General features: G+C 71.0%; 40 protein-coding genes (1 of these 40 running past the window's edge). 19 read left to right on the top strand and 21 right to left on the bottom strand.

The window, feature by feature from the left end:
* On the top strand, positions 1–63 hold the 3' end of the coding sequence (locus AB0878_RS31935) for a HAMP domain-containing sensor histidine kinase (protein ID WP_366583923.1). It extends 1,428 nt beyond the left edge of the window; 63 of the gene's 1,491 nt are visible here — the last part of the coding sequence; the start codon falls outside the window, past its left edge; its stop codon occupies positions 61–63.
* 353 nt (positions 64–416) lie between these two features.
* Positions 417–2,267: a glycosyltransferase family 39 protein gene (locus tag AB0878_RS31940; protein ID WP_366583924.1), complete on the top strand. Its 1,851-nt coding sequence runs from the start codon at positions 417–419 to the stop codon at positions 2,265–2,267.
* On the opposite strand, the gene AB0878_RS31945 is transcribed toward AB0878_RS31940, so the two are convergent.
* Positions 2,242–2,835 carry a hypothetical protein gene (locus tag AB0878_RS31945; protein WP_366583925.1) on the bottom strand — a complete coding sequence of 198 codons (594 nt, stop codon included), beginning with the start codon at positions 2,833–2,835 and terminating at the stop codon, positions 2,242–2,244. The two genes, AB0878_RS31940 and AB0878_RS31945, sit on opposite strands and share 26 nt — an antisense overlap.
* A gap of 118 nt (positions 2,836–2,953) precedes the next feature.
* On the opposite strand from AB0878_RS31945, the gene AB0878_RS31950 reads away from it, so the two are divergent.
* The 3 genes from AB0878_RS31950 to AB0878_RS31960 all read left to right on the top strand — a co-directional run bounded on the left by AB0878_RS31950 (position 2,954) and on the right by AB0878_RS31960 (position 6,953).
* Positions 2,954–4,249, top strand: coding sequence for a bifunctional glycosyltransferase family 2/GtrA family protein (locus AB0878_RS31950; RefSeq protein WP_366583926.1), 1,296 nt, complete (start codon positions 2,954–2,956; stop codon positions 4,247–4,249).
* On the top strand, positions 4,246–6,084 hold the full coding sequence (locus AB0878_RS31955; protein ID WP_366583927.1) for a glycosyltransferase family 39 protein: 1,839 nt from the start codon (positions 4,246–4,248) through the stop codon (positions 6,082–6,084). Before AB0878_RS31950 ends, AB0878_RS31955 begins: the two co-directional genes overlap by 4 nt.
* A gap of 161 nt (positions 6,085–6,245) precedes the next feature.
* Positions 6,246–6,953, top strand: a complete 708-nt coding sequence (locus tag AB0878_RS31960; protein WP_366583928.1) for a serine/threonine protein phosphatase — start codon at positions 6,246–6,248, stop codon at positions 6,951–6,953.
* Here AB0878_RS31960 and AB0878_RS31965 read toward each other — a convergent pair.
* From AB0878_RS31965 to AB0878_RS31975, 3 genes are read right to left on the bottom strand one after another with little or no spacing between them, the layout of a single operon-like run.
* Entirely contained in the window at positions 6,942–7,538 is a 597-nt protein-coding gene (locus AB0878_RS31965; RefSeq protein ID WP_366583929.1) for a DUF2127 domain-containing protein, read from the bottom strand. The genes AB0878_RS31960 and AB0878_RS31965 overlap by 12 nt on opposite strands.
* A 27-nt stretch (positions 7,539–7,565) precedes the next feature.
* Positions 7,566–7,994 carry a hypothetical protein gene (locus AB0878_RS31970; RefSeq protein WP_366583930.1) on the bottom strand — a complete coding sequence of 143 codons (429 nt, stop codon included), beginning with the start codon at positions 7,992–7,994 and terminating at the stop codon, positions 7,566–7,568.
* On the bottom strand, positions 7,976–8,170 hold the full coding sequence (locus tag AB0878_RS31975; protein ID WP_285973809.1) for a zinc finger protein: 195 nt from the start codon (positions 8,168–8,170) through the stop codon (positions 7,976–7,978). Before AB0878_RS31975 ends, AB0878_RS31970 begins: the two co-directional genes overlap by 19 nt.
* A gap of 104 nt (positions 8,171–8,274) precedes the next feature.
* Here AB0878_RS31975 and AB0878_RS31980 point away from each other — a divergent pair, with 104 nt between their 5' ends.
* Positions 8,275–9,108, top strand: coding sequence for a helix-turn-helix transcriptional regulator (locus AB0878_RS31980; protein WP_366583931.1), 834 nt, complete (start codon positions 8,275–8,277; stop codon positions 9,106–9,108).
* Between the two features lie 13 nt (positions 9,109–9,121).
* Positions 9,122–9,298 carry a DUF397 domain-containing protein gene (locus tag AB0878_RS31985; protein ID WP_366583932.1) on the top strand — a complete coding sequence of 59 codons (177 nt, stop codon included), beginning with the start codon at positions 9,122–9,124 and terminating at the stop codon, positions 9,296–9,298.
* 68 nt (positions 9,299–9,366) lie between these two features.
* On the opposite strand, the gene AB0878_RS31990 is transcribed toward AB0878_RS31985, so the two are convergent.
* The 3 genes from AB0878_RS31990 to AB0878_RS32000 all read right to left on the bottom strand — a co-directional run bounded on the left by AB0878_RS31990 (position 9,367) and on the right by AB0878_RS32000 (position 13,198).
* Positions 9,367–11,748, bottom strand: coding sequence for a GH92 family glycosyl hydrolase (locus tag AB0878_RS31990; RefSeq protein WP_366583933.1), 2,382 nt, complete (start codon positions 11,746–11,748; stop codon positions 9,367–9,369).
* A 159-nt stretch (positions 11,749–11,907) separates the two neighbouring features.
* On the bottom strand, positions 11,908–12,939 hold the full coding sequence (locus tag AB0878_RS31995; RefSeq protein ID WP_366583934.1) for a hypothetical protein: 1,032 nt from the start codon (positions 12,937–12,939) through the stop codon (positions 11,908–11,910).
* A 97-nt stretch (positions 12,940–13,036) separates the two neighbouring features.
* Positions 13,037–13,198 carry a hypothetical protein gene (locus AB0878_RS32000; protein ID WP_366583935.1) on the bottom strand — a complete coding sequence of 54 codons (162 nt, stop codon included), beginning with the start codon at positions 13,196–13,198 and terminating at the stop codon, positions 13,037–13,039.
* A 234-nt stretch (positions 13,199–13,432) separates the two neighbouring features.
* Here AB0878_RS32000 and AB0878_RS32005 point away from each other — a divergent pair, with 234 nt between their 5' ends.
* The 3 genes from AB0878_RS32005 to AB0878_RS32015 all read left to right on the top strand — a co-directional run bounded on the left by AB0878_RS32005 (position 13,433) and on the right by AB0878_RS32015 (position 16,641).
* Positions 13,433–14,353 (top strand): ABC transporter substrate-binding protein, encoded by a 921-nt coding sequence (locus AB0878_RS32005; protein ID WP_366583936.1) that lies wholly within the window; start codon positions 13,433–13,435, stop codon positions 14,351–14,353.
* Positions 14,353–15,660 carry an LLM class flavin-dependent oxidoreductase gene (locus tag AB0878_RS32010; protein WP_366583962.1) on the top strand — a complete coding sequence of 436 codons (1,308 nt, stop codon included), beginning with the start codon at positions 14,353–14,355 and terminating at the stop codon, positions 15,658–15,660. The genes AB0878_RS32005 and AB0878_RS32010 overlap by 1 nt, the downstream gene beginning before the upstream one ends.
* Before the next feature lie 183 nt (positions 15,661–15,843).
* Positions 15,844–16,641: an endonuclease/exonuclease/phosphatase family protein gene (locus tag AB0878_RS32015; protein WP_366583937.1), complete on the top strand. Its 798-nt coding sequence runs from the start codon at positions 15,844–15,846 to the stop codon at positions 16,639–16,641.
* Between the two features lie 48 nt (positions 16,642–16,689).
* Here AB0878_RS32015 and AB0878_RS32020 read toward each other — a convergent pair whose 3' ends face one another.
* Both AB0878_RS32020 and AB0878_RS32025 read right to left on the bottom strand, forming a co-directional pair.
* Positions 16,690–18,042, bottom strand: coding sequence for a hypothetical protein (locus AB0878_RS32020; protein WP_366583938.1), 1,353 nt, complete (start codon positions 18,040–18,042; stop codon positions 16,690–16,692).
* A gap of 143 nt (positions 18,043–18,185) precedes the next feature.
* A complete protein-coding gene (locus AB0878_RS32025; RefSeq protein WP_366583939.1) occupies positions 18,186–19,034 on the bottom strand; it encodes a helix-turn-helix transcriptional regulator in 849 nt (282 codons plus the stop codon).
* Positions 19,035–19,135: 101 nt separating this feature from the next.
* Here AB0878_RS32025 and AB0878_RS32030 point away from each other — a divergent pair, with 101 nt between their 5' ends.
* Positions 19,136–19,900 (top strand): SDR family NAD(P)-dependent oxidoreductase, encoded by a 765-nt coding sequence (locus tag AB0878_RS32030; protein ID WP_366583940.1) that lies wholly within the window; start codon positions 19,136–19,138, stop codon positions 19,898–19,900.
* On the opposite strand, the gene AB0878_RS32035 is transcribed toward AB0878_RS32030, so the two are convergent.
* Complete coding sequence (locus tag AB0878_RS32035) at positions 19,849–20,841, bottom strand: RNA polymerase subunit sigma-70 (protein ID WP_366583941.1); 993 nt, start codon at positions 20,839–20,841, stop codon at positions 19,849–19,851. The two genes, AB0878_RS32030 and AB0878_RS32035, sit on opposite strands and share 52 nt — an antisense overlap.
* A gap of 103 nt (positions 20,842–20,944) precedes the next feature.
* Between AB0878_RS32035 and AB0878_RS32040 the strand changes: the two genes are divergently transcribed.
* Complete coding sequence (locus AB0878_RS32040; protein WP_366583942.1) at positions 20,945–21,850, top strand: SDR family oxidoreductase; 906 nt, start codon at positions 20,945–20,947, stop codon at positions 21,848–21,850.
* 22 nt (positions 21,851–21,872) lie between these two features.
* Here AB0878_RS32040 and AB0878_RS32045 read toward each other — a convergent pair whose 3' ends face one another.
* Entirely contained in the window at positions 21,873–23,333 is a 1,461-nt protein-coding gene (locus AB0878_RS32045) for an amidohydrolase family protein (protein WP_366583943.1), read from the bottom strand.
* A 787-nt stretch (positions 23,334–24,120) separates the two neighbouring features.
* Here AB0878_RS32045 and AB0878_RS32050 point away from each other — a divergent pair.
* A complete protein-coding gene (locus tag AB0878_RS32050) occupies positions 24,121–27,348 on the top strand; it encodes a S8 family serine peptidase (RefSeq protein WP_366583944.1) in 3,228 nt (1,075 codons plus the stop codon).
* On the opposite strand, the gene AB0878_RS32055 is transcribed toward AB0878_RS32050, so the two are convergent.
* A complete protein-coding gene (locus AB0878_RS32055) occupies positions 27,345–28,202 on the bottom strand; it encodes an aquaporin (RefSeq protein ID WP_366583945.1) in 858 nt (285 codons plus the stop codon). The genes AB0878_RS32050 and AB0878_RS32055 overlap by 4 nt on opposite strands.
* Positions 28,203–28,258: 56 nt before the next feature.
* Positions 28,259–29,425, bottom strand: a complete 1,167-nt coding sequence (locus AB0878_RS32060) for an ROK family transcriptional regulator (protein ID WP_366583946.1) — start codon at positions 29,423–29,425, stop codon at positions 28,259–28,261.
* Positions 29,426–29,569: 144 nt separating this feature from the next.
* On the opposite strand from AB0878_RS32060, the gene xylA reads away from it, so the two are divergent.
* Complete coding sequence (xylA, locus tag AB0878_RS32065) at positions 29,570–30,718, top strand: xylose isomerase (RefSeq protein WP_366583947.1); 1,149 nt, start codon at positions 29,570–29,572, stop codon at positions 30,716–30,718.
* Positions 30,719–30,942: 224 nt separating this feature from the next.
* The gene (locus AB0878_RS32070; protein ID WP_366583948.1) at positions 30,943–31,539 is read left to right on the top strand and encodes a hypothetical protein; all 597 of its coding nucleotides are present in this window, start codon (positions 30,943–30,945) and stop codon (positions 31,537–31,539) included.
* Here AB0878_RS32070 and AB0878_RS32075 read toward each other — a convergent pair.
* The 6 genes from AB0878_RS32075 to AB0878_RS32100 are packed head-to-tail and all read right to left on the bottom strand — an operon-like array spanning position 31,536 to position 38,552.
* Entirely contained in the window at positions 31,536–32,540 is a 1,005-nt protein-coding gene (locus AB0878_RS32075; protein ID WP_366583949.1) for a sugar phosphate isomerase/epimerase family protein, read from the bottom strand. The genes AB0878_RS32070 and AB0878_RS32075 overlap by 4 nt on opposite strands.
* A 16-nt stretch (positions 32,541–32,556) precedes the next feature.
* On the bottom strand, positions 32,557–33,720 hold the full coding sequence (locus AB0878_RS32080; protein WP_366583950.1) for a Gfo/Idh/MocA family oxidoreductase: 1,164 nt from the start codon (positions 33,718–33,720) through the stop codon (positions 32,557–32,559).
* Between the two features lie 11 nt (positions 33,721–33,731).
* Positions 33,732–34,760, bottom strand: a complete 1,029-nt coding sequence (locus AB0878_RS32085) for a substrate-binding domain-containing protein (RefSeq protein ID WP_366583951.1) — start codon at positions 34,758–34,760, stop codon at positions 33,732–33,734.
* Positions 34,757–35,767, bottom strand: a complete 1,011-nt coding sequence (locus AB0878_RS32090) for an ABC transporter permease (RefSeq protein ID WP_360585203.1) — start codon at positions 35,765–35,767, stop codon at positions 34,757–34,759. Before AB0878_RS32090 ends, AB0878_RS32085 begins: the two co-directional genes overlap by 4 nt.
* Complete coding sequence (locus tag AB0878_RS32095; RefSeq protein WP_366583952.1) at positions 35,764–37,272, bottom strand: sugar ABC transporter ATP-binding protein; 1,509 nt, start codon at positions 37,270–37,272, stop codon at positions 35,764–35,766. Before AB0878_RS32095 ends, AB0878_RS32090 begins: the two co-directional genes overlap by 4 nt.
* On the bottom strand, positions 37,269–38,552 hold the full coding sequence (locus tag AB0878_RS32100; protein ID WP_366583953.1) for an ROK family transcriptional regulator: 1,284 nt from the start codon (positions 38,550–38,552) through the stop codon (positions 37,269–37,271). Before AB0878_RS32100 ends, AB0878_RS32095 begins: the two co-directional genes overlap by 4 nt.
* A 663-nt stretch (positions 38,553–39,215) precedes the next feature.
* On the opposite strand from AB0878_RS32100, the gene aspS reads away from it, so the two are divergent.
* Together aspS and AB0878_RS32110 are read left to right on the top strand one after the other, a co-directional pair.
* Positions 39,216–40,628, top strand: coding sequence for an aspartate--tRNA(Asn) ligase (gene aspS / locus AB0878_RS32105; protein ID WP_366583954.1), 1,413 nt, complete (start codon positions 39,216–39,218; stop codon positions 40,626–40,628).
* A gap of 95 nt (positions 40,629–40,723) precedes the next feature.
* The gene (locus AB0878_RS32110) at positions 40,724–41,212 is read left to right on the top strand and encodes a hypothetical protein (protein ID WP_366583955.1); all 489 of its coding nucleotides are present in this window, start codon (positions 40,724–40,726) and stop codon (positions 41,210–41,212) included.
* Here AB0878_RS32110 and AB0878_RS32115 read toward each other — a convergent pair.
* Positions 41,209–43,446 (bottom strand): MMPL family transporter, encoded by a 2,238-nt coding sequence (locus AB0878_RS32115; RefSeq protein WP_366583956.1) that lies wholly within the window; start codon positions 43,444–43,446, stop codon positions 41,209–41,211. The two genes, AB0878_RS32110 and AB0878_RS32115, sit on opposite strands and share 4 nt — an antisense overlap.
* Positions 43,447–43,554: 108 nt before the next feature.
* On the bottom strand, positions 43,555–44,007 hold the full coding sequence (locus AB0878_RS32120) for a MarR family transcriptional regulator (protein WP_366583957.1): 453 nt from the start codon (positions 44,005–44,007) through the stop codon (positions 43,555–43,557).
* Positions 44,008–44,161: 154 nt separating this feature from the next.
* Between AB0878_RS32120 and AB0878_RS32125 the strand changes: the two genes are divergently transcribed.
* A complete protein-coding gene (locus tag AB0878_RS32125) occupies positions 44,162–44,932 on the top strand; it encodes an SDR family oxidoreductase (RefSeq protein ID WP_366583958.1) in 771 nt (256 codons plus the stop codon).
* Positions 44,933–44,960: 28 nt separating this feature from the next.
* The coding region (locus AB0878_RS32130) for an aldo/keto reductase (RefSeq protein ID WP_366583959.1) at positions 44,961–45,169 on the top strand (209 nt) is incomplete at its 3' end.

Consider the following 45,169-nt stretch of genomic DNA (forward strand, 5'->3'; position numbering starts at 1 on the left):
CGGCTGCCGGTCGCCGTGCCGGCCCAGCGCACGGGCGAGCCCGTGGCGCAGATCGAAGCCTGACGCGGCGGCGAAAGCTCGCGGGAAAGCCCCGGACCACCGTCGTCCACAGCACGCCCGCCCCGAGTTCGCCGTGCGACCGCCGTCCGGCACAGCGCACAAGCAAAGCCCGCGGCACAAAAGCCTGACGCCACGGCGACCGCACTCGTGACCCGCGACGACCGTCGAAGCCGCAGCACGCCCCGCCGCACCGAGTTCGCGTCCCTGTGCAACGCGCCCGCGAGCCCGCGCAGATCGAAGCCTGAATCCTCCCCCTACCACCCGTGATGTCCGCTCACGCTGTGACGTCGCGTCGCACAGGGGGTACACAGGGTGTCCACATGCCCGGCCCAGGCGGGGGCGCCAGGGTGGCTGTCATGACCGCAGTCGCGATTCCCGCCGCGCAGCCCAGGCCGGCGGATGTCAGCCGGCCCCGGTGGGTGGGGCCGGCGTTGGCCGTCCTGCTCGCGGGGACGGCGGTGGGGTACCTGGTGGACCTGAGCGCCTCCGGGTGGGCCAACGCGTTCTACTCCGCGGCCGCCCAGGCGGGGGCGCAGAGCTGGAAGGCGTGGTTCTTCGGGTCGAGCGACGCGGCCAACGGCATCACCGTCGACAAGACCCCCGCGGCGCTCTGGGTGATGGGGCTGGCGACGCGCCTGTTCGGGGTGAACGCGTGGAGCGTGCTCGTGCCGCAGGCGCTGATGGGGGTCGGGTCGACTTATCTGCTCTACGCGACCGTCCGCCGCACCTCGGGAGCCGCGGCGGGGCTGCTGGCCGGGGCGATCCTGAGCCTCACGCCGGCCGCCGCGTTGATCTTCCGGTTCAACAATCCCGACGCACTGCTCGTCCTGTTGCTCATCGCCGCCGCCTACTGCACGGTGCGGGCGATCGAGAAGGCCAGTCCGAGGTGGCTCGCGTTGGCCGGGGTGGCCGTCGGGTTCGGGTTTCTCGCGAAGATGCTCCAGGCGTTTCTCGTGCTGCCCGCGCTGGGGCTGGCGTATCTGATCGCCGCGCCGACCCCGGCAGGCAAACGCGTCCTCCACCTGGCCGGCGCGCTGGGCGCCGTCGTCGTCTCGGCGGGCTGGTACCTCGCCGTCGTCGCGCTGTGGCCCGCCGCGGATCGGCCCTACATCGGCGGCTCCCAGGACAACAGCCTCCTCGGCCTCACCTTCGGCTACAACGGCTTCGGCCGCATCACCGGCGACGAGACCGGCAGCGTCGGCGGCGGACGCGGCGGCGGCTGGGGCACCACGGGCCTCTTCCGGCTGTTCGGCAGCGAAATGGCCGGCGGCATCGCGTGGCTGCTCCCGGCCGCGCTGCTTGCGCTGGGCGCCGGCCTGTGGTTCACGCGCCGCGCCCGGCGCAGCGACCAAAGCCGCGCGGCGCTCGTGATCTGGGGCGGCTGGCTGCTGGTCACGGCGCTCGTCTTCAGCTACATGGGCGGCATCATCCACCCGTACTACACGGTCGCGCTGGCCCCGGCCGTCGCGGCGCTCGTCGGCACGGCCTTGGTGCAGCTGTGGCGCCTGCGCGACGACCCCGCCGCGGCGGGCGTGCTCAGCGGCGGCCTCGCGCTCACGGCCGTGACCTCGTACGTCCTGCTCATCCGCGAACCGTCCTGGCAGCCGTGGCTCGCGCCCGCGATCCTGGTCGCCGGGCTGCTCGCGGCCGTGGCGGTGTTCTTCGTCAACCAGCTCGGCCGCACCGCCGCGCGGGGGCTCGCGGTCCTGGGCCTGGTGACGCTCCTGGCCGCCACCGGTGCCTACACGGTCGCCACCGCCGCGACTCCCCACAGCGGCGCCATCCCGTCAGCCGGCCCCGCGACCGGCCGCGGCTTCGGAGGACCAGGCGGACGAGGCGGACCAGGCGGAGCAGGCGGCCTCCTCGGCACCGCCACCCCCGGCCCGAACCTCACCGCACTCCTCGAAACCCCCGGCCACACCTGGACCGCCGCCACCGTCGGCTCCAACAACGCCGCCGGCTACCAGCTCGCCGGCGGCCTCCCGGTCCTCGCCGTCGGCGGCTTCAACGGCACCGACCCGTACCCGACCCTCGCCCAGTTCCAGCAGTACGTCCACAATGGACAAATCCACTACTTCCTCGGCGACGGCCTCCTGATGCAGGGCAGCTCCGGCAGCGACGACGCCCGGCAGATCGCCACCTGGGTCGCCGACACCTACCAGGCGACCACAGTGGACGGTGTCACCGTGTACGACCTGACAACCTGAGATAAGCCCCGCCCCGCGGCGAAATCCGGTACCCCACCTCGAGCGAGAGCGTGAGGCCCAGGTCCTTCAGCTTGCGCACGGACCGCTTGAACACCAGCAGTTCCGCCCACCCCAGCTGCTCGGCCAGCGTCCCCGCCCGCAGCCCCGGGTTCGCCTCGATCGCCTCCAGCACCGCCCTCGTCCACGGCCCATCCGGACCCGAAGCGTCAAACCTCGTCAACCGCGCGGAAATCGCCTCGACGTCCGAACCCGACAGTGCCGCGTCCGCCGCCAGCGTGTCCCGCGGATCCCCGCCCTGCACCACGTGGAACGACACCCGGTACAACGGCACCGACTCGTCCCCACGCAGGTTCGCGACCAGCTCCGCCACATCCGCGTAGCCGGCCGCCACGGCGTCCTCGTCCGTCAGATCCTCGACGGCCACCTCGTCGACGTGCTCCACCTCGATGAGGTCGACGCCCGTCCGGTACCGGTGCCCGGCGATCGCTTTGTTGCGCGCCCACCTGCGCACCATCACGGTCACGCGCCCCGCGTGGATGCCTTCCCGCAGCCGTGCCTCGAACAGCATCGGCCCATCCTACGAGCAACCCCCAGCCGTTCAAGATCACCCGATCGGGAGCCGACCCACAGGCGCCCCACAGCGGCGCCACAAGCCGGCCAAAGCCGGGAGCCGAACGATGGCTCCCATGAACGCCACCGCACCCTCCCGAAACGGAACCGGAACCGGGGCCAAGGCGGAAGTGCCGCAGCCCCGGCCCGGGTCGACGCCGGTCGGCCTCGGTGGGCCGCAGCCGGTGCTCGACGTCGTGATCCCGGTGTACAACGAGGAAACCGACCTGGAGCCCTGCATCCGCCGGCTGCACGCGCACCTCGAGGAGCACGCCGGCTACGCCTACCGCATCACCATCGCGGACAACGCGAGCACCGACAAGACGCTCCCCGTCGCCGAGCGGCTCGCGAGAGAGTTCGCCCAGGTCGAGGTCCACCACCTCGACGAGAAGGGCCGCGGCCGCGCGCTCAACGCCGTCTGGTCCACTTCGGACGCCCAGGTGCTGGCCTACATGGACGTCGACCTCTCCACCGACCTCGCCGCCCTGCAGCCGCTCGTGGCGCCGCTGCTGTCCGGTCACTCGGACCTCGCCATCGGCAGCCGGCTCGCGCGAGGCGCGCGCGTGGTGCGCGGCCCCAAACGTGAGTTCATTTCACGCTGCTACAACCTCATCCTCAAGAGCGCACTCGCCGCCCGGTTCTCCGACGCGCAGTGCGGCTTCAAGGCCATCCGCGCCGACGTCGCCCGCCGTCTGCTCCCCCACGTGCGGGACACGGGCTGGTTCTTCGACACCGAGCTCCTCGTCCTCGCGCAGCGCGCGGGCCTGAGGATCCACGAGGTCCCCGTCGACTGGGTGGACGACCCCGAGTCGTCCGTCCACATCGTCAAGACGGCCACCGAAGACCTCAAGGGCATCGTGCGCATCACGCGGGCCACGTTCACCGGCGAGATCCCCGTGCGCCGCCTGCGCGAGCAGCTCGGGCGCGAGCCCATCGGCGTCACCGCGCCCGGCGTCCCGCCCGGCCTCGTGAAGCAGCTCGTGCGCTTCGCCGCCGTCGGGGTCGCCAGCACCGCCGCATACCTGCTGCTGTTCCTCTTGCTCCGCAACGGAATCGGCTCGCAGCCCGCGAACTTCCTCGCCCTGTTCGTCACGGCTGTCGCCAATACCGCGGTCAACCGGCGCGTCACGTTCGGCGTCCGCGGGCGCGGCGGGGCCGGGCGCCACCAGTTCGAGGGCCTGATCGTGTTCGGCCTCGGCCTGGTGCTCACCAGCGGCTCGCTGGCCCTGCTCAACCACACGACCCACCCCGGGCTCGTGCTGGAGACCACCGTGCTCGTGCTGGCGAACCTCGCCGCCACGGTGCTGCGCTTCCTGTTGCTGCGCGGCTGGGTGTTCAACCCTCGCCGGCGCCCGTCCGAGGAGACCCCATGACCGCCACGCTCGCCGTCCCCGCCAAGAAGAACCCGATACACCGCAAGGAAAACTCGCCGCCGTGGGTGCGCCCGGCCGTGTTCGGCCTCCTGGCCCTCACGGCCGTGCTCTACTTCTGGGAGCTCACGGCCTCGGGCTTCGGCAACTCCTTCTACGCCGCCGCCGTGCAGTCGGGCACGCAGAACGTCGAGGCCTGGCTCTTCGGCTCGCTGGACTCCGGCAACGTGATCACCGTCGACAAACCACCCGCCGCCCTCTGGGTCGGCACGGCCTTCGCGCGCATCTTCGGCTTCTCCAGCTTCACGGTGCTGGCCCCGCAGGCGCTCATGGGCGTCGCGTCCGTCGGCTTGCTCTACCTGACGGTCCGCCGGGTCTCCGGCCCCGTCCCCGGCCTCCTCGCCGGCGCCGGCCTCGCGCTGACGCCCGTGGCCGCCCTGATGTTCCGCTTCAACAACCCCGACGCCCTGCTCGTCCTGCTGCTCATCGCCGCCGCCTACTTCACCGTGCGGGCACTGGAAAAGGCGAGCCCGGGCTGGCTCGCACTGGCCGGTGTGGCCATCGGCTTCGGCTTCCTGACGAAGATGATGCAGGCCTTCCTCGTCCTGCCCGCCTTCGCGCTGGCCTACCTCATCGCCGCCCCGGTGACGCTCGGGAAGCGCTTGCTCCACCTCCTCGCCGCCGCGGCCGCCGTGGTCGTGTCCGCGGGCTGGTTCGTGGCGCTCGTCGAGCTGTGGCCCGCCGCGTCCCGTCCCTACATCGGCGGCAGCACCGGCGACAGCCTCCTGGAGCTGGCACTGGGCTACAACGGGCTCGGGCGCATCTTCGGCGGCGAAGGCAACGCCGGAGGCGGTTTCGGCGGCGGCGGCAACGCGGGCGGCAACACGATGTTCGGCGGCAGTTCCGGCCTCGGCCGCATGTTCGGCGCCAGCTTCGGCACGGAGGTCTCCTGGCTGCTGCCCGCCGCGATCATCGGCCTCGTCGCCGGCCTGTGGTTCACCCGCCGCGCCGCGCGCACCGACCGCACCCGCGCCGCGCTCGTCGTCTGGGGCGGCTGGCTGCTCGTCACGGGACTGGTGTTCAGCTTCATGAGCGGCACCATCCACCCGTACTACGCCGTGCAGCTCGCCCCCGCGATCGCCGCCCTGGTCGCGATTTCCGGCCACGCGCTGTGGCGCGGCCGCGCCCAGACCGCGCCACGGGCCGTGCTCGGCGCGATGATCGCCGTGACGGCCGTGTGGAGCTTCATCCTCCTCGACCGCACGCCCGACTGGTTCCCCGCGCTGCGGTGGATCATCGTGGTGCTGGGGGTCCTCGTCGCGACGGTCGTGGTCGTCGGCGTGCCCCCGCTGCGCAAGGCGCTGGTGGTGCTGGCCGCGGTGAGTGTGCTGACGCTCGGCCTCGGCACCGCCGCCTACGCCGTCGACACGGCCGCCCAGCCCCACACCGGCTCCATCCCCACGTCCGGCCCGGCCACCACCGGCGGGTTCGGCGGGAGCGGCTTCGGCGGCGAACAGGCCGACACCGCAGTCAGCCGGCTACTGGCCCAGACCACCACGAAGTGGGCCGCCGCCACCACCGGCTCCCAGTCGGCCGCGAGCCTGGAACTGGCCGGCGGCAAGTCCGTGATCGGCGTCGGCGGCTGGTCCGGCAGCGACCCGGCCCCGACGCTCGCGGAGTTCCAGCAGTACGTGGCGAACGGCCAGGTCTCCTATTACGTCGACGGCGGCCGCGGAGGCGGGCCCGGTGGCGGCTCCAGTGACATCACCGAGTGGGTCGCGACGAACTTCACCGCCACCACCGTCGGCAACACGACCGTCTACGACCTCACCAAGTGACCACGCGGAGGCCATCTCGCCCAGCGCGAGGCGGCCTCCGCGTGTGTGAGGCAGAGGTTTAGGCCAACAGGGGAAAAACAGCCACTCCTCAGGATGTTCCCAGGAAACGGGCGCATTCTGGAAAGTGCAAGGGGGAAGCCGCGAACACCCGGGAGGTCACGATGGCCGGATACCCACGCTGGCACACCGCCAGCGCCCAGGGCCCCCGCGAGCGCAACGCCGACGCCGTGAGCGCCTACGCCCTCGCCGGCGCGCCCGGGATCACCTTCGCTCTCGCAGACGGCGTCGGCGACGACCCCGGCGCCGGCCGCGCCGCCCAGACCGCCGCCGCGGCCGCCGCGCGCACGCCCGTGCAGAGCGGGCCCGTCGCCGCGATCCTCAACGCCCAGCGCGCCCTGCGCGAGCTCGGCGGCACCGGCGACGCCGTGCTCGTGGTCGCCATGCCCTTCCCCGGCGGCTACCGCATCGCGTGGGTCGGCGACTCCCGCGCGTACGCCTGGGACGGCACCATGATCCGCAAGCTCACCACCGACCACACGCTCGCCGAGTACTTCCGCGCGCGCCACCAGCCGTACTCGCCGCGCATGGAGCACATGGTCACCACGAGCGTGCGCACCACGAAACCCGACGAGATCGGCACGACGGAGGTCGTCGGCGGCGGCCTGCTGCTCACCAGCGACGGCGTGCACAAGGTCCTCCCGCCCGCCACCATCGACGAGATCCTGGCCGACCCCGAGCGCGGCGCCGCGGCGCTGGTCGAGACGGCCATCGCCTTCGGCGGCACCGACAACGCCACCGCGCTCTTCGTCGAACAGCCGGAGGTGGACGTGGCCGCCATCGTCACCGAACGATTTCCTTCAGCTGCCTGAACCGGCGCCGCCTGAGCCCGGGCTGCCCGGCTCACGCTGATCGGCGCGTTCCCGGCGCAGCTGCCGGTATTCGCGGTAGACGAGCACGATGATCACCGCGTCGAGCGCCGCGAAGAACGGCAACGCGATCGAATGCGTGTCGATCGCCCGGTACACCTCGTAGACCACGAACGCGCCCAGCACCACCATCGCCACCGGGTAGGCGCGCACCCACTTGCGCGAGAGCGCGAACACCAGCGCCAGCTTGATCACGCCGTGGGCCAGCAGGTACGCGACCGCGAACGTCTTCGTCCCACCGTCCACGAAGTGCTCGGTCGCGAGCTCCAGGTGGTGGGCGAGCGTGCCCGACGGGTCGCCCAGCAGGTCGCGCGTGATCACGGCATGGGTGAATCCGGTGACCACCGACGACGGGATGAACGCCAGGATCAGCGCCCCGACCAGCTGCAGCGCGCCGTCGAGCCCTTTGAGCGCGATCGCGATCTTGAACAGCCGCTCGGTGCTCGTCTTCTGGCTCTTCTGGCTCTTCGGGTCGTTCTGGTCCTTCTGGCCCTTCTCGTCCTTCGCCCCCTGCTCGTCCTCTGCCATCGGTCCAGCCAACACGAAAACCGCCGGTCACGCTCGCGAAGAGCCCCGGGCTTGGCACGATTCGCACCTTGGGTGCCGTGCCGCGCGGTTCGTGGCGTCGCGGCCGTAGAACGGGTAACACGCCGAACCGCACAACGCCAGGAACACGTTCCCGCACCGCAACGGCCTCGGCCCCACCTGGTGCACCAGCCCGATGACGTGCCGGCGCGTGCCCGCCTCGGGCAGCCAGCCGTCGGGCGGCAGCACGGCGAGGATGGCGGCGTTCAGCTCGTCCGACCTGGTCACCAGCGCGCCACCCAGGTCGAGCAACCGCTCGCCGAGGTCGCGCAGCGCGTCGGGGCGCGGCAGGTCTTCCTCGAACGTGCGAGCCAGGAACGCCAGATCCGTGGCCAGCGACGCGTGCAGATCCCGGATCCGCTCGAGGAGCACGGTGTCGTTCACGTCCGGCTCAACCACGCCGACGAACACACCGCACACGTCGGATCGAACCAATTCCCGCCGAGCTGCGGAACGTCCTCCCGCGCCACGGTCACCTCCACCCCGCACAACGCGACGAACGATTCCTCCGGACGCGGCGCGAAAGGCCCTTCGAGGGCGTGCCGTTTTCCCTCGGCCTGCTGCCATCTCAACACAGCGGTCTCCCCTATTCAGCAACGTGCCGAACTTAGCCTTCTGTGCACAGCGGTAAACGCCAACGGCGGCCCGGGTGATCATCCGATTACGTATGCTGACGCCCATGACCAAGCCTTCTGGCACCCCGCGCGCCGTGGCGCTGGGTGCGGCGCTGCGCGAAGTGCGCGAAGCGAAGAAGTTCGGCCTTCGCGAACTGTCGCGGGCACTCGACCTGAACCCGAGTCTCGTCGCGCACTGGGAAGCCGGAACCCGCATCCCCTCCATCGAGGACGTCTCCGCCATGCTGGGCTTCTTCCGCGTGATCGGCGAGTCGAAGCGGCGGATCATGGACCTGGCGCGCAATGTCCGGGACCCCAACTGGATGGCCACCGGCGAGGCGGAGCTGACTCCGGAATTGACCACCCTGCTGCAATACGAACAGGGTGCAAAGTCAATCAGCGCGTGGGCTACCTATGTCATTCCGGGAATATTGCAGACACCGGATTATGCACGCAGGGTATTCGAAGCTTCGGGACTCACCGACACCCAGACAGATGCGCGCATTCGGGTTCGGCTCGATCGACAGAAGATTCTTACTCGGCGCGATCCGATCAAGTATTCCGCGACCATTTCCCTCCATGCCATCGATGAACCGTTGGCACCTGATTGGGTCATGTCAGACCAGATGGATCACCTACTGGCCTTGTCGGAGCGACCCAACGTCACACTGCGAGTCCTGCCACGACGGCCGCAATACCACCCCGGCATGGCGGGATCGTTCACGATTTATGAATATGGCCATCGGAATCCCGTTGTACTGCTTGAGCAGTTCAGTACTACCTCGTTCCTCAGCAGCGATAAGGATGGGAGTCTCTATCAGCAGCTTGCTAGGCTTCTGGCCGGAGAGGCGTTGAGCGAAGAAGCCAGCCGCGAGGTGATCGCGGAGGCAGCGAGATAGGCGGAGGCCAGACATGCAGGCTGCCCAGTGGCGGAAGTCGTCCTACAGTCAGGCGAATTCCGAGTGTGTCGAGGTGGCCGTCTCGGACGAGATCGGTGTCCGGGACACCAAGAATCGCGAAGCGGGACAACTCACCGTCTCGCGCGAAGCGTGGCAGGGCGTGCTCGCCGCGTTGCAGGCGAAGCACTGAAGCAACTGAAGCTCGCGAAGCACTGAAGCCCGGGGTTGCGGCCCTGTTGGACCGCAACCCCGGACTTGTCAGGCGCGCGCCACCGCCGGCGGACCGGCGTTGACGCCCCAGCTCGTCGGGGTGTCCGAGAGCTGAATCTTGATCGTCCCCGCACGCAGCAGGTCCTTGTGCGACAGCCAGCTCTGGCGCAGCTTGCCGTCGTTGCCCCGGTTGCCGGGGCCGTCGGTCTTGACCGAGGACACGTACTGCAGCTTCGACGCGCTGGCGCCCGGGGCCTCGATGGTGATCGTGCGGCCGTGTTCGGGCCGGATCTCGACCTTGTCGAACATGGGCGCGGTGATCACGTAGGTCGCGGAGCCGGGCTGGGCCTCGAAGATGCCGGCCATGGCGAAGACGAGCAGCGACGAGGTGGCGCCGAGGTCGTCGTTGCCGGGCATGCCGTAGACGTTGTCGGTGAAGAGCGTGCGCATGGCGCGCAGCACGGCCGACGTCTTCCACGGCGCGCCGGTCCACGTGTACATCCACGGGGCGGCGAAGTCGGGCTCGTTGTTGGGGTTGAAGGCGAAGTTGTTGTGGTAGTCGTAGGCGCCCGTCACCCAGGAGTCCGCGGCGGCCTTCGCCGGGTCCGTGAGCACGGTGGGCATGTCGAAGAACTTGTCGAGCCGCTGCTCGGCCTGCCCGGCGCCGCCCATCAGCCCGAAGAGGGTCTGCGGGTCCTGCTGGCCCATCCACTGGTACTGCCAGGCCGTGCCCTCGTGGAAGGCGTTGGTCTGCGTCGGGTCGGGGTTGCCCACGGTCGAGCCGTCGGCGTTCTTCGGGACGGGGAAGCCGGTGAAGCCCTGGGAGGTGATCGTCGGGTCCCAGAGTTTGGTGAAATTGTCACAGCGGCCTGCGAGAGTTTTCGCCTTGTCCTGGTAACCCAGCCCCGCCGCCATGGTGGAAAGCGAACAGTCGCCCAGCGCGTACTCGAGCGTGGCGGAGCCGGCCTGGCGGCTGTCGCCGAACTTGTAGCCGGGCAGGTTCTGGTAGGCGACCCAGCCGTTCTGCACGTAGCTGGGGTTGCCGTCGCGGCCGCGGAAGATCGACTGGTCGGCAGGGACCTCGTTGGCGTTCTTCCAGAGCGCGTCGAACAGGCCGTGCGCGGTGCGGTTGTCGAGCAGGCCGCGGTTGTAGAGGTCCACGACCCACGGGGTGATCGGGTCGCCGGACATCACGTTGGTCTCGCTGTTGCCGAGGCCCCAGCGTGGTAACCAGCCACCGTCCTGGTAGATGTGCAACACCGACTTGGCCATGTCGGCGGCCTTGTCCGGGTGCAGCAGCGCCACGAGCTGGTTCTGCGAGCGGTAGGTGTCCCAGAGCGAGAACATCTGGTAGTACGTCGAATCGGCCTTGTGCACCTGGTCGTCGAAGCCGCGGTAGCGGTTGTCCACATCGGACCCGACCGACGGGTGCAGCAGCGAGTGGTAGAGCGCGGTGTAATACGTACGCTGGTCTGGTGTTGTTCCACCAGCCACCCGCATGCGGTCGAGCTCGTTCTCCCAGGTGTTGTGCGCTTGGGAACGCGCCTTGTCAAAAGACTTCGGCTGCTCGGTCTTGCGGTTGAGCCGGGCACCGTCGATCGAGGTGTAGGACAGGCCCACGGACGCGCCGACCTGGTCACCCTTGCTCGGGTCAAAGGTCAGGTAAGCGCCCGCACGCTGGGTGCCGCGGGAGGCGTCGCGCTGGTTCGGGGTGATCGTGCCGTCGGTCCAGGTGCCGAAGCTCTGGAACTTCCGGTCGAACTTCGCGCTGAAGAAGATCCGGTAGCGCTCCTTGCCGGTCTCGCCGCAGAAGTTGCCGCCCTGCAGCCAGCCTTCGACGGTGTCGTTGCCGACCACGTGCACGTCGCCGGCGTAGGTGGAGCCGTTGCTCTGGCCGACCTCCACCAGCACGTTCTCGGGTCCCGAGCCGGCGGGATAGGTGTAGCGGTGCTGGCCGGTGCGCTGCGTCGCGGTGAGCTCGGCCTGGATGCCGTTGTCGAACTTCACGCCGTAGTAGCCGGGCGCGCGGGTTTCGTTGGCGTGGCTGAACTTCGCGCCGTACTGCGCCGGGTCCGACGACGTGACGGCGCCGGTGGTCGGCATGAAGCGGAAGTTGCCCATCGTCTGGCAGCCGACGCCCGAGAGGTGCGTGTGGCTGAAGCCGAGGATGGTGTCCTGCTTGTAGTCGTAGGAGGCGTACTGGTTCAGCTGCGTGTCGGGGCTCAGCTGCACCATCCCGAACGGCACCGCGGCGCCCGGGAACGTGGTCCCGTCGCCGTTGTTGCCGATGCTGGTGTCGACGAGCGTGGTGGGGTCGTCGGCGAACTTCGGGCCTTGCTGGGCCTGGGCGGTGGCTGCCGTGGTGGTGGCCGCTGTGGCCACGGCACTGGCGAGCACCAAGGCGGCGAACACGCGTTTCCGCGCTCTCATCGCGTTCCTTTCGGGTGACAACGTTGTCAGATCGGGGTGTCTACGATCTTTGCCCGTTCCGTGGGGTTCCGTCAATCCACCGCCTGTACCAGTGGCCGATTCACCTGGCGGCTGAATCGGTTCCGGTGGTGCAGACCACTGGTGTGCCGGTTCCGCTGGTCAGTGCCAGGCTTCGCGCTCGGTGCGCACGGCCGCGTCGCGGTCCGCCGCCTCCTCGATCGCCAGCGCGATCCGGTGGTCCTCGATGCCGTCGGCCAGCGGGTACGGCGGCGGGCCTTCGTCGCGGACCCAGGCGCCGGTGTCGGCCAGGAGGGTGGCGATGGCGATCTCTTCGTCGTTCCACCGGCGGCCCTGGTAGGGGTTCCGGTAGAGGACCTCGGAGCCGAAGGTGAGGTGGTCGGTGTCGAAGCCGTCGAGGTCGAGGTCGTAGCCGGTCTGGCGGCGGACGATCGGGGTGTGGACGATCGTGCGGTCGGCGGTCAGCCGCAGGACGTCCTGGTCGGCCAGCTCGCCGCGGGTGCCGCGGACGAGCAGGCGGCGGTGCAGGAGCTGGTTGTGCCACTGGTTGTCGGTGAAGTCGTAGACGCCGAGACCCTGCTCGAAGACGATCGTGGCGAACGTGGTGACCGCGGGTTTGGTCTCGACGTTCTCGGCCCAGCCCGCACGGGAGAGCGGGTCCGCCAGCAACGCGGTCGTCCGCGTGGCTCGCACCTCCACCGGCCCGCGGCCGGCGCCGAGGAAGGTCCGCATCGACGACACGGCGTGGTACTGGTGCGTGGAGGACACGTCGACGCGCGTGATGTCGCCGATCACCCCCGAGCGCGCCAGCGCGATGCGGGCCGCGTGGGCGGGCATCCGGCTGTACTGCTCGGCGACCTGGACCAGACCACTCGGGCCGACGTCTCGCCACAGCGCCCTGAGGCCGTCCAGGTCGGGCGCCGGCGGTGTCTCCGCGAGCACCCGCACGCCGCGGCCCACCAGCTCCCGGATCAGGCCGGGCGTCACGTGCCAGGGCACCGACGTCACCACGAAGTCGGGCTTCTTCGCGAGACACTCGTCCAGCGAGGTGAACACGGGCACCGGCAGCTCCTTCGGGCTGCGCGACACCACACCGAGGCAGTCGAGCTCGTCCGCGAGCCGCCAGAAGTACTCCGCGCGCCAGCCGGACCCCACGATCGCGTAACTCGTCACGTGATCAACGTAGCCCGGTCGCAGGTGCCGCGACCATGCGTGCTTCGACGGTTCTCGGTTCGGCGGTTCTCGGTTCGGCGCCGGGTGGATCCGCGGCTCAACGCTTGCGGGAGCGCTCGGCGGCCCATCGCGCAAGCAGGCCCGCCCCGAGGACCACGAACACCGTCAGCGGAACCTGGAGGTAGTCACCGCCGGTCAGCGAGACGACCAAGATCGCCGGGCCCGCCGCGAGGACCAGGACCAGCAGCGTTCTTGTCACGGGGCTGTCGCCTTCGGGATCAGGTCGTCCGCGAGCGTCTTCGATTGTTGCACCGGTGGCTCGTCGCGGATGACCTTTCGGACCGATATTTCTGGCCGTGAATCGGGAATAACCGCTGTCCACAGCGGACGGCGCCCCCGTGTGATTCCCACGATGTGGTTTCTGTCGGTACCCGTCTATAGGGTCCCAGTGATCGGTCACCCAGACCGTTCTCGACCCGAGGAGTGTGGGCACGTGCGCTGGACCCGGACCATCCGAGCGGCCGCGCTGCTGGCCGTGGCGGCGCTGGGCCTCACGGCCTGCGGTGGCGGCGGCAGTGACCAGCCGGCTGCGCAGAGCAAGGGCGGCGCGCCGATCGTGGTGGCGTCGTTCAACTTCACCGACAGCCAGATCCTCGCGGAGATCTACGCGGGCGCGCTGGAGGCGAAGGGCTACCCGGTCACGCGGAAGCTGAACCTGGGTTCGCGCGAGCTGATCTACCCGTCGCTGAAGAAGGGTGAGCTGCAGTTCGTGCCGGAGTACCAGGGCGCGGCCATCGCGACCGGCTTCGGCAAGGACGCGGTGAAGGACGCGGCCGGGGAGCACACCCAGCTGGCCGCGCTGTTCAAGCCCGAGGGCATCGGCCTGCTGAACTACGCGCCGGCCGAGGACAAGGACGTCTACATCGTGAAGGCGGACCTGGCGAAGTCCAAGGGCCTCTCGACGATCGGCGACCTGAAGAAGCTCGACAAGGTCGTGATGGCGGGCGGTCCGGAGTGCGAGACGCGGCTGCCGTGCTTCAAGGGCTTCCAGGACGTGTACAAGCTCACGAACGCGACGTTCAAGACCGTGCAGGAGATCGGCCCGCGGGTGCAGGAGCTCGACTCGGGTGGCGCGACCGTGATCCCGGTCGACTCGGTGAGCCCGGTGGCCGGTGACTCGAAGTACGTGGTGCTCAAGGACGACCTCGGGATCGAGCCGACGGAGAACGTCGTGCCGGCGGTGAGCCAGAAGGTGCTCGACGAGCGGGGCGCGGACTTCGCGGCGACGGTGAACGCCGTGAGCGCGAAGCTGACCACCGACGAGCTGCGCGACCTCAACAGCCGTGTCGACGCCGACGGTGACCCGGCCGCCGACGTCGCGAAGGACTGGCTGAAGCAGCAGGGCCTGGCGTGATGCGACCGCTGCACTTCAACGCGTTCATCTGGCCCAACGGCTACCACGAGTCCGCGTGGCGCGTGGTCGGCGACGACGTGCGCGGGGTCCTCGGCCTGCCGTACTTCGCCGACATCGCGCGCACGGCCGAGCGCGGCCTGCTGGACACGGTGTTCCTGGCCGACAACATCGCCATCCCCGAGTACCGGGTGTCGCACCTGCCGCAGACGCAGTTCGACCCGATCTCGGTGCTGTCGGCGCTGGCCGGCGTCACCAGCCACATCGGACTGATCGGCACGGGATCCACCACGTACAACAAGCCGTGGGAGCTCGCGCGCCGCTTCGCGACGCTCGATCACCTCAGCGGCGGGCGCGCGGGCTGGAACATCGTCACCACGGTCACCTCACTGGCCGCGGCGAACTTCGGCGAGGCCGCGCACCCCGACCACGCCGACCGCTACGCGCGGGCGCACGAGTTCGTCGACGTCGTCAAACGTTCGTGGGACAGCTGGGAAGACGACGCCATCGTCGGCGACCGCCCGGACGGCGTCTGGGCCGACCGGTCGAAGCTGCACGCGCCGCACTTCCACGGCGAGTTCTACGACGTCGAGGGCATCCTGCCGTTCCCGCGCTCGCCGCAGGGGTGGCCCGTGCTGGTGCAGGCGGGGCAGTCGGCCGCGGGCATCGGGCTCGCCGCGCGTCACGCGGAGCTGGTGTTCTCGGGTCCGCCGTCGCTGGAGGCGGCCGTCGCGTTCCGCACCGACCTGCACGCGCAAGCCGCCAAGGCCGGGCGTGCTCCCGAGCACGTGCTGGTGCTGCCGGCGTTGATGATCACGCTCGGCGACACCGAAGCGGCCGCACAGGAAAAGGCCCAGCGCCTGGAGGACCTGTCCAGCGAGGAGTTCCGCTGGCAGAACGTGCTCTACACCGCCGGGCTCGATCCGGACGCGTACGACCCGGACGCGCCGTTGCCCGCGGAGCTGCTCGAAGCGCCGGCGGCGTCGAGCCGGGCGGCGCAGCTCGTCGAGGCGGCCCGAGCCGAGCCGACCGCGACGCTGCGACAGCTGACCTCGGCCATGAAGAGCGGTGCGGGGCAGTACCACTTCGTCGGCACACCCGAGCAGCTCACCGACCACATCCTCACCTGGCAGGACGCGGGCGCGGTCGACGGGTTCACGATCATGGGCTCGACCCTCCCGTACGAGCTGGCCACCTTCGTCGACCACGTGGTGCCGCAGCTTCAGGCGAAGGGCCGCTTCCGCACGGAGTACACCGGGTCGACCCTGCGCGAGCACCTCGACCTGCCCCGGCCCGCGGGGCGCGGCTGACGCGATCGCGGGCACCACGGAAGCCGCCGGCGCAGGTTCCGTGGTGCCCGCGATCGCGAGAAACCGCAGTGGCGCAGCGGAAAGCGCCGAACTCCGGGACGAAAGTTGCCCGCCGGACGTCCACCCGGTGAACTCTTGCCGAGAGGTCTTCGGGTGGCCCGGCCCGGGCCGCAGAATCTGCTCGTGACTCAACGTTTCGCAGCGCGTCTGCGCACTGTTTTGTTCTGTCTGCTGGCCTTCGGGCTCCTGTCCCCCGCCGTCACCACCGCCACCGCCGGCGCGGCCGAGGCCGGGCACGGACGGTCGCCGTACTCGCTGCTGCAGATGAACGTCTGCTCCAGCGGCTACGCCGGCTGCTACCCCGGCACCCAGTACCCGAAGATCGTCGACGAGGTCGTCGCCAAGATCAAGGCGAACAACGTCGACGCGGTCACCCTCAACGAGGCGTGCAGCGGCGACGTGGCCCAGGTCGCCGCGCGCACCCGCTACCACTACCGGTTCGCCACGGTGATCTACAACGGCGCCCCGCTGGCCTGCAAAACCCCGGAAGGCCGCGGGTTCTTCGGCAACGCCGTGCTCACCAAGGACGCGATCCGCGCCGCCCAGGACGCGCCGTACTCCGTGTTCAGCGGCGTGGAGCAGCGCCGCTGGCTGTGCGTGACGACCGCGCGCGGAGTGGACGTCTGCACCAGCCACCTGTCGACCGACGGCGAGGCCCCCGGCACGACGAACTCCGTCCAGTGCACCGAGCTGTCCACCGTGCTCGCCGCCCGGCACCGGCCGGCCATCTTCGCCGGTGACGTCAACCGGCACCCTTCGTGCGCGCCCCAGGGCTTCTGGACGCTGACCGACGCGGCCGCCGCCAAGGACCCCGGCATCCAGCACTCCTACGGCACGCTCGCGGCGCCCCGCGCGCAGATCCTGCCGACGACCTACACCGACCACGACGCGCTCCTGGTCCACGCCGAACTCCGGCACTGACCCGACGCCGGTCCGGGCGCCCTGGTGTCGCGGCGCCCGGACCGGCTCTCACTTCTTTCGGCGGTTGGCCAGAATCGACTTCAGCAACGTCCCCGGCTTGGCCAGCGTCGACGGATGCGCCAGCAGGTAGGCGACCTCGTCGAACCGGCGCGCGATTTCCGGGTCGTGCACGGACGCGGCGACGATCTGCCCGATCGCCCACTTCTGCAGCCGATAGCCACGCGGGTAGGGGCCGTCCACGTGGGGCAGTTCGAGGTCACCGCCCGTGGACAGGCCCCAGGCGGCGTCGACGATCACGCGTTGCAGCGCGAAGAACGCGCTCGCGGGCACAGCGAGGTCCGGCGCCGAGCGCAGGTACTCCGAGAGGCACGAAGCGTGCAACGCGGCGCAGGCCATGCCCTGCCCGTAGATGGGGTTGAAGGACGCGACGGCGTCCCCGGTGGCCACCAAGCGCGCGGGAAAACGGCGGACGCGGTCGAAGTCGCGGCGGCGGCTGTCGGCGTGGCGGTAGGTGGCGATGCCGCCGAGCATCTCGTGGTCGGCGACGGCGCCGAACTCGTCCGGCAACGCGGTGCGGCACAGGTGGACGAAGTCCTCCGGCGTGCTGCCGGGGCGCCGGTCGAGGTAGCCCGACAGCGTGGCGATCCACCGGTCGTCCTCGAGCTGAACGGTGACCGCGGCCGCGATGCCCGACGGGTCGCCCGGCGAGTGCATCGACAAGCCCACGCGCGCCTCGGGCCGCTCGTCGGTGCGGCGCAGCACGGCGGTGGCGTAGTTCAGGTCGATCTTCATCCGCGTCATCGGCGGCTGGTCCCACCCGGCGCCGGTCAGCCAGTCGCCGAGGCGGCTGGAGCGGCCCATCGCGTCGACGACGAAATCGGCGTCCCTGCGCCCGCCCTCGTACTGCACGGCGGTGACCGCGGTGTCCGAGAACTCCAGCCCCGTCACCCGCGCGACGAGCGCCCGCACGTTCGGCAGCGCCAGCGTGTGCTCCCGGATCTGCGCCTCCAGGAACGGCCGGCTGCTGGTCAGCATTTCGGTGTCCGAGCCGACGACCTTGCGCACGCCGTCGGAATACGTGTGGCGCAACCGCGCCGGCGCCCGCCGCGCACCGGCGGCCACGGTCTTCTCGGTGAAGCCCGGGAACCACCGTTCGAGCTGGCGCAGCCCGGCCGGCAGCAGCACGTGCGTCTGCGACCCCTGCGGCGCTCCCGGCCGCGCGCCGGGGCCGGGGTCGTCGCGCTCCAGCACCACGACCTCGTCGGCGTGGTCCGCGAGCACCCGCGCCGCGAGCAGCCCCGCGACGCTCCCGCCCAGCACCACGGCGGTCTTCACCACCACCGGTCCCGCCGCCGGCGTGCGGGTATCACTCAGCCGCGCGAAAACCTCAGCGGGCGACATGCTCGTTTCCTCCCCGGAACCGCGGACACAGATCGGCAATCCTGTCAGCCCGGCGCGGACTTCCCGATTCCCGTCAACCAGGACCAGTCATCGCCCGAGCCGATCGGGCACGGCGACGTGACCGATCCGCCCCCGCGCAACGATCAGCGAGCCGGTGCCGCGAACTGCTCGTGCCCCAGCACGCCGAGCAGCTGGATCTTCTCCGCGGCCTCCGTCCGCGGCGCCGCCGTCAGCACCAGCAGCGACTGCGACCAGTCCTCCGTGAACAAGGCCTGGCAGTCGACCTCGATCGCACCCAGCTGCGGGTGGATCAACGTCTTGTGGTCCTCGAACCGCCGCGCCACCTCGTGCCGTTCCCACAGCTCGGCGAACTCCGCGCTCTCGTGCTGCAACGCGCGCACCAGCTCGCCGGCCCGGGACTGCGGCCCCATCGAGCCGTACGCGGCGCGCAGGCCCGCGACCTGGGCGCGGCTCTGGCGGGCGCGGTCGTCCTCCGGGTAGATGAGGCGCTCGTCCGGGTCGGTGAACCAGCGGTAGATGCCGCTGCGGGCGAGGCCGGTGTGACGGGAGTGGTCGCCGTAGAGGGCGTCGGCGAAGCGGTTCTGCACGAGGACCTCGCCGAGGTTCGACAGGATCAGCGCGGGCGTGTCGTCGAGCCGGTCGAGGACCCGCAGCAACGCGGGCGCGACGTGGGTGGCGACGGCGACCGCCGAAGGCGCGTTGCGACCGGAGATCTGGAACAGGTAGTCGCGCTCGTCGGCGTCCAGGCGCAGCGCGCGGGCCAGCGACGCGAGCATCTGCTCGCTCGGCTGCGGGCCGCGCTGCTGTTCGAGGCGGGTGTAGTAGTCGGTGGACATGGCGGCCAGCGACGCGACTTCCTCACGCCGCAGCCCGGGCGCGCGGCGACGCGCGCCCACGGGCAGGCCGACGTCCTCGGGTTGCAGCTCCTCCCTGCGTCGGCGCAGGAACTCCGCCAGTGTCGCGCGATCCATGACACTCAGTATCCGGGCTCCGCCGCGCGCGAACCAGGGAGCGGCGATCCCCCGATGAGCGGTCTCTGCACCTCGGCCCGGCGAAACGTCAAAGTCGAGGCATGGACATCAGCGGAAACACCATCTTCATCCCCGGCTCGACCAGCGGCATCGGCCTGGCCCTCGCGCTCGAACTGCGGGCGAAGGGCAACACCGTGATCATCGGCGGCCGCCGCACGGAGCTGCTGCGCGACCTCGCCGCCCGGCACCCGGGGCTCGGCACCGTGGAGATCGACACGACCGACCCGGCGAGCATCGCCGCCGCCGCGAAGGAGGTGCTGGCGAACCACCCCGACCTCAACGTGCTGGTCACCATGTCCGGCATCATGCGCGTGGAGGACTGGCACCGGCCCGAGACGTTCCTGGCCTCGGCCGAAACCACGGTGACCACCAACCTGCTCGGCCCGATCCGCCTCATCGCCGCCTTCGTGGAACACCTGCAGACGCGTCCCGACGCGACGATCATGACCGTCTCCTCGGGCCTCGCCTTCACGCCGCTCAAGATCACGCCGAGCTACAACGCGTCGAAGGCCGCCATCCACATGCTCAGCGAGACGCTGCGCCTGCAACTGGCCGACACGTCGGTGAAGGTCCTGGAGCTGGAACCGCCGTCGGTACAGACGGACCTGCTCCCCGGCCAGGCCGACAACGACCACGCCCAGCCGCTCGACGAGTTCATCGGCGAGGTCATGACCCTCATCGAGACCCGGCCGGACGCCCGCGAGATCCAGGTCGAGCGCGTCAAGTTCCTCCGCTACGGCGAAGCCCGCGGCGACTACGACCAGGTCGTCGCCGCCCTCAACACCGCCGACCCGCACGGGAAGTAGGCCTCGGCGAGCTCGACCGGGAGCCCGAACAAGCCGAACAGCCGCGGCTCGAGGTGCGCCTCGAGCGCGGTGACCCCCTCGCCGGCGACCTCGACGACCAGCACCGCGAAGGCCCGCGAGCCGTGGTAGACCGCGAAGGCGGGCGAACCGTTCGCCTCGATCGGGACGAGCCTCGACGCGCGGCAGGGGCTGTCCTCGCGCAGGAACCACCGCGAGATCTCGGCCCGGCCGGCGAGCCAGAGGCCGTAGGGCGGCATGGCGAGCGTGGCGTCCTCGTGGAGCAGGGCGGTCAGGGCGGGCACGTCGTAGCGTTCGAAGGCCTCGACGAACCGGGCGAGCAGCGCGCGCTGGGTGTCGGTGAGTCCGGCCGCCGGCGCGGGGCGCTCGGCGAGCCGCCCCCGCGCGCGGCGCAACAGCCCGTTCGCGGCGGCCACGGTGATGCCGAGGAACCCGGCTGTCTCGTCCGCGCTGAACTTCAGGACGTCACGCAAGATCAGCGTCGCGCGCTGCGACGCGGAGAGCGTGTGCAGCGCGGCGACGAACGCGAGGCGCACCGATTCGCGCCGCACCACGGTTTCCGCCGGATCGGCACCCGGTGGCAGGAGCCAGCGATCGGGCGCGGGACCGACCCACCTCGCCGGTTCGGCCAGGCCGAGCGGCGAACCCGCGTCGCCGGCCGTGGCGACGTCGACGGGGTGCTCCCGGCGCGGCCGGCGCCGGAGCTGGTCGAGGCAGACGTTCGTGGCGATGCGGAACAGCCACACCCGCGGCGTGGCGGCGCCGGTGAAGCCGTCGCGCCCACGCCAGGCCCGCAACATCGTCTCCTGCACGGCTTCGTCGGCGTCGACGGCCGACCCGAGCATCCGGTAGCAGTAGCCCAGCAGCTCCGGCCGATGCCGGGTGTCGAGGTCGGTCCAGTCGTCAAGGGTGGTCGGCGTCACAACCCCGGCAACGCGCCGGACCTCCGGGGGATTCCGCGGTCAGTTCGCGGCGAGCGCTTCGTCTACAGGGATCGAGAGGGAAATTCGACGAAGGAGCCACCCCATGATCCTCATCACCGGCGGCACCGGGCTCACCGGTTCGGCTGTCGTGCGCGAGTTCGTCCGGCGAGGTCACCCGGCGCGGGCGCTGGTCCGCAGGCCGCTGCCGGCGTTGCCCGGCATCTCCCCGGTGCACGGCGACCTGCTGGCGCCGGAAACGCTCGGCCCGGCGCTCGACGGCGTCGACACGGCCGTCCTGATCTCCGGCGCGGACGGCCGGATGGCCGAGGCGCAGGCCAACCTGATCGACGCCGCCGTGCGGTCCGGTGTGCGGCGCGTCGTGAAGGTGTCCGGTATGGGCACGGACGCGGAATCGGCCTTCCGGTTCGCGCGGCTGCACGCCCGGATCGAGGAGCACCTGCGCGGGTCCGGCCTCGCCTGGACGATCCTGCGGCCGAGCCAGTTCATGCAGGTCTACCTGCGAGAAGTGCCGGCCATGCTCGCCGACGGCGAGCTCGCCCTGCCCCTCGGCGCGACCCGCCTGGCCCCGATCGACGTCGAGGACATCGCGAAGGTCGTCTACGCCACGGCGACCTCCGACGGCCACGAATCGGCCCGGTACGAGATGACCGGACCGCAAGCGCTGACCATGGCGGAGGTCTGCGAAATCCTGACCGGCGTCGTGGGACGGCCGATCCGCTACGTCGACCTCGCCCCCGAGGAGCACCACCGCCGCGTCGTGGCGGCGGGGATCCCGGCGGAGTTCGCGGACGACGTCGCCGCGCTCTTCCACCTTCGCCGCGCGGGGAGTCCGGAGTCCACTGTGGACACCGACGTGTTCTCGAAGCTCGGCCTCCGCCCGACGTCCTTCGCCGACTTCGCCGCCCGTGCGGCTGGACTCTTCCGCGGTGAGGTGCAGCCGGATCGGCTGTGGGCCTCGGGCTGGCAGGCGGGTACTGCCGCGCCCTGACGCGCCGAACCGACCCCCGCGCTCACGCCAGGTGCGTCGGCTTCCCCGCCAGGATCGTCGCCGTCAGCGGCATGTCGCGCAGCTGGGCCGGAGACAGGTGCGACGGGTCGGCCGCCGTGATCATCAAGTCGGCCACGTCGCCGACGGCGATCCCGCGGCGGCCGCCCGAAGCCGCGGCCAGGGCGTCCGCCAGCGGGATCGCCTGCTCCGGGTGCCACGCCGGCCGGTCGTCGTCCGTGCGGCCCACGGCGGCGGCGATCCCGTCCCACGGGTCCAGCGGCGCGACCGGCGCGTCGGAGCCGATTTCGAGGCGGGCGCCGGAATCCAGCAGCGCACGGTAGGGGTAGGCGCGGTCGGTGCGGCCGTACCAGTGGCGGTCGGCGACGTCGCGGTCGTCGGGCTGGTGGGCGGGCTGCACGCTCGCCACGAGGTCCAGCCCGGCGAACCGCGGCACGTCGTCGGACGACAACAGCTGCGCGTGCTCGATGCGGCCGGGGCAGCCGACGGCGGCGAACGCGTCGAGAGCGATGGTGTTGGCCTTGTCGCCGATGGCGTGGACCGCCGGTACCAGGCCGTTTTCCCACGCCCGCCGCAGCAACGGCTCGAGCTCCGCGGGCGGAAGCTCAAGCAGGCCAGGGGAATCCGACTCCGGATAAGGGTCGTGGCAGTAGGCGGTGCGGGTGTTGAGCGAACCGTCGACGAACAGCTTGAACGGCCCCACGGTCAGCAACCCGCCACCGGCCGGCAGCACGTCGCCGGTCCGGTGGCCGCGGGAGATCGCGACGTCCAGCAACGGCCGCGAGATCACGCAGACCACTCGCGTCGCCGGCGCCGCGGCGGCAACGCGGCGGGTCCAGTCGGTGACGGTGTCCGCGTACTCGTAGTCCACGATCCCTGTCACACCACGGGAAGCGGCCGCACCGAGCGCGTCGGCGACCCAGCGGTCCTGCACTTCCAGCGCGGCCGACGGCAGCGCGGCCGTGGCGGTCATGCAGTCGTTTTCCAGCAGCACGCCCGTCGGGTGGTCGCGGCCGATCAGCTTGAGCGCCGCGGGACTGAGCCAGAGCGTGTGCAGATCCGCGCTGAACAACGCCACCGCGCGGCCCGGCAACGCGCGCTGCAGCAGGTCCTTGTGCGGCTTGTCGGGCCAGAGCCCGTCGCGGAACCCGGCGCCGACGACAAGATCCCCCGGCTGGTCCGCCGTCTCCAGCAGCCGCCGCAGCAGCAGCTCCACCGCCTCCGCCGCCGAACGCGCGTCCTCCAGCGGAATGCGCCTTCGGAAGGTGGCCCACTGCACTGCGTGCACGTGAGCGTCGACAAGGCCTGGCAGCAGCGTGCCGCCGTGCCCGTCGAGCACGCGCGCCGCGAAGCCCGACCCGGCGCCCGGCTCCTCGATCGCGGCCACGCGACCGTCGTTCACGCGCACGTCGGCGAGCCCGCCGCCCAGCCCGACCCGCACCCGGCGGAGGAGGAGATCGTCCATCCGTCCAGCCTGCCAGGCCGGTGCGGGGAAAGGGAATCACCGGCACAGCGAGATCACCGTCACCCGGTCACTGCCCGAACGGGTGACGAATGTGCGATGCTGGGAATGTGGGGGTACTCCTCCCTTGTTGGAAAGTACGGCAGCCGTCGCCCGCCGAAGGGTCAGGGCCGGTCAGGGGCGCCGCCTTCACAAGCCGCGCAGGGTTCGACTCCCTCGGTTGCCACGAGCGAGTGGGCGGAGTGTGTCCGCGGAGTGCGCGGGCCTTGCTCGCTCGTTGTGTCTCCGGGGGTGCAACCCCCGGGCCCCGCCCGGAGGGCTTCGCCCCCGGAACCCCCAGAGGTGGTCGCCTTGGTAGGCCGGTCGCGCTTCGGCGGTCCCGGGGCTTCAGCCCCCAGCGGGGTCACCTGGTCAGGCCGCTCACGCTCGGGCGTTCCCGGGGCTTCGGCCCAGCCCCAGCGAAGTCACCTCATCAGGCCGCTCTCACTTCGGCATTTCCGAGGCTTCAGCCCAGCCCCAGCGAGGTCACCTCGTCAGGCTGTTCGCGATTCGGTATTTCCGGGGCTTCGCCCCGACCCCAGCGAAGTCACCTCGTCAGGCCGCTCACGCTTCGGCATTTGCGGGGCTTCGGCTCGGCCCCAGAGGTGGCTGCCTTGGTGGGTTGTCTTGCCCGTCGGGTTCCGGGGGGCCCAGTGGCGGTGGGGGTTAGGCCGTTCGTCTCACGTCGAATTGCGGCCGATAGGCTGACTGTCTGATTGATGCGGATGGTCCCGACCTGTGTACTGCTCCGATGACACAGCAGAGATCACGCTGGAGACGGCGGGCCGGGATCACCCTCCTCGCCACCGCCCTCGGCGTCGCGCCCGTCGGGGTGCCCGCTGCGCTCGCCGCGCAGCCCCCGTCCTCCCCCGGAAACCCCGCCGCCACCGACGGCAAGACCCTCGATGACCACGACCGCGCGCTCGTCGCCGAGGCCCAGCGGGCCGGCAAGCGCACCGTGACGCTGCTGGTCGCGGCCGAGCGTGGCCGGTCGAGCGCCGCCGTGAACGACCTCAAGGCCCTCGGCGGAGTGGTCGAGTCCACCGACGCGAAGCTCGACTACGTCAAGGTCTCCGTGCCCGTCGCGAACGCCGAGAAGGCCGCGAAGCTCAAGTCGGTGAACGCAGTGGACGTCGACGGCCTCATCCACCGCGACGACCCGAAGCCCGAAGCCGCGGCCAACCCCATCCCGCAGCCGGCTCCGGGCAAGAAAACCCCGCGCGTGAACCCGTACCTGCCCACCGGCGACACCTACGCCGCGCAGTTCGGCCAGACCTTCGGCGGCTGGGACGGCAAGGGCACCACCGTCGCCGTGCTCGACTCCGGCGTCGACCTCGACAGCCCCGCGCTGGCCAAGACCAGCCACGGCGAGCGCAAGATCGTCGACTGGTACAACGCCAACGCCACCAACTCCGGCGACGGCACGTGGGTCCAGCAGTCCACCCAGACCTACACCGGCACCTTCAACTCCAGCGGCCGCGACTGGACCGCGCCCGCCACCGGCGGCCCGTACACCTTCGGCCTGTTCAAGGAGACCGCGGGCGACCTCGGCGGCGCCGGCAGCGAGACCGGCGGCGACCTCAACCGCGACGGCGACCGCACCGACTCGTGGGGCGTCCTCCTCGACACCGCCACCAAGCAGGTACGCGTGGACCTCGACGGAGACGGCGACTTCACCGACGAGAAGCCGATGTCCGACTACGCCAAGAACTTCGACGTCGGCTACTTCGGCACCGACAACCCGGCCACCGACCGCGCCGAGCGCATGGCGTTCGTGGTGCAGACGGACAAGCCGGGCTTCGTCAACATCGGCATCGCGGGCGCCGAGCACGGCACGCACGTGGCCGGCATCGCGACGGGCAACGACCTGTTCGGCGGCAAGATGGACGGGGCTGCCCCGGGTGCGAACGTGATGGCCGTGAAGGTCTGTCTCACCACGGACTCCTGCACCTCCAGCGGCCTGCTCGACGGCGTGGTCTACGCCGCGAGCCACGGCGCCGACGTCATCAACATCTCCATCGGCGGCCTGCCCGCGCTCAACGACGGCAACAACGCGCGCGCGGAGCTCTACAACCGCACCATCGCCGAGTACAACGTGCAGATCTTCATCTCCGCGGGCAACTCCGGCGCGGGCGCGAACTCGGTCGGCGACCCATCGGTGGCCACGGACGCGATCAGCGTCGGCTCGTACATCACGCGCGAGACGTGGCTGTCGAACTACGGCTCCAAGGTGTCGAAGGCCGAGGCGCTGCACCCGTTCTCCTCGCGCGGCCCGCGCGAAGACGGTGGCTTCAAGCCGGACATCATCGCGCCCGGCGCGGCGATCTCCACCGTGCCGCGGTGGGAGGCGCCGGGTCCGGTCGCGGGCACGTACGAGCTGCCCGCCGGCTACGCGATGCTGCAGGGCACGTCGATGGCCTCGCCGCAGGCGACGGGCGCGGCGGCGCTGCTGGTGAGCGCGTACAAGGCGACACACCACGGCCAGCGGCCGCCGGTCTCGGCGCTGCGTTCGGCGATCAAGTCCACGGCGCGCTTCGTGCCGGGGATCGGCGCCTACGAGCAGGGCGCCGGGCTGTTCAACGTGCCCGCCGCGTGGGTCGCGCTGTCGCTGAACCCGAAGCCGGACACGGTGACCACCGCCGTCGACGTGCACACCGTGCAGGCGAACCTGCTGAAGCCCACCCCGGGCGTCGGCGTCGGCATCCACGACCGCGAGGGCGTGACCGTCGGGAAGTCCTACACGCGCACGTACACGCTCACGCGCACGTCCGGTTCTTCCCGTCCGGTGGTGTATTTCGCACGCTGGGTGGGCAACGACGGAACATTCTCCTCGGGTTCCCTGGTGTCTTTGCCACTGAACAAGCCCGTCTCCTTCCAGGTCAAGGTGAACCCCAAACAGGCCGGCGCGCATTCGGCGTTGCTGTACCTGGACAACCCGCTGACGATCGGCGTCGACGTGCAGACCATGAACACGGTCTTCGCGCCGGCGGAGTTCGCCTCGTCGGGCATCTTCACCGCGTCGGGCACGATCGCGCGCAACCAGTCGGTGAGCTACTTCCTGCGCGTGCCGCAGGGTGCGAGCTCGCTGCAGGTGGACCTGACCGGCGGCGGTGACCCGGGCAAGGGCCAGGTGCGCTTCCTGCGCTACGACCCGACCGGCGTTCCGGTCGACAGCAACACCTCCACCAACTGCTACAACCCCGACGCGGGCGCGGGCTGCGTCGGCGGCACGCCGACCAGCCGCACGCTGACCAACCCGCTGCCGGGCGTCTGGGAGATCACGGTGGAGGCGCGGCGGACGTCCGATGTGGACACCGCGCCGTACAAGCTGACGGTTTCCGCGCTGGGCACCGCGATCACGCCCAATCCGGACGACATCGCGTCGGCTCCGCTGGGTGCCGCGGTGAACCGCACGTACACGGTGAAGAACTCGCTCAAGGCGTTCACCGGGCACGTGGTGGGCAGCACCTTCGGCAGCGCGAAGATCACGCGGCCGACGATCGCCCAGGACGCCCAGCAGCAGACGCAGCTGAACGTGCTGCCGGGTTCGTCCTCGCTGACGGTGACGATCGGCAACACCGCCGACACCGCCGCCGACCTGGACCTGTCGGTGTACAACTGCTCCAGCGGTTCGTGCGTCCTCGCCGGCCAGAGCGCCGACGGTGACTCCGAGGAGTCGGTGACGATCCAGAACCCGGCCGCGGGCGAGTGGATCGCGGTCGTCGACGGGTACTCCGTGCCCACCGGGACCACGGCGTTCGACTACCTGGACGTGTTCGTGAACCCGTCGTTCGGCGGCGTCACGGTGACCGACCCGGTCGCCGCGCACGCCTCGGGCACCACGTGGACCGTGCCGGGTGTCGTGACGGCCTCGGCCGCCCCGGGTGCGGGCCGCGTGCTGCGCGGCCGGCTGTCGGTGGTCGACGGCGCGGGCGCGACCGTGGGCGGCGGCACCGTGCTGGTGCGCTCGGTGAGCTAGGTGTTCTCCGGGGAGCGCGCCGCCGCGCTCCCCGGAAGCACGCCCTGCGCCGCCTTCTCGCCGCTGCGTCCGCCGCCGCGGCCGCGCAGGATGTACGCGATCCCCACCGCGATGATGCCGCCGGCGATCGGGCCGGCGAGGTAGGCCCACCAGGACGTCCAGTCGCCCCGCACCAGCGCGGGCCCGAGCGAGCGGGCCGGGTTCATCGACGCGCCGCTGACCGGCGCTCCCCACAGCCCGGCCAGCGCGATGTAGCTGCCCACCGCGATCGCCGCCAGCGGCCCCACCTGCTGGGCGCCCGAGGCGCTGCCCAGGATCACGCTCACCAGGCCCGTGGTCAGCACGAGCTCCCACAGCATCGCCGTGACCGTGCTGATCCCGCTGCCGGGCAGCGTCAGCCCGGCGTCGCCCTGCTTGCCGAGCAGCGCCCACAGCAGCAGCGTGGCCAGGGCCGCACCGGCGAACTGCGCCACGAGGTAGGCGGGCACGCGTTTCCAGGGGAAGTCACCGCGCGCCGCGAACGCGAGCGTCACCGCCGGGTTGAGGTGGGCGCCGGAGACCGTGCCCATGAACAGGATGATCGCGGCCACCATCAACGCCGGCGCCACGACCTGCGCCGACGTCGGGATCGCCGAGCCGCCGAACCGGGCGTTGACGACCCCGCCGCCCACGGCGACGAGAACCAGCAGGAAAGTGCCGAACAGCTCCGAGAACAGTCGCCGCCCCTCGTAGCGGTCGTTCCAGAAGTCGAACTCGCCGGCCACGGAGTTCGGCTGGCCCATCGAGCGCAACGCGACTTCGGCGTGGCGCACGCGCGCCTGGTCGGGTGTCCGGGCGGTCGGCTGGGCGGTCATCGAACACCTCGATTCGGCGGGGCTTCGTCGTCATCGTCGGCCCGCCGGTGCCGAAGTCACCTCACCCGTCGGGGATGAGCCGGGGTCAGGAACGGACCGGGGTCGGCCAGCACGTGGTGGATGGTGCGCCCGGCCGCGCCCAGGGTGGCGGCGTCACCGCCCACAGTGGACGGTGCGAGCGTCGGGACGGAGCCGCGCAGGCGGCCCAGACGGGCGGCCAGCACGGTTTCCGCGGCGGGCGCCAGCCAGGGGAAGAGCGGGGCGAAGACGCCGCCGAGCACCACGTGGTCGAGGTCGAGCAGGTTGACGGCCGAGGACAGCGCGAGGCCGAGCGCTTCGCCGGCCGCGGTGGCGGCCTCGGCCGCGGTGGGGTCGCCGGTGCCGAGGTTGCGGAGCAGCTCGGGGACGGTCTTGACGCCCGCGGCCGCGAGCAGGGCTTCTTGTCCCGCATAGGTTTCCAGGCAGCCGGACGCGCCGCAGCGGCAGCGCGGGCCCGCCGGGGACACGACGACGTGGCCGAGTTCGCCGGCGAGCCCGTGGCTGCCGGGGAACAGCGCCGAGTCCACGACCAGGCCCGCGCCGATGCCGATCTCGCCGGAGACGAACAGGAAGTCCGGCGGTCCGGCGCCGAACCAGAGCTCGCCCAGCGCGCCGAGGTTGGCCTCGTTGTCGAGCGTGACGGGCACGGGCAGGTGCAGCATGTCGGCGGCGCGGACGTCGCTCCAGCCGAGGTTGGGGGCGCTGAAAAGCACGCCGTCGCCGACCGGGCCGGACACGGCGAGGACCGCACCGGCGACAGTGAGGTTCCCGGCTGCGGCGAGGGCTTTTTCGGCGAGGTTCTGCAGCTCCCCCAGCACTTCCTCGGGACGCGAACCGCGGTTGTCGCGCTCGCGGCGCTCGGTGAAGCGCACGGTGCGGGCGAGGTCGAGCAGGCAGACGGCGAGGTAGTCGACGTTGATCTCCAGCCCCAGCGACGCCACGCGCGCGCCGGAGAGCACGACCTCGACGCCGGGGCGGCCGCGTTCGCCCGCGCGGGCCGGGCCCGTCTCGGCGAGGAAACCGGCGTCGAGCAGGTCGCCGACGAGCTTCGACACGGTGGACTTGGTGAGGCCGGTGAGCTCCGCGAGCGCCGCACGGGTGAGCGGGCCGCGCCCGGCGACCTCGCCGAGCACCAGTTCGAGGTTGCGCGCGCGCATCGAATCGTGCCGCACCGCCTGCGTCATCCCCGTGGCCTCCTCCCGGAACTGTACCGAGGCCCCGGTGAAGCGGTGACCCTTGACGGGCGGGCCTCCGGGGCGCATATTTAGTCTACAACGTGAACTAAATACTCACTGGATTGAATCTGCACTGGATTGAAGGGGATCGTCATGACCGACTTCGCGCCCACTCCGGACGACAAGTTCTCGTTCGGCCTGTGGACCGTGGGCTGGCCGGCCGCCGACCCGTTCGGCGTGGCGACGCGGCCGGCGCTGGACCCGGTCGAGAGCGTGCACCGCCTGGCCGAGCTGGGCGCGTACGGCGTGTCCTTCCACGACGACGACCTGCTCGCCACCGAGCCCGACCGCGACACGGCGGTCAAGAAGTTCAAGGCGGCGCTGGAGGCCACGGGCCTGAAGGCGCCGATGGCGACCACCAACCTGTTCACGCACCCCGTGTTCAAGGACGGCGGCCTCACCAGCAACGACCGCGACATCCGCCGGTACGCGCTGACGAAGGTGCGCCGCAACCTCGACCTGGCCGCCGAGCTGGGCGCGTCCACGTACGTCCTGTGGGGCGGCCGCGAGGGCGCCGAGTCCGACGCGGCGAAGGACGTGCGCGCCGCGCTGGACCGCTACAAGGAGGGCCTCGACCTCCTGGCCGACTACGCCGTGTCCCAGGGCTACGCCATCCGGTTCGCCCTGGAGCCCAAGCCCAACGAGCCCCGCGGCGACATCCTCCTGCCCACCATCGGGCACGCGCTCGGCCTCATCTCGCAGCTGGAGCGCCCGGAGCTGTTCGGCCTCAACCCGGAGGTCGGCCACGAGCAGATGGCCGGTCTGAACTTCGTGCACGGCATCGCGCAGGCGTTGTGGCAGGGCAAGCTCTTCCACATCGACCTCAACGGCCAGCACGGCCCCAAGTACGACCAGGACCTCATCTTCGGCCACGGCGACCTGACGTCGGCGTTCTTCCTGGTCGACCTGCTGGAGACCGGCGGCTACGACGGCCCGCGCCACTTCGACTACAAGCCGCTGCGCACCGAGGACCCCTCCGACGTGTGGGACTCGGCCGCGGCGAACATGCGGATGTACTTGATCCTCAAGGAGAAGGCCGCCGCGTTCCGGGCGGACCCGGAGGTGGCCGCGGCTCTGTCGGCTTCGCGCGTTGACGAGTTGTCAGTGCCGACGGTGGCCCCGGGCGAGACCCTGGACGACCTGGCGGCGGACTCGTTCGACGTGGAGGCCGCGGGCAAGCGGGGGTACCACTTCACGCGGCTGAACCAGCTGGCGCTGGAGCACCTGCTCGGCACCCGATGACGGTGCCGGGCGCTTCGATTCACTGACTTCGCCGCGGTTCGGGGCCGGGCCCGGGCTTTCCAGCTCGGGCCCGGCCCCGAACCGTTTGCGGGGACGGGAACCGCGGGTACGGGCGCAGCCGGGGCCGAGGTCGCCGCGATGAACGGCGTTCGCTGGTCGCGCGAGTGGTCGAACCACTATGTTTCTTCTCGCCAAGCGGTCCTGCCAGCGAGGGAGTCCCCACCATGACCGAGGGTCCGCAGCCCGAAACCGATGCGCCGGAACCCCGGCCGGACGCGGCTTTCCCGCCGCCGCCACAAGGGCCCGTGTTGCGGTACACGCCGGGTCAGCCGCCCGCGGCCGAGGCCGGGCGGCTGAGCGGCGGGACGCAGCAGGCGTGGTCCACTCCCGCCGCGGTGCCGCAGCCACCCGCCGGGGTACCGCAGCCGCCGGCCGCCGGGGTGCCGCAGCCGGGGTTCGCGCCGGCGCAGCAGCCCGGCGGGCCCCAGCAGTGGGCCGGGCAGCCCGGACAGCCGAAGCCTGCCGCCGAGGGCAACGCCACCCCCGCCGTGCTCGCCCTGGTGTTGGGCGTGCTCGGGCTGGTGGTGCCGTTCCTGCCGTTGCCGCTGGACGACGTGCGGGCGTGGATCGCGTTTCCGTTCGCCGTGGTCGGGCTGGCGCTGGGGATTGCGGGGTGCATGGGGCGGCGGCCGATGAAGGCGCTGGCCGTGATCGGGATCGTGTTTGCGGCGCTCGCCCTCCTGGCGGGCGTGATCATGGTCGGCAACCGGGTGGCCTCCGACGCCCATGCCGCGCCTGTCGCCCAGGTGCTGACCCGCTAGGGCTTCGACGAGAAAGCCGCGTCGAACGCCGCCGTCGGAGGCGTGAAGTTCAACCGCTTCAAGAACTCCAGCGCCTCCGGCGCGCCGGTCAACCGGTCCATGCCGGCGTCTTCCCACTCGACGGAGATGGGGCCGTCGTAGGCGATGGCGTTGAGCATGCGGAAGACGTCTTCCCACGGGACGTGGCCGTGGCCGGTGGACACGAAGTCCCAGCCGCGGCGCGGGTCGGCCCACGGGAGGTGGGAGCCGAGGCGGCCGTTGCGGCCGTTGAGCTGCTTGCGGGCCTCCTTGCAGTCCACGTGGTAGATGCGGTCCTTGAAGTCCCACAGGAAACCCACGGGGTCGAGGTCCTGCCAGACGAAGTGCGACGGGTCGAAATTGAGCCCGAAGGCCGGGCGGTGGCCGATCGCCTCCAGCGTGCGCACGGTCGTCCAGTAGTCGTAGGCGATCTCGCTCGGGTGGACCTCGTGGGCGAAACGGACGCCGGCCTCGTCGAACACGTCCAGGATCGGGTTCCAGCGCGCCGCGAAGTCCTCGTAGCCGCGGTCGATCATCGACTGCGGCACCGGAGGGAACATCGCCACGGTGTGCCAGATGGACGACCCCGTGAAACCGACCACAGTGGACACCCCCAGCAACGCGGCCGCCCGCGCGGTGTCCTTCATCTCCTCCGCCGCCCGCTGCCGCACGCCCTCGGGTGAGCCGTCCCCCCAGATGCGGGCGGGCAGGATGGCCTCGTGGCGCTCGTCGATGGGGTGGTCGCACACGGCCTGGCCCACCAGGTGGTTCGAGATCGTCCACACGCGGAGGTCGTACTTGGCGAGGGTGTCCAGTTTGGACTGCACGTACCCGTCGTCGGAAAGCGCTTTGTCGACTTCGAAGTGGTCGCCCCAGCAGGCGATCTCCAGGCCCTCGTAGCCCCAGCCGCTCGCGAGGCGGCAGACCTCCTCGAAGGGCAGGTCGGCCCACTGCCCGGTGAACAGCGTCAGCGGTCGTGCCATCGAAAAAACCTCCTGATCAGACAACGGTCCACACGGAATCGGCGGCGGCGCTGCGTTCCACCGCGTCGAGCACGCGCTGCACCTGCAGCCCGTCGGCGAACGACGGCGCCGGGTCGGTGTCCGAGGCGAGCGCGTCGAGGAAATCGCGCACCTCGTGGGTGAAGGTGTGCTCGTACCCCAGGCCGTGGCCCGGCGGCCACCAGGCGCCGACGTACGGGTGCTCGGGTTCGGTCACGAGGATCCGGCGGAACCCGGCGACCGCCGGGTCGAGGGTGTGGTCGTGGAAGTGCAGCTCGTTCATGGCCTCGAAGTCGAACGCGAGGCTGCCCGCGGAACCGTTGAGCTCGATCCGCATCGAATTCTTGCGCCCGGCCGCGAACCGCGTCGCCTCGAAGCTGCCCAGCGCGCCCGACGCGAAGCGCGCGGTGAACAGCGCGGCGTCGTCCACCGTCACCTCGCCCCGCGCCGCCGCCGAGGACGCCGCCAGCCCCGACGAGGACGCGACCAGCGGCCGCTCGCGCACGAACGTCTCCGTCACCGCGCTCACGCCCGAAATCCGCGACCCGGTCAGGAACTGCGCGAGATCCACGATGTGCGCGCCGATGTCGCCGAGCGCGCCCGACCCCGCCCGCTCCCGCTGCAGCCGCCACACCAGCGGGAACTCGGGGTCGACGATCCAGTCCTGCAGGTACTGCGCGCGCACGTGCCGCAGCTGTCCCAGCCGCCCGTCGGCGACGAGCCGGCGCGCGAACGCCAGCGCCGGCACGCGCCGGTAGTTGAACGCCACCATCGACCGCACCCCGCGCGCGGCCGCCTCCTCGGCGGCCGCGGCCATCGCCGCGGCTTCGGCGACCGTGTTGGCCAGCGGTTTCTCGCACAGCACGTGCTTGCCGGCCGCGAGCGCGGCCAGCGCGATCTCCGCGTGCGTGTCCCCCGGCGTGCAGATGTCGACGAGCCCCACCTCGTCCGACTCCACGAGCCGTTTCCAGTCCGTCTCCACGGAAGCCCAGCCGAGCTTCGCCGCGGCAGCCGACGCCGCCGCGGCGTCCCGGCCGCACAGCACCGCCATCCGCGGCGTGAGCGGCACGTCGAAGGCGTGGTGCACGGTCCGCCACGCCTGGGAGTGGGCCGCGCCCATGAAGGCGTAGCCCACCATCCCGACGCCGATCTGCCCGGCCATCGAAAACCCTTTCACTCGAAGGAAACCGGCAGGTACGTGTCCACGTTCTGCTTGGTCACGACGGCCGAGAACGTGGTCACCGAAGCGGGGATCTCCTGCTCCGCCAGGTCAGACACGCCCTTCGCCTGCCCGAGCAGCCGGGCCAGCCGCACGGCGGACGCGGCCATCGTCGGCGGGTAGAGCACGGTGGCCTTGAGCACCGAGTTGTCGCTCTTGATGGCCTCCATCGCGGCCTTCGACCCGGCGCCGCCGACCATCAGGAAGTCCGACCGCCCGGCCTGGCGCACGGCCTGCAGCGCGCCCACGCCCTGGTCGTCGTCGTGGTTCCAGATCGCGTTGAACTGCGGGTGCGCCTGCAGCAGCTCGGCCATGCGCGCCTGCCCGGTCGGCACGGTGAACTCGGCGGCGGCGCGGCCGACCTTGCGGATGCCCGGGTAGTTGGCCAGCGCGTCGTCGAAACCCTGCGTGCGCTGGCGGGTGAGCTCGAGGGTGTCGATGCCGGCGAGCTCGAGCACGGTGCCCTGCCCGTTGAGCTGCCGGCCGATGTAGTTGCCGGCGTTCACCCCCATGCGATAGTTGTCGCCGCCCACCCACGTGCGGTAGGCCTGCGGCGAGTCGAAGATCCGGTCGAGGTTGATCACGGGGATGCCCGCGTCCATCGCCTTGCGCCCGGCCGGTGTGAGCTGCTTGCCGTCGGCCGGCAGCACCACGAGCACGTCGACCTTGCGGTTGATCAGCGCGTCGATCTGCGCCGACTGCGTGGCCGCGTCGTTCGACCCCTCGGCGACGACGAGCTCCACGTCGGGATGGCGCTGCGCTTCGGCCCGCGCGTTGACGGTGATCGCGTTGAGCCAGCCGTGGTCGGCCTGCGGGCCGGCGAACCCCACCGTGACTCTCTTGCCCGGCGCGTCCTGGGCGCCTTGGGGTGCGGTCGCGGCGGCGGGTGGTGGTTCCTCGTTGCTCGTGCACGCGGCGAGCGCGCCCACGCCCGCGAGGGTCGCTCCGGTCAGGAACGCGCGGCGGCGGATGTCGGTACTCATCGGGTGGTCCTCTCACTCGAGTAGAGCGAAGCCCGCCGCTGCACGAGCACGGCGAGCACGATGATCACGCCCTTGGCCAGCTGCTGCACGGCCGTGGGCAGGTTGTTGAGGGTGAACAGCACGCTGATGACCGTGAACACGAGCACCCCGAGCACCGAGCCGACGAGCGTGCCGCGCCCGCCGGAGAGCAGGGTGCCGCCGATGATCACCGCGGCGATGGCGTCGAGCTCGTAGAGGTTGCCGTTGCCCGAGGTGCCGCTGGAGGTGAGGATGATCAGCATCACGCTGGCGATGCCGCAGCACAGTCCGGAAAGGACGTACAGCAGGCAGGTGTGCAGCTTCACGTTGATGCCCGCCAGGCGCGCGGCCTCCAGGTTGCCGCCGATCGCGTAGGTGCGGCGGCCGAAGGTGGTGCGGTTGAGCACGAGCCAGCCGACGATCGCGACGGCCGCGAAGATCAGCACCAGCGGCGGGATGCCGAGCACGTAGCTGTCCTGGTAGCCGAGGTCGACGAGCGCCTGGTTGCTCGACGTCACGGTCTGCGTGCGCCCTTGCGAGAGCTGGATCGCCAGGCCGCGGGCCGACGCGAGCATCGCCAGCGTGCCGATGAACGCGACCAGGCGCCCGTACGCGATGAGCAGCCCGCTGACCAGACCGCAGCCGACCCCCACGGCCACGGCGGTGAACACGATCCCGCCGATGCCGAACTGCTGCGTGGAGCGCGTGGTCGCCCACACCGTCGCGAGCGCGACCACCGCCCCGACGGACAGGTCGATGCCGCCGCCGATGATCACGAACGTCATGCCCACGGTGATCACGCCGATGACCGATGCCTGCGTGAGCACCAGCACCACCGTGCCGGTGGTGAGGAACTGGCCCGGTTCGGTCAGTGCGCCGATCAGTACCAGCACGGCCAGCACCCCGACCAGGCCGAGGTTGCGTGCCTCCCGCAGCCGCACCGAGAACCGGCGCGTGGGCTCCGGTGCCACCGCCTGTTCAGCGTTCATTCCGCACGCTCCTGCTCTTCGAGGATGAGGTCGAGCACGGCCGATTCGTCGAGGTCGCTCGCGCGGGTTTCGGTGAGCACGCGGCCTTCGCGCAGCACCAGCACCCGGTCGGCCAGGCCGAGCACCTCAGGCAGCTCGCTGGACACCAGCACGATCGCGACGCCGGAATCGGCCAGGTCGCGGATCACGCGGTACAGCTCGGCCCGCGCGCCCACGTCGACCCCGCGGGTCGGCTCGTCGAGCAGCAGCACGCGGCAGCCCTTGAGCAGCCAGCGCGCGAGCACGGCCTTCTGCTGGTTGCCGCCCGACAGCTTGCCCGCGGGCCGGCGGATGTCGGGCGGGCGCAGGTCGAGCGCCTCGGTGTGGCGGCGGACGGCGGCGGTCTCGGCGCGGGAGTTGAACCAGCCGAACCGCGCGTAGCGCCTCAGCGAGGCGAGGGAAACGTTGCGGGCCACGGATTCCTGCAGCAGCAGGGCCTGGCTCTTGCGTTCCTCGGGCGCGAGGCCGAGGCCGGCGCGGACGGCGGACGTCACGCCTTTCCGCAGGGGTTTGCCGGCGAGCTTCACGTGGCCGGTGGTCGGTTTCCGTGCCCCGTAGACGGTTTCCAGGACTTCGGAGCGGCCCGACCCGACAAGTCCCGCGAGGCCGACGATCTCGCCTTCCCGCACGGTGAACGACACGTCCTCGAACGAGCCGGCCACGGTCAGGTCCTCGACCTCCAGCAGCACCGGGCGGTCGTCGAACACGTCTTCGGCGGGCCGGGGCGGGAAGAGGTACTCGACGCGGCGGCCGGTCATCAGCGCGACCAGCTCGGTGGTCGGCGTGGTGCGCGCGGGCAGTCCGGTGGCGACGGTGTGGCCGTCTTTGAGGACCGTGACGCGGTCGCCGATCTCGCGGATCTCTTCGAGCCGGTGGGAGATGTAGACGACGGCGACACCGCGTTCGGTGAGTCCGCGGATGACGCGGAAGAGGTTCGCGACCTCGTCGCTGGCGAGGACGGCCGAGGGTTCGTCGAGCACGATCAGGCGCGCGTCGAGCGAGAGCGCGCGGGCGAGGCTCACGATCTGCTTGCCCGCGGCCGAGAGCGAGCCGACCTCGCGTTCCACGCGGATTTCCCGGTGCCCCAAGCGGTCCAGGAGTTTTCGCGCCTCGGCCCGCATGGTCGCGCGGCGAACCCAGCCGACGCTGGCCTGCTCGTGGCCGAGGAAGATGTTCTCCGCCACGGAAAGCCCGTCGACGAGGTCGAGTTCCTGGTACAGCGTGGCGATGCCGCACTTGATGGCGGCGGTGGGGTTGGGCAGCTCCACGGGCTCGCCGCCGACGCGGATCTCCCCCGTGTCGGGCCGGTGGGCGCCGGCGAGCACCTTGATCAACGTGGACTTGCCGGCGCCGTTCTGCCCGAGCAGGCAGTGGACTTCGCCCTCGGCCACGCTCAGCTCGACGTCGTCGAGGGCGCGCACGCCGGGAAAACCCTTGCCGATCCCCGTCATTTCGAGAAGCGTCATCCGCTGTCCCTCTCCCCAGCTCCGGCGACGACCCGCGCGGGGTCGTCGAACACGGCTTCCAGCGCCACGTGGGCCCCGCCGCGCGAGGCGGCCGAGAAGCCCAGCCACGACAGCTCCACGCGGCAGCCGCCGATGTCGGGCGCGACCACGCGGGCCTTGAGCTCGGCCATCATCGGGCCGAGCAGATACGGGCCGAGCTGCGCGAAGTAGCCGCCGAGCAGCACCACGCGTGGGTTGAACACGTTCACGAGCACGGCCGCGCCCACCCCGAGCCCGGTGCCCACCTTCGCCAGCGCGTCGAGCGTGCGGCGGTCCTTCAGCTCCGCGCGGCGGCGCAGCATGTCGAGGCGCTGTTCGAGATCCAGCGACGGGTCGTGCACCGGGTCGTTGGGCTCGGCCGCGAGCCGCAGCATCCCGGCGAGGCCCACGATCGTCTCCCAGCAGCCGCGCCGGCCGCAGCCGCAGCGGCGGCCGTTCGGGTCGAGCTGGATGTGGCCGATCTCGCCGGAAAACCCTTCCGCGCCACCGAGAAGCCGGCCCCCGGAGATCACGCCGCCGCCGACGCCGATCTCGCCGGTGAGATACACCAGGTCCGCGGTGCCGGCGACGCTGCCCATCGCGTGCTCGCCGAGGGCGCCCAGGTTGGCGTCGTTGGCCATGCGGACCGGGAAGCCCAGGCGGCCCAGCCGCTGGGTGAGCCGTTCGGTCAGGCCGGTGACCACGGGAACGTCGGTCCAGTGCAGGTTGGGCGCGAACGCCACCGTGCCGGCTTCCACGTCGACCAGCGCCGGGATCGCCAGCGTCAGCCCGACGGGCGAGACCTTGAGGCGGCGGCATTCCCGCAGCGCTCGCGCGGCCAGCTCGGCTGTCGCGTCGAGGACCTTGGCCGGAGGAAGCGCTTGCACGTCGAGCGCCACGCGCTGTTCGAAGAGGACGGTGCCGGTGAGATCCAGGGCCAGCGCGGTGAGGTAGTCGACGTTCACCTCCACGCCGACGCCGCCGACCCCGCGCCCGTCGAGCTCCACGATCGTGCCCGGCCGCCCGACCGACCCCGCGCGGTCCAGCTCGCCCTCCCGCGCCAGCCGGCGCTCGACGAGCTCCGCGACGAGGCTCGACACCGTGGCCTTGTTCAGCCCCGTCTCCGCCGCGATGCCCGCCCGCGACCGCGGCCCGGCGTCACGCAGGTGCCGCAGCACGAGCGCGAGGTTGCTGCGCCGCACCGAGGCCTGGTCCGCCGGCCGCGGCGGGCCGACGGGTCTCAGAGGCAGGGAGGAGTCCACGCTGACACCGCCAAGTTCGTCTGGTGGGGCAACAAATTAAGTCAGCGCGAACGAAGGGGTCAACGATGGAGCGATGGTAACGATCCCGGCAAAAGCCCCTAAATGCCGATGTGACCTGGGGAAACTGTTCTTCTGGGCGGCGCGGGCGATCCTTCGGATGGAGCACGGATTGAGATGACCGACGTCCGAACCACTCACCCGTTCGGCTTCAGCTGCTCGGATGAGCCGGCCGGATCGGCGCGCGGGGCTTGCTGGGCCACCCGGGTGAACGCGACGGGGTGGCCGCGGGGGAATTCGTTGGAAACGGCAGATAGTCACCTTTCGCCGCGGCAAGTCGAAAGTCCTGCACTTGGCCGGTGTTAATTCGCGCGACTTCCGGCGGCGCCTGTGCCTAGACTTCCGCGCAACGCGCTGACGGAACCGAGTAGCGCGGGGTCCCGCGCCCACAGAGAGCCGCCATCGCTGAGAGGCGGCGCCGCGCCCCCGCCGCGAAGACACTCCCGAGCAGCGGGGAGGCAATGCCCCGCCGGCCGGCCCCCGACACCGGGCTCAGCTTTCTCGAGGCCGCCGGTTTCCCCATCGGCGGCGAAGGTGCGGTGGTACCGCGAGCTCCCTTCTCGCCCGCACCCCCAAGGGTTCGCCGAGTTCACTCGAGGAGAGTGGATGTCCCCTCGCACCCTGGTCGCCGACCTGCCCGCCCACGCCGGCGCCACCGTGACCATCGCCGGCTGGCTCCACCGCCGGCGCAGCCTGAAGTCCGTGACGTTCCTGGTGATCCGGGACCGGACGGGATTGGCTCAGGTGGTTTTCAATGCGCCACCTCACCCCAGCCCGAACACACCCCCGCCCCCTCACCCCGACCCGAACACGCCCCCGCCCTCCCTGGGGGGCGTCCCCGTCTCCATTCTATCGCCCACCCCCGACAAAAACGGGGGCCAAGCCGAATCAGGCCCGAGTTGTCCACAACTCGGACCGGGTGTGGACAAGTCCCCCGACAGCACCGAAATCCCGCAGCTGAGCGAAGAAACCGTCGTCGAGATCACCGGGCGGGTCGTCGCCAACAAGCAGGCACCCGGCGGAATCGAGATCGCGGAAGCGACCGTCAAAGTCCTTGCCACACCTGAGAAACGGCCGCCGTTCGACCTCTACCGGCCGACGATCCCGGCGGCATTGCCGACCGTGCTGGACAACGCGGCCGTCGCACTCCGGCATCCCGAGCTGAAGCGGCGCCACGAGATCGCGGCGCGCAGCGTCGCGGCGTTCCGGCGTGCGCTCGACAGCCGCGGCTTCACCGAGGTGCACACGCCCAAGATCGTGGCCACCAGCACGGAATCCGGCGCCAATGTCTTCCAGCTCGACTACTTCGGTAAACCGGCTTACCTCGCCCAGTCGCCGCAGTTCTTCAAACAGGCGTTGGTCGGTGTCTTCGAGCGCGTGTACGAAGTCGGCCCCGTCTTCCGCGCCGAACCCCACGACACCGCGCGCCACCTCGCGCAGTACACCAGCCTGGACGCGGAACTCGGCTTCATCACCGACCACCGTGACGTGATGGCTGTGCTGCGGGATGTCGTCGCGGAAATGGCCGCCGCCGTGGGGCCTGAGGCGCCGCACGTCCCAGCCGAGATCCCGAGTATCTCCTATCCCGCGGCGCAAGAGATCCTGCACAGCACCGAACCCGACCTCTCCCCCGAAGACGAACGCCGCCTCGGCGAATGGGCCCTGGACAACCACAATTCGGAGTTCCTCTTCGTCACCGGCTACCCCATGGCCAAACGCCCCTTCTACACCCACCCGGACCCAGGGCACCCGGGCCTGTCCAACAGCTTCGACCTCCTCTTCCGCGGCCTGGAACTCGTCACGGGCGGCCAACGGCTGCACCGCTACGCCGACTACCTCGCCGCCCTGGGCCCCGACGCCGACCAGTACCACGACTACCTCGCCACCTTCGCCCACGGCATGCCACCCCACGGCGGCTTCGCCATCGGCCTCGAACGCTGGGTCGCGCGAGTGCTGAAGGTGCCCAACATCCGTGGTACGACGTTGTTTCCCCGAGACCTGCACCGGTTGCGTCCGTAGGAGACCTAAGTGGACGGTTCAGATCGCCGGTCGGCCCTTCGGGTAAAATCCAGCCGTCCGCACGGGTGAGAGGCCAGCGAAGCAGGGGGTCAGCCGTGGTCAGTCGACGCCGAACCGTGCTGTGGCTCTGCGGCGCAGGACTGGTCCTCTGCGCCGGCCTCCTGGTCATCTCCGGCACTCCCACCGTGTGGCTCGGCCGGCAGACCACCGACACTCGGACATTGCCCGCGCCGACCCGGGCCGAGGCCGAAGCCCTGCTGAGCCAGGCAACCGGCTTCGCCCGGGCTCACGACTACGCGGGCCTGTGCCAGACCGTCGCACAAGATGTGAGCGCCTGCCAGAAGGTGCTGGATCGGGCTGATATCTCGCACGTCGCGCCCTCCCCCGCGCCGCCCGCGGTGGAGGGCGCGCGCAGCCAACCGGACAACGGCACCATCCAGGGAGCCGAGGTGCTGCACATCCGCGGCACCCGCGCCGACGGCACCTCCTACACCGCCGACTTCTCCGCCGTCCCAACCACGGACGGGCAGATCCGCAGCCAGAACGCCGTCTACTGGTTCAGCAGGTTCGACAAACCGGCCTAAGTGGACGGTGTCGACTCCGGCGAAGGCGAAGGCGAAGGTGAAGGCGACGACGAAGGCACCGGCGACGGCACCTCCGGCACCCCCTCCGGCTCCGGCTCCAGGTGCGGCAACAACCGGTCCAGCCAAGGCGGCAGCCACCAACTGTGCTTCCCCAGCAGGAACATCGCCGCCGGCACGATGATGAGCCGGATGATCGTCGCGTCGATCAGGACGCTGACGCCGAGGCCCAGGGCCAGGATCTTGATCACCACGTTCGGCGAAGCCAGGAACGCGAAGAACACGCACACCATGATCACCGCGGCCGAAGAGATCACCCGGGCGGTCACGGCGAGACCATCGGCCACGCTCGCGTGGTTGTCCTTCGTCCGCAGCCAGGCCTCGTGCACCCGCGAGAGGAGGAACACCTCGTAGTCCATCGACAGGCCGAACACGATGGCGAACATGATCATCGGCACGTAGGACTCGATGGGCACCTTCTCGTGCACCCCCAGCAGCGCCCCGCCCCAGCCCCATTGGAACACCGCGACGATCACGCCATACGAAGCGGCGATGGACAGCAGGTTCAGCAATGCGGCCTTCAGCGCCAGCACCGGGCTGCGGAAAGACAGCAACAGCAACACGAACGCGGCCGCCACCACAACGCCGATGATCGTGGGCAGGCGGGCGGCCACGATGTCGCGGAAGTCGAGCTGGCCCGCCGTCATGCCGGTGACGTAGCTGGTCGCACCGGCCAGCGCCGGGGGCAGGGTCTGGGTGCGCAGGGTGGCGAGGAGCTCGTCGGTGGCGGCGTCCTGCGGGCCGGTGGTGGGCGTGACGGTGGACAGGATCACCGCGCCGTCCGGGCTGGGGGTCATCGGAGTGGCCGAGGCGACGCCGGGGGTTTTGGCCAGGGCCTGCTGCACCGACGAACCCAAGGCGGCGTCGGAGGATTCCACGACGACGGTGAACTGGCCGTTGGCGCCCGGGCCGAAGCCGCTGCTGATGGCGTCGTAGGCCTGGCGCGTGGTGGTCCCGGCGGGGTCGGCGCCCTCGTCGATGTGGCCGAGCTGCATGGAGAACGCGGGGATGGCGAGCACGGCGGCCACCAGCACGCCGCCGCCGAGGTAGCGCCAGGGATGGCGGTCGATGCGCACGGCGTAGCGGTGCCAGGCGCTTTCCTTGCCGTCGGCCGACTGCTCGGCCACGGGCTTGCGCACGTGCCAGCGGTCGATCCGCCGTCCGGACAGGCCGAGCAGCGCGGGCACGAGCGTGGTCGCCGCGATGCCGGCCACGACCACCGTGATCGCGGCGGCCAGGCCGAGCTTGCCGATGAACGCGACGCCCACGGTGAACAGGCCCATCAGCGCGATGACCACTGTCGTCGCGGCGATGAGCACCGAACGGCCGCTCGTCGCGACGGTGCGGCCGGCGGCCGTGACCGGATCGGCGCCGTCGAGCAGGTGCTGGCGGAAGCGCGTGGTGAGGAAGAGGGCGTAGTCGATGCCGACGCCGAGGCCGATCATGATCGCGAGCGTCGGCGACGCCGTGGCGAAGCTGATCGCGGCCGCCAGCAAGCCGAGGATGCCGAGACCCGTGGCGACGCCGATCACCGACGTGACGATGGGCAGGCCGGCGGCGATGACGCTGCCGAAAGCCAGCAGCAGCACCAGGATCGCGACGATGATGCCCACGGACTCCGAGCGCAGGTCGCCCGCGCCGGGTTCGGCCGCCTTGCCGAGCGCGCCGCTGTAGTCGACCTGGACGCCGGCCGCTCGGACGGGGTCGGTGGCCTTGTCGATGCCGTCGACGAGGCCGGTGCCGAGCGTGGCGGGCTTGTCGTCGAACTGGATGTTGGCGAAGGCGACGCGGCCGTCGGGCGCGGTGGTGCCCGGCGCGAGCGGGTCGGACAGCGACACGACGTGGGGCACGGCGCGAACCTGCGCCGCGGCCTGCTCGATGGCCGCGCTCTGGCTGCTCAGCGTGCCGGAGTCGGTGGTGAAGACCAGGCGCGCACTGTTGGAACCGCCGACGATGCCGTGCTCGGCGAGCACGGCGCTGCCGCGGCCGGACTCGGCGTCGGGCAGGCTGAAGTCGTCACTGTACGTGCCCCCCACGAGGTTGTTGGCCACCGTCGCGGCGGCCAGCACCAGGATCCAGACGACGATCACCGGCCACGGGTGCCCGGCGCACCAGCGGCCGAGGCGCTCGAGTATTCCGGCGGGAGCTTCTTCCGTGGTACGAGCGTTTTCCGTCATTTCGCCACCCGGCTTCCGGGAGTTTTCCCGGTTCAGCGTCACGCCTGGAACCGCTCCCGCCTAGGGCCGAAGGTCCTCGGAGGGCCCCAGCCGGATGGTGACGCTGCGTTACTGATTCGCGAAGGCGAGCGACCCCAGCGCGCCGACGAGGGGCGCCAGCTCCGGCAGCTCCTCGGCCTCGGCGAGCGCGGCCGACAGCGTGGCGTCGTGCGTCGGGCGGGCCGCGTCGAGCAGCTCGCGGCCCGCGACGGTGACCTCGGTGTAGATGCCGCGCCGGTCCGTCGGGCAGAGGTAACGCGACAGCAGGCCGCGGTCCTCGAGCCGCGTCACCAGGCGGGTGGTGGCCGACTGGCTCAGCACCACGGCGTTGGCCAGCTGGTTCATCCGCAGGTGGAAGCCGTCCTGGCGGGCGAGCACGTCGAGCACGGTGTACTCGCTCACCGACAGCTCGTGGTCGCGCTCCAGCGCGCGCTGCAGCCGGTCTTCGATGCGCGCGTGCAACGCGGCCAGAGTGCGCCAGCCCTGCGCCCGGGCCTCCACGGCGTCGTCAGCCAGTGACACGGTTCACCCCTTCTCGCCGACCCCCGCGGTTGCGGGTGGTTCGCCCTTCAGGCAGTATCGAGCGTGTGCAAATAACCGCGTGTGCAAGTATTGCCGACGCTCGTAATCGTCTGCTGTCACTGTACTCGCGAACGCAGGAAGGGGTATCCACCCGATGAACATCGACCTGAGCGGGCGCACCGCGCTGGTCACCGGGTCCACCGCCGGCATCGGCGAGGCCGCGGCCGCCGCGCTGGCCGCCGCCGGGGCCGACGTGGTGGTGAACGGCCGCAACGCCGACCGCGTCGACAAGGTCGCGAAGCGCCTGGGCGTGCGCGGGATCGCCGCCGACGTCGGCACGGCCGACGGGGTCGCTTCGGTCATCGAGCAACTGCCGGACGTGGACGTGCTGGTGAACAACGCGGGCGTCTTCGCGGCGATCCCGGTGTTCGAGATCAGCGACGAGGAGTGGCTGCGGATCTACCAGGTCAACGTGCTCTCGGGCGTGCGCCTGACGCGGCACTACGCACCCAGGATGGTGAATCGCGGGTGGGGCCGGGTGATCTTCGTCAGCAGTGAATCGGCGGTCCAGCCGCCGACCGAGATGGTCCACTACGGTATGACGAAGACGGCCCAGCTGGCGTTGTCCCGCGGGATGGCGCAGGAGGTGGCCGGCACGGGCGTCACCGTCAACAGCGTGCTGCCCGGACCCACGCTCACCGAGGGCGTGCGCGAGTTCGTGAGCAGTCTGTACCCGGACCTCGACTTCGCCGAGGCCGAGCGGCGGTTCATGGCCCAGGACCGTCCGACTTCCCTGCTGGGCCGCCTGATCCGCCCGGAGGAGGTGGCGAACCTCATCACCTACGTCGCCTCCGACCAGGCCGCCGCGACCACCGGGGGCGCGCTGCGCGTCGACGGTGGGGTCGCGTCGGCGATCATTCCGTGAGTTTCTTTGCTATGGAAGGGTTTTCGAGTTGACCAGCGTTCCTGTCACCAAGTTGAACAACGGCGTCGAGATGCCACAGCTCGGCTTCGGCGTCTTCCAGGTGCCGCCCGCCGAGACGAAGGCCGCGGTGAAGACCGCCCTCGACGCCGGCTACCGCAGCATCGACACCGCCACGGCCTACGGCAATGAAGCCGCGGTCGGCGAGGCCCTCGCCGAGTCGGGCATCCCCGCCGACGA

This window comes from Amycolatopsis sp. NPDC047767 (assembly GCF_040704195.1).
Lineage (GTDB): Bacteria > Actinomycetota > Actinomycetes > Mycobacteriales > Pseudonocardiaceae > Amycolatopsis.

What these genes read in the sequence shown, in the direction of transcription:
- AB0878_RS31940 (WP_366583924.1), top strand. Translation starts at nt 417, where the DNA reads ATGACCGCAGTCGCGATTCCCGCCGCGCAGCCCAGGCCGGCGGATGTC.
- AB0878_RS31945 (WP_366583925.1), bottom strand. Translation starts at nt 2,835, where the DNA reads ATGCTGTTCGAGGCACGGCTGCGGGAAGGCATCCACGCGGGGCGCGTG.
- AB0878_RS31950 (WP_366583926.1), top strand. Translation starts at nt 2,954, where the DNA reads ATGAACGCCACCGCACCCTCCCGAAACGGAACCGGAACCGGGGCCAAG.
- AB0878_RS31955 (WP_366583927.1), top strand. Translation starts at nt 4,246, where the DNA reads ATGACCGCCACGCTCGCCGTCCCCGCCAAGAAGAACCCGATACACCGC.
- AB0878_RS31960 (WP_366583928.1), top strand. Translation starts at nt 6,246, where the DNA reads ATGGCCGGATACCCACGCTGGCACACCGCCAGCGCCCAGGGCCCCCGC.
- AB0878_RS31965 (WP_366583929.1), bottom strand. Translation starts at nt 7,538, where the DNA reads ATGGCAGAGGACGAGCAGGGGGCGAAGGACGAGAAGGGCCAGAAGGAC.
- AB0878_RS31980 (WP_366583931.1), top strand. Translation starts at nt 8,275, where the DNA reads ATGACCAAGCCTTCTGGCACCCCGCGCGCCGTGGCGCTGGGTGCGGCG.
- AB0878_RS31985 (WP_366583932.1), top strand. Translation starts at nt 9,122, where the DNA reads ATGCAGGCTGCCCAGTGGCGGAAGTCGTCCTACAGTCAGGCGAATTCC.
- AB0878_RS31990 (WP_366583933.1), bottom strand. Translation starts at nt 11,748, where the DNA reads ATGAGAGCGCGGAAACGCGTGTTCGCCGCCTTGGTGCTCGCCAGTGCC.
- AB0878_RS32010 (WP_366583962.1), top strand. Translation starts at nt 14,353, where the DNA reads ATGCGACCGCTGCACTTCAACGCGTTCATCTGGCCCAACGGCTACCAC.
- AB0878_RS32020 (WP_366583938.1), bottom strand. Translation starts at nt 18,042, where the DNA reads ATGTCGCCCGCTGAGGTTTTCGCGCGGCTGAGTGATACCCGCACGCCG.
- AB0878_RS32025 (WP_366583939.1), bottom strand. Translation starts at nt 19,034, where the DNA reads ATGGATCGCGCGACACTGGCGGAGTTCCTGCGCCGACGCAGGGAGGAG.
- AB0878_RS32030 (WP_366583940.1), top strand. Translation starts at nt 19,136, where the DNA reads ATGGACATCAGCGGAAACACCATCTTCATCCCCGGCTCGACCAGCGGC.
- AB0878_RS32040 (WP_366583942.1), top strand. Translation starts at nt 20,945, where the DNA reads ATGATCCTCATCACCGGCGGCACCGGGCTCACCGGTTCGGCTGTCGTG.
- AB0878_RS32045 (WP_366583943.1), bottom strand. Translation starts at nt 23,333, where the DNA reads ATGGACGATCTCCTCCTCCGCCGGGTGCGGGTCGGGCTGGGCGGCGGG.
- AB0878_RS32050 (WP_366583944.1), top strand. Translation starts at nt 24,121, where the DNA reads ATGACACAGCAGAGATCACGCTGGAGACGGCGGGCCGGGATCACCCTC.
- AB0878_RS32055 (WP_366583945.1), bottom strand. Translation starts at nt 28,202, where the DNA reads ATGACCGCCCAGCCGACCGCCCGGACACCCGACCAGGCGCGCGTGCGC.
- AB0878_RS32060 (WP_366583946.1), bottom strand. Translation starts at nt 29,425, where the DNA reads ATGACGCAGGCGGTGCGGCACGATTCGATGCGCGCGCGCAACCTCGAA.
- xylA (WP_366583947.1), top strand. Translation starts at nt 29,570, where the DNA reads ATGACCGACTTCGCGCCCACTCCGGACGACAAGTTCTCGTTCGGCCTG.
- AB0878_RS32070 (WP_366583948.1), top strand. Translation starts at nt 30,943, where the DNA reads ATGACCGAGGGTCCGCAGCCCGAAACCGATGCGCCGGAACCCCGGCCG.
- AB0878_RS32075 (WP_366583949.1), bottom strand. Translation starts at nt 32,540, where the DNA reads ATGGCACGACCGCTGACGCTGTTCACCGGGCAGTGGGCCGACCTGCCC.
- AB0878_RS32080 (WP_366583950.1), bottom strand. Translation starts at nt 33,720, where the DNA reads ATGGCCGGGCAGATCGGCGTCGGGATGGTGGGCTACGCCTTCATGGGC.
- AB0878_RS32085 (WP_366583951.1), bottom strand. Translation starts at nt 34,760, where the DNA reads ATGAGTACCGACATCCGCCGCCGCGCGTTCCTGACCGGAGCGACCCTC.
- AB0878_RS32090 (WP_360585203.1), bottom strand. Translation starts at nt 35,767, where the DNA reads ATGAACGCTGAACAGGCGGTGGCACCGGAGCCCACGCGCCGGTTCTCG.
- AB0878_RS32095 (WP_366583952.1), bottom strand. Translation starts at nt 37,272, where the DNA reads ATGACGCTTCTCGAAATGACGGGGATCGGCAAGGGTTTTCCCGGCGTG.
- aspS (WP_366583954.1), top strand. Translation starts at nt 39,216, where the DNA reads ATGTCCCCTCGCACCCTGGTCGCCGACCTGCCCGCCCACGCCGGCGCC.
- AB0878_RS32115 (WP_366583956.1), bottom strand. Translation starts at nt 43,446, where the DNA reads ATGACGGAAAACGCTCGTACCACGGAAGAAGCTCCCGCCGGAATACTC.
- AB0878_RS32125 (WP_366583958.1), top strand. Translation starts at nt 44,162, where the DNA reads ATGAACATCGACCTGAGCGGGCGCACCGCGCTGGTCACCGGGTCCACC.